Below are 57,318 nucleotides of genomic sequence, written 5' to 3' on the forward strand. Positions count from 1 at the left end.
GTTCGATCTCGCCCTTCATCACGATGCCATAGTCGATCGAATTGGTTCGGTGCATCGGACTCTCCTTGCCCGGGAGCATATCGACCACGCGGATCACCGATCCGCCTTCCAACGTGGTGCCGGTCGTGCGGTCGCGGCCTTCGGTTTCGTCGTTGTTGTCGGCCGGGACGGTAGCGGTCGTCCAGATCGTCAGGAACGAGGCGTCGCCGGAGGGGATCATGCGGGTCGGCTCACAGTCCTCGGAGCGAAAGACCGCGCGACCGTTCCCGTCGTGGCCGGTGACCACGCGCTGTACCGGCGGGAGACCGGAATCGGAGAGGAGTTCGCTCATGGTTTCACTACTTTCTGTTCAAGGGCGCCACAAGGCGCACATCCATCCTGCGAGTGCGTTTCCTCGTTTAGCGTATCGCCGTACTTCTTGAAAAGCGCGCGCGCAGGCCGATTGCGACCTGACGCATGCGCCGAACGGGCAAGTCGTCCGAAATCCGTCCGCCGCATGTCTTCCCGCAGATCAACGATCCCCTCCACCGCTACCTGGGAAGCCGATGGCATCCCCTCGAATTGGGATCTTCGCAATATGGCGACAGACTAGCGGCGCGCAAAGCGCATGTTGTAGGATCGAGGCCATCGATCGGGCCAAAACCTCCCCCGATCCGAAGATCGGGAGAGGTCAACTGGATCGCCCCGTCCTGATGGAACTCAGGCATATAGAGGAAGCGGGGATCAAACCGGTTCGGCGAGCTTTTGACGGATCGCGTCGGTCAGGGCGATGGGATCTCCGGCAATCTCGGGCTTCATTTCCCATTCGCCGAGCCTGATCGAACTGATGCCGACCAATCTGGCTCGTTCGAACCGGCGCTCCATGAAGGCATCGAGCGCATCTCCGACCTCCCGGCTGGCCAGTTCCTCGGAAAGGACCACCGCGTCTTCGATCGCCATGGCAGCCCCTTGCCCCAGATGAGGTGTGGCACTGTGCGCGGCATCGCCGATCAGCACGACCCGGCCCTTGTACCAGGGCGAAGGCATGATGCAGGCCTCCAGCGGACGATAGACGACCAGTTCGGGGTCGGTCACGTGCTTCGCGGCTTCGCCCAGAACGCCGCCATAGCCTTCGAGGCGCTTTCGCATCTCCTCGGCCAGCGTCTCTGGCGCGAAACGCGGATTGTCCGGCTCCTCGAAGACAGCAAAGATATACATGGTCTCCGGCGTGAGCGGACAATAGCCGGCCTTGCCTTTCGGTTTACCGATGTAAAGGTCGCTCCAGTCGACTTCAGCCGGACGCGGAACGTTGTAGCGCCATACGCCCTGCCCGGTGTACTGCGGCCGGGCATCAGGCCATAGCGTCTTGCGCACGGCCGAGTAATTGCCGTCCGCCCCGATGACGAGATCGTAGCTGCCCCTGGTTCCGTCGGTAAAGGCAACGTCCACCCCATCTCCGCGATCCTCAATCGCTTCGAAGGTGACGCCCAGCCGCACCGGAATGCCCAGTTCCAGGACCTTCTCGGTCAGGACCTTGTGCAACGCGGGACGCGTCAGCCCGAGGTCGGAGGGCAGCCCGTCGACCGCAGTGTCGCCGGGCAGCTCCTTCAGGACATTGCCTGCCACGTCGCAAAAGCGCGCCCCGCGATAGGCATATCCCGCCTTCACCGCGGCATTGCCGACCCCCAGCACATTGAGCGCGCGCACGAAATTGGCCTGGACGATGATGCCAACGTGGTAGACCTTCCAGTCCTTGTCGCGCTCGACCACTTCCACGTCGATGCCCTGCTGGTGCAGCCCGATGGCGACTGCCAACCCGCCGACGCCGCCGCCGATCACCAATACCTTGTTTGCCGTGGCCATGTCTCGTCTGTCCTCTCTCATTCAGCCGGTTGTGCGGCGGATCGGGGTGCCGGCTTCGGCTCAGCCGGCAGGAAGCGAAGCTGATCGTCGCGGGCGAAAGTCACGTCCCAGTTGGGATAGTCCATCATCCAGCGGGGCAGTTCGTGCATGAAGATCGCAGTACCGAACGGGCCGTCCCAGACGCGCGGTTTCCAGCCATCATCGACGCAATCGCAATCCGCGCCGTATTCCATTTCACCGCCGAGGAAGCCCACCGTATCGGTGTAGAGAAAGGCCGCCGAGGTCAGGCGGTGACGCCCCAGGCCCCAGCCATTGTTGCGCCATCCGTTGCGGTCGAGGAAGTTCTTGGCGACCATGACTTCGTCGATGTCTTCCAGCTCGAAATTGCAGTGATGAAAGCGCAACGTGCCATCGAAGTTGGGCATGCGTGCATTGGCATCGGCAAGGAAAATGTTGTGGTGCTCATAGGCGCCATCGGCGCGGATATAGACGCCGAAGCCCTTCTGCACGTCAGTGACGCGGAAACCGAGCCGGTCGCGATAATATTCGAGCGCTTCCTGCACATCGGGGAAGGTCCAGACGCAGTGGTGGATACGCTTGGGTCGGGCCCGGTCGATCCACTTGCGCGGCTGGTTGAGCCTGCCGACATAGCCGGTCGTGTTGCTGGGCGAAGGCGCCCCGTGAACCGGGCGGGGTTGCCAGACCGATAGGGCAATGGCCTGCCCGAACGGCGTAACGAAGTGGACGGTACCCTCCTCGTCCGTCACCAGTTCGTGATCGCGTCCGAGATCGGCGACAAGGCGCCGCAGTCCCGTTGCGCTGTCGACCGCCCAGACGCACTCGTGAACGCCGATCCCGGTCTGCTCGGTCTTCTTCGGCAGGTCGGGATGGCCGCGCACGAGCAAGCGGACTTCGGCGCCGTCCTGCGTTTCGAAAAGTGCCGATTTGGCGTCCTGCTCGATCGGCTTGAGGCCGTAATCCATGAAGAAGCGGTGGGCGGTCTCAAGGTCATCCACGAGGAAGACCAGACGCCTGATACCGATGATTGCCATATCCAGACTCCTGTATTCTGTCAGGAATCGGGATGGCTTGGCGGCGCGACGTTTTTCTTGATCTGCCTCAATCCGGTTCCATGGATTGATCAGATGCATTCCTATCCATGAAATCGAATGTTCGAACTTGGGACGCTTATGCGCAGGCCAGCATTGGCATTGCTAGCGGCCTCGCAGGAGCGCGAAAGCTTGCACAATTCATGCCCGCCGGGCACAACAGGACTGTCAGAACTCGAATGCAGACCGAGCACCGGATGCATCGTCCTGGGCGAACTACAAGTTCGGTGTGTTCATCCGGTATTCCAGCTCGATCTGCTCACGCTCGCCTTCCATGGGCGATGCATCTCCGAGCGGGACGACATTGGCCGCGCTCTCCGTCAGGCGCGCCGCTGCTTCCAATCGTTCGACGACCCAGCGCAGCGCTCGATCGTTGTTGTTGGAAACATGCCATTGCACCGCTTCGCGGATCGACGGAATGCTGAAAGGTGTCTCGCGCATGAGCAGTGGCAGGTTGCGCACAAAAGTCTCGGCCATGCGGCGATGAACGGTGGCGATGCGCTCGGTGCCGATCACCAGCCCGGCAAGCGAGAGAAACGTCGGCGCGACGACCTCGACACGCCGCTGCTGCTTCTGGCGCCGCACGAACCAGTCATCGAATGCAGCGACCCGCGCCTTGCCGAAACGCGCCGTGACATGGCCGAGCTGGAAATAGCACTCGCGCGTCATCGCGTTCTGCATCGCCGGATTGCCTTCCCAACCGACGACCACGTAGTCGTCCTCGAAGAGGATCTGGCTAGGGTGATTGGTGGAGATGGCATAGTCGATGGTCAGCAGAAGGTCGACATAGCCGCGCTCGAGCATCTCCACCGGGTTATCGTTCATCGGCTGGATCTCGAAGCGAATGCCCGGTGCAGCCCGGGCGATCTCTGCCAGGGCCGGTGCCAGAAGAACCTCGGTCGAGTAGTCCGAGGCCATGATGCGGATCTGCCGGTCGGCCGTTGCCGGATCGAAGGGCGGCACAACGGTGATCGTGCTGCGGATCTGCTCGAGAACCGTCCGAACCGGATCGATCAGTTCTTCGGCACGCGCGGTAAGGATCATGTTACGTCCCTTCGCGACGAGCAGTTCGTCGCCGAAATAGTCGCGTAGCCGACCCAACGCGCTGGAAGTCGCCGATTGCGAAAGGCACAGCCTGTCCGCAGCAAGAGAAACGCTGCGCTCCGTCAACAGAGCGTCGAGCGCAACCAGCAGGTTGAGATCCAGCCTTCCAAATCGCATCGCCTTCTCCGCCGCTCCCTGGATAATCAGGCCGGGAACGAATAACGGATGCTTAGCAAGGGTATCGGTCCGCGCACAACGCGCAATGCTACCCGGCTAGTGTGGCTGCCCGACTTGCGCCGGCCACACCTTTCGTCATATTATTTGCCGATCTTCATTCCCAACGAAAGACCGCACGTGAAGCTTCTGCATCTCGATTCAAGCATCCTGAACGAAAACTCGGCGACCCGGGCGATCTCGGCCGCCGTGGTCGAACACCTCAAGCAAAACGATCCCGCGATCGAAGTTACCTACCGCGACCTCGCCGCAGCACCGCTGCCCCACGTCACCCTGCCCGCACTGGCCGGGGACGAATCCGCGGCCCTGGTGGAAGAACTGCTCTCCGCCGATATCCTGGTGATCGGCGTGCCGATGTACAATTTCGGCATGCCGACGCAACTCAAGGCCTGGTTCGACCACGTCCTCGTCGCAGGGCGCACGTTCCGGTACACCGCAGAGGGACCGCAGGGCCTTGCCGGCGACAAGCACGTCTTCGTCTGCATGGGCCGTGGTGGCTTCTACTCGGAAGGGCCGATGGCGGCGATGGAGCACGCTGAAAGCCACGTGAAAGCGATGCTCGGCTTCATCGGCATCACCGACCCGGCAGTCATCGCTGCGGAGGGCATCGCGATCAGTCCCGAGCAGCGCGAAGCATCGCTCAAGGCCGCGCTCGACCAGATCGCCGAACTGCAGATCCGCGGCACGGCACCAGTAACCTGACGAAGCGATGAGGGACGCGCCCGTAGTCGCGGACGCGTCCCTTTCAATTAGCCTTACGAATGGCCAGGCTCTCCGTCTCCTGAAGAGATCAGGTCGCAGCCGCCTCATTTCGTTTGAGCCAGGCATTGCGCAAGTCGCGCTTGATGACCTTGCCCGCAGCACTGCGTGGCAGAGGCGCATCTCGGGTTTCCATGCTCTTGGGCGTCTTGTAGCGCGCGATGCGGCTGCGGCAGAACTCTGACAATTCGGCGAGGTCCAGAGTGGGACAGCCTTGCTTCAACACAATCACCGCGTGGACCCGCTCTCCCCAGGTCGCATCCGGCACGCCGATAACGGCGACTTCCTCAATCGAAGGGTGCCACGAAAGCGCATTCTCGACCTCGATCGAGTAAACGTTTTCCGCACCTGACACGATCATGTCCTTGAGGCGGTCGGTGATGTAGATATAGCCCTTCTCGTCGACATAGCCGACGTCACCGGTATGCAACCAGCCGTCACGCAAGGCATGGGCGGTTTCCTCCGGCCGGTTCCAGTATCCCTGCATGACGTTACCGCCTCGCCCGACGATTTCGCCAACCGTACCGGCAGGAACTTCGCGGCCTTCTTCATCCACGATACGGATTTCATAGCCGAGGCACACCTGGCCGCATGAACGCAAGAGCGACGGATCGGAATCGGGCCGATGATCGCGGGGGGAAAGGAAGGTCGCCGCCGGGAATTCCGTCTGGCCGAACCCCTGAATGAAGTCGACGCCCGGAAAGCGCTGCCGGGCATAGTCCAGCGCGGCAGCGGGCATGGACGATCCGCCATAGCCCAGCACCTGAAGCGATCCCAAATCAAGCGTGGTCGCAAGGTCAGACTTGGCCATGCGCTCGATAACCGCCGGAACCGTGAAGCAATGGGTGACCTGATGCCGGTCGATCGCGCGCAGCATCGCATCGGCATCGAAGCTGCGCATGAACACGTGCGTCCCGCCGACCATGGTGCAGAACAGGGTACCGATGTCAGCAAGATGGAACATGGGCGCCGCGTGAAAATTGACGCAGTTCTCGTCGACCGAGATCGACATGAGCAAGTTCGACGCCATCACGTGCAGATTGCCGTGGCTGAGCATGACGCCCTTTGGCAGACCGGTGGTGCCGCCGGTGTAGAAGATCGCGGCCAGATCATCATCGGCCTGGTTCGCTTCCTCGACCGGCCGCGCATTCCTCGCCATATCGTCGAGATGGAGCTCGCAGACCGGCGACGGCCCGTCCATGGCGATCAACTTTCCGATCGCACCGTCTTCGATCAGGCCCCGCGCGACATCTTCGTACTCCGCACCGAAAAGCAGCAGCCGAGCCTGCGCATCGCGTAGTTGAAACGCGAGTTCGGCCGGCGCCAGTCTTGTATTGAGCGGCACGAGGGTGCCGCCTGCCCAGGCACATGCAAAATAGGCTTCGAAGAAGAAATCGCAATTGTTGGCGAGGATCGCCAGCCTGTCTCCCGGACGCAGGCCCGCGGCGCGGAAACCTCCCGCGAGGCGGGCGACGCGCTCACGAACCTCCCGCCAGGTCTTGCGTCTATCGCCATCTATCGTCGCAACATGATCCGCACTGACGGTCACAGCACGGCCTAGCGCCTGAGTAATCCTCATCCCAGATACTCCAAACTTGTAATTCCAACCGTGCACCCAAAGTGAACTGCACGGACATCGCCGATCGGTCCGGACGGCCCCGAGCCTTCATCTACGGGCCCGATCGCCTGCCTCATTCGGTCCGACCGAGCCACCGCTGCAGAACGTCGGCGTTATCCTCCCCGATCTCGCGCGGGGCGAGCTTGCGCACCGAACCGGGCGTTGCCGAAAGCTTCGGGAAAACACCCTGCATCGGCACCGGGCCGTAATCGGGGTGGTCAAGCGTTACGACCGCTTCGCGCGCACGGAAATGCGGATCCTCGAGCATGTCCTGCGCATCGAAAATACGCCCGGCCGGAACACCGTGCTCGATCATTGCCGCCTCGACCTGGGCAACAGTCAATTGCGAGGTCCATTCACCGATCAGGGCGTCCAGCTCCACCTGATGTTCACCACGGGCAAGATGGGTGCTGTATCGTGCATCCTCGGCGAGCTCGGCCCGGCCCATGGCCTTGCATAGCCGAGCAAAGACAGCGTCCTGATTGGCACCGATCAGATATTCACCGTCACTGCACGGGTAGACGTTAGACGGGGCGATGCCCGGTAGCACCGATCCGGTACGAGTGCGCTTATGCTCGGCCACCGCGTATTCCGGAATCAGGCTCTCCATGACCTGCAACACGCTCTCATAAAGCGAGGCATCGACGATCTGGCCTTGCCCGCTCTCACTTCGGTGGTGCAGCGCGGCAAGCGCCCCCATGCAGCCGTAAGTGGCCGCCAGGCTGTCACCGATGGAGACTCCCATGCGCGAAGGCGCCCGGTCGGGTTCTCCGACGATCGCGCGCCAGCCGCCCATGGCCTCACCGATACCGCCGAAGCCGGCCCGGGAAGCGTAGGGACCGGTTTGCCCGTAACCGGACACACGCACCACAATCAGTCCGGGATTGATCTTGCGCAGTTCGACAGGATCGAGGTTCCACTTCTCCAACGTTCCGGGGCGAAAATTTTCGATCAGGATGTCAGCCTGGCCCGCGAGGTCGCGCAAGGTCTGCTGACCGTCCGGAGAACGCAGATCCAATGCAACGGACAGCTTGTTACGGGCGATGACCTGCCACCAGACCGGAGTTTTGCCCTGCCCCCAGTTGCGCATAGGATCGCCGGCACCCGGCGCCTCGATCTTGACAACTTCGGCGCCCATGTCGCCCAAGAGCTGGCCACAGAACGGGCCTGCGATGAGCTGTCCCAGTTCAATAACCTTGATGCCTTGCAGCGGCCCGGCCTTCACAGGGTCTGTCACCCCAATTCTCCTTTTATTTCTTCAGCATGCCGCCGTTCATGCAAAGTTATCGCGATGCGATCTCATCCATCGCGAACCACTGTGGAAGGGCGGCGGAATCAAAATATTCGTCAAGTCGGACGATCCGGTCGTCCTGCACCTTGCAGATCACGCAGGACGCCATCTCAAGCCGCATCCCGTCCCGTCGTGTGCCGGTAACGATGTGCTGTTGCACGAAACCGTCGGCGAAGACTTCGAGCGTCCGGTTCTCGTATCGACGGTCACTAGCCCGGGCGACGAAACCCTCCAGCACCGCGAGGTTTTCCTCGCGGTTGCTTTCGGTTCGGTCGGTCGCATGCCAGATCACGACATCGGGGTGGTAGACATCGCGCACTGTCTCAACGTCACCGCGTTCGATGGCGTCGAAGAAGCGCTCTGCCACTGCCCTGATGCGCTCATCCCGGTTCACGCAGCAGCCTCGAGCGGCTTTGGCGCAGGATAGAAGCTATCGCCCTGTTCGGCCATCCGGCGCAGCAGCGCAGGCGGCGCGAAGCGATCGCCCAGTTCCTCTGCCAATGCGTCGCATTCCTCAACGAAGCGGGCGACGCCCACCATGTCGATCAGGCTGGCGGGGCCTCCGGTCCAGGTTGCGAAGCCCCAGCCCAGAATGGCGCCGACATCGGCATCGCGAGCGCTGGTGAGTACGCCTTCATCCAGGCACCGCGCAGTTTCAACCGCCTGACGATAAAGGAAGCGGCGCTTGAGTTTCTCGAGAAGTTCGGGATCGGATTTCGCGACCTTGACCGGGAACATTTCGGCCAAGCCCGACCAGAGCCGCTTGGGCTCGCCTTTGGGATAATCGTAGAAGCCCTTGGCATTCTTTCGACCGAGGCGGTCAGCCGCCACGAGATCGATCAGCATCTTGTCACTACCGCCGCTGGGTTCGCCCAGACCCATATCCACACGGGCTTGCCGAGCCACCTTGTCGACCAGATCGATGGCAACGTCGTCGGTCAGTTCCAGTGGCCCGCGCGGCATGCCAGTCATCCGTCCGACATTGTCGATGATCGCCGGGGCAATGCCTTCCATCAGCATCTCGAATCCTTCGCGAAGATAGGAATCGAAGACGCGGCTGGTGTAGAACCCGCGGCTGTCGTTAACGACGATCGGAACTTTCTTGAGCTGCTTGCAGTAGTCGACCGCCTTGGCGAGCGTTTCGGTGCTGGTTTCCTTGCCAACGATGATCTCGACCAACTCCATGCGGTCGACCGGCGAGAAGAAATGGATACCGATGAAGTTGGCAGGTCGCTTCGACGCCTGGGCCAGACCGGTGATCGGCAAAGTCGACGTATTCGATGCGAAGACCGCTTCGGACGCGAGCACGGCCTCCGCCCGGACCGTGACGTCAGCCTTGAGCCCGCGATCCTCAAATACGGCCTCGACGACGAGGTCGGCTCCGGCGATCGCCTCGTAATCCGTAGTCGCAAGGATTCGAGCGATCAGCGCATCGGCCTCTTCGCGGGTCATCGTTCCTCGCGACACCGCCTTTTCAACGATGGCTTCGGAATAGGCGCGGCCCTTGTCGGCAGCCTCCTGGCTCGTGTCGATCAACACGGTCTCAATTCCGGCGCGCGCCTGCGCGAAGGCGATCCCGGCGCCCATCATGCCGGCGCCAAGAACGGCAGCCTTGGTCACCTTGCTGGGCGGAACGCCCTCGGGACGACCGGCGCCCTTGGCGTTGGCCTGCTTTGACACGAAGAGCGAACGGATCATTGCGCGGGCTTGCGGTGTCTGCTGCGTGGCCAGGAAGAGGCGTGCTTCGACCCGCAGGGCCGCGTCCATCGGCAGGCCGTAACCTTCGTAGACGCAACGCGCGATGTTCTCCTGCGCCGGATAATTGTGCATGCCCTTGGCCTGCACTTGCGCTGCAGCGAGCATGAACACGCCGCTGCCCGCCGGGGTATAGGGGCCGTGCTCCATCCTGTAGCCCTTGACGTCCCAGGGTTGCACGCCCTCCCCGCCATTGCGGATCCAAGCCTTGGCGACCTCGACCGCCTCGCCCGGCTCCACAACCTCATCGACAAGCCCGATCGACTGTGCCGTTTCTGCATCCATCGGCTTGCCGCCGAGCATGAAGTCGAGGGCCTTGCGCGGCCCCGCAAGCCGGGTAGTCCGCTGGGTGCCCCCGGCGCCAGGGAGAAGTCCGATAGTCACTTCAGGCAGACCGACTTTGACACCTCTGGCGGCAACGCGGCGATGCGCAGCCAGGGCGAATTCGAAACCGCCGCCCAAAGCTAGCCCTTCAAGAGCAGCGGCAACCGGCTTGCCGACAGTCTCCAGCGCACGCAGTGCCCGGCTCATGCGACTGGTCACCGGCAGGGCTGCGGCGAGGGTCGCACCTTTCGCCTGTCCGCCGGCCGTTTCACCCAGTTCCCCGAGATCGGCGCCCGCACAGAAGGCGTTGGCCTTGCCCGAAGCCAAGACGGCGCCCTTGATCGCGCCGTCTGCGCGGATTCGCTCAACGAGCAAATCCAGATCGGCGACGGCACTGTCGGTGAAAGTGTTCATGGTGCGCCCGGGAACATCAAAGCTGACGAGCGCGATGCCGTCGGCGTCAACGGTAATGGTAAAGTTCTTCATGGGACCTCCTTCGCGTGGGCCGGTCAGATGCGTTCGATGATGGTTGCCGTGCCCATGCCAGCGCCGACGCAGAGCGTAACGAGCCCAGTCTCACGGTCTGAGCGTTCCATCTCGTCAAGCAGGGTTCCCAGGATCATCGCCCCGGTCGCACCGAGCGGGTGCCCCATGGCGATGGCGCCGCCGTTCACGTTGATCTGCGAATGGTCGATGCCAAGTTCCTGCATGTAGAAGAGCACGACGCTCGCGAACGCCTCGTTGAGTTCGAAGAGGTCGATATCGGCCTTCGTCATGCCTGCCCGGGCCAGCGCCTTCTGCGTAACGGCAACCGGACCCGTCAGCATGATCGAAGGCTCGGAACCGATCGAAGCCATCGCCCGGATCCTGGCCCGCGGCTTGAGACCCATTGCCTCCCCGGCCTCGCGGGAGGCGATCAGCACACCGGCCGCCCCGTCGACGATGCCAGAGCTGTTACCGCCGTGATGCACGTGATCGACTGCAAGCAGTTCGGGATAGCGCTGGCGAATGACGGCATCAAAACCGTCCGCTCCCATCCGCTCGAACGCGGGCTTCAAGGCTCCGAGACCTGCCAACGTCGTGTCCGGCCGCATGTGCTCGTCACGGTCGAGAACGGTGATGCCAGCGTGCTGCACGGGCACGATCGACTTGGCGAAGCGCCCCTCGCTCCAGGCCGCGGCAGCACGCTTTTGGCTTTCGACTGCATATGCGTCGACATCCGTACGCGAATAACCGTTGAGAGTCGCAATGACGTCGGCACCGATGCCCTGTGGGGTAAAATAAGTGCGCGATGCGACGTCAGGATCGGCCGACCAGGCGCCACCGTCCGATCCCATGGCGACACGACTCATGCTCTCCACACCCCCGCCGATGGCGACGTCCGCCTCGCCCGAGACGATCTTTGCCGCCGCAATGTTGCACGCCTCGAGGCCCGAGGCGCAGAAGCGATGGACCTGCAGGCCAGCCGCAGTCTGCGCGTAGCCGGCGTTGAGGACCGAGACCCTGGCGATATTCGCACCCTGTTCGCCAAGCGGCGCGACGCAGCCCATGACGACATCGTCCACCTTGCCCGTATCCAACCCGTTGCGATCACGAAGCGCCTGAAGCACCTGCGTCGAAAGTGAGATCGCCGTCACTTCGTGCAGCGACCCCTTGGCGTTACCGCGGCCACGTGGGGTCCTCACGGCATCAAATATGTAAGCTTCTCTCACGTTGATCTCCTTGGGCGGCTCAACGCCCCGGCGCACGCGGGGCGGGGGCGGGTGTCAGTGAAAATCGGGGTGCCGGCGCGGGCTGACAGACGCCATCCAGCTCGATGAAGGCGCAGCGCTCGCGGTTTTGCGCATGGTTTGGCGCTTCATTGAAATCGAGGACGGGGGCAAAACACACATCTGTGCCTTCCATGATCTCGCACCACTCCTGCCGCGTCTTGCTTGCGAAGACTGCGGAGAGACGCTCGCGGCGGGCTTCAAGCGTTGCCGGATCGTTCTGCTCGGCAAAGATCGGATCCTCCGCGAGCCCGGTCTTCTCAAGCAGCTGCGCATAGAACTGCGGCTCGATGGAACCAATGGCGACATACTTGCCGTCGGCCGTCTCGTAGGTGTCGTAGTAGGGGGCGCCGGTATCGAGATAATTTGTCCCGCGCTCGTCGTTCCAGATTCCCTGATTGCGAAAACCCCAGATCATGCTCATCTGAAGCGACGCACCATCGGTCATCGCGCAATCGATTACCTGCCCCTGCCCGGTGCGCCGCGCGGACAGGATCCCCGCAAGCAAGCCGAAAGCCATCATCATGCCACCGCCGCCGAAATCGCCGACCATGTTGATGGGCGGGGTCGGCTTCTCCCCGGTGCGGCCGAAAGCATTGAGGGCGCCGGTGAGCGCGATGTAATTGATGTCGTGCCCGGCTGCCTTGGCGAGCCTGCCCTCTTGCCCCCAGCCGGTCACCCGACCATAGACAAGACGCGGATTGTCCTTGAGCAGGACTTCAGGGCCAAGTCCGAGACGCTCCATAACCCCGGGCCTGAACCCTTCTATCAGCGCATCGGCTGAGCGAACCAGTTCGCGCAAGGCTTCGATTGCAGCCGGATCTTTCAGGTCCAGCGCAATCCGCGTGCGAGAACGGGCCAGCACATCCGTGCTGTCGACAACGAAGCCGGGCCGCTCCACGCGGATCACTTCGGCTCCGTGATCGGCCAGCATCATCCCCGCGAACGGGCCGGGACCGATCCCGGCCAGTTCGACGATCTTCAGTCCTTCGAGGGCTCCTGCCATGGCCAGTCCTAGAAGCTCAGTCCCAGTTGCACGCCGAATTCGCGGGGTGGCTGGTATGCACGTAGGGCGAGAAGCGACCCCAGCGAGAAGCTGTTGTTCATGAGGTTGAGGTCGCTCAGGTTCTTGCCGTAAAGCGAGACGCGCCAGTGCTCATCCAGGGACTGGAAACCGATGCTGGCATCGAAAGATACGTTCTTGGGTCGTATGAAGGCGTCGGTCTGCACGTTCAGCGGCGTGAAGCTCGTGTAGATCCGGCTCTGGTAACGGCCGCTGCCCTGGAAGGTGAAGGTGCCGAGGTCCGTTTCAAGTTCGTAAGTGCCGGTCAGGCTGGCGTTCCACTTGGGGGCGAAGCTGAGCGGAAGGTTCGAACGGTCGATCTCGCCAAGCCCATCGCCCAGGTTGGCCGTGAAGTCGTTGAAGTGCGCATCGAGATAACCGAAGGTTCCGGTCACGGTCAGGCCGCGCACCGGCCTTGCCGTAAGTTCACCCTCGACACCGCGAAGGGTCGCGCTGGCCGCATTCGTCGTCAACGTCTGGTTGATCGTTGTGCCCGGCAGAACCTGCTGAACCGACTGCTGCATGTCGGAGTAGTCGGCAGTGAAGATCGCCAAGTTGGCAATCAGCCTGTTGCCGAACCAGGAGCTCTTCAGGCCACCTTCGAAGCTGTCGACATGCTCAGCGTCGTAAGGACCGACGACATCGAAATTACCGGCTCGCCCGTTAAACCCGCCGGAACGATATCCGCGGGAATACTGCACGTAGGTCAACAGCGATTTCGTCCACTGGTAGCTGATTGCCGCTTTGGGCGAAAAGTCATTGAACGGCTTCGAGAAGGTCTGCGACGCGGGATAGAACAAGGGCTGAATCGTGAAGCGCTTTCTATCGTGGCTATACCGACCACCGACGGTCAGCGTAAGCCGATCCGTTACCTTGTAATCGATCTGTCCGAATACGGCGTAGGACTTCGAAGTCTGGGCCGTAATCAGCTTCGACCCGGCGTCCTCGCCCCCGAAAATGAGACCGGTCTGCGCGGTATCGTTGTTGTAGCGCTGCCAGAGATAGTACAGGCCAAAGACATAGGTCAGGGGGCTGCCGTCATTGTCGGAAGCGACGCGCAGTTCCTCGCTGAACTGACGATGCCTTTCGTGATTGGCAATGTTGAGAAAGCTGATCGGTGTACCATCGAAATCGCTATCCACCGCGCTGGCAGTGCGGCGATATCCGGTGATCGATGTGAGCTTCACTCCACCCGGCGCCCAGTTCAACTGGAGCGTCTCGCCGGTCGTCCTGATGTCCGCGCGCATATCGCCGTCCGGAAACCCGTTGACGTTGGTATGGTAAGGCGGTTGATCCGGATCGGCGGGGTAGCCGTAGGCCGGCAGCACCATGCCGGGCAGGCTGACATTGGTCAGCGGCGTTCCCGTGCCCTTTTCGTCACTGTGGTCGACGATCAGCGTCGCATCGAAGTTATAGGCGGGCGTCAGAACCAGAGTGCCGCGCACGCCGGATACATTGCGCTTGCCAAGACGACGGCCGTCACCGCCCTCGTAATCGTTGTGATAGAAGCCGGAATAGTGGGTTTCGAGCATCGAGACTCGCAGTTTGAGCAAGTCTTCGATAACCGGACCTTCGATCGAGCCGCGAAACTCCCGTCGACCATAGCTTCCCAATGTACCGAGCGCTTCAACCGCGAGCCTGTCACCCGGAAGCTTGGTCCTCAGGCTCACAACACCGCCGATCGTGTTACGGCCGTAGAGGGTCCCCTGCGGACCGCGCAGGATCGAGACCTGGTCGATATCGTAGAAGTCCTGAACGGTACCGACGTTACGAGCCTGGTACACTCCGTCCACCTCAACACCGACAGTGGGTTCGGTGGCGGACTGGACATCGGAATATCCAAGTCCACGAATGGCATAGGTGCCGGCAATGGGAATGGCTCCGACCGGCTCGAGAATGACGTTGGGAATCTTGCCGTCGAGGTTCGTAACCGATTGAACGACAGCATTCTTGAGCTGGCTGGAATCGAGGGCCGAGACTGCGAGAGGGACGTCCTGCAGATTTTGGGCCCGGCGCTGCGCGGTCACAACAATTGCCGGTACTTCTTCGGACATCGCCGGCTTGCCGTCATCTACGGCCGCTTCCTGGGCGTGCACACCGGAAGCAAGCGCCATCGCCATCATCGAACATCCGGCCAGGCTGAAATAGGTGCGAGTCATCAATCCTCTCCATCACAGACCCCTTCTTCATTCTGGAAGGGTCGAGCCGGACCATGCTCACGTTGCACCTTCATGTCAAATCTTTTGACGTTTAATATCTATTATTTTGACGAATAACAAAGGGGAGTGAGGCCACTGCCGGCCCGTCGGCAAGAATTCTTCAACGATTATAGGCGGTAGACGCACCGGGGCGAGGCCAGCGCAGCCGGTAGAGGCGACCGGAACTGGACGCGGTCGCCCAGGCATCACGCATGTCTTTGCCCCCGAAGCAGATATTCGTGATACCGATCTCAGGGAAGGCGATGTGTTCGTGCGCCCCGTCGGGGGCGATTACCGTCAGCCCACCCTCAATAAGGGTGCCGACGACGACTCGCCCATCGCGTTCGACTGCAAGGCTGTCGAAGTAGCAGTAGCCGGGCATCGTCAGGACAAGTCGTCCCGGCAGCCATGGAACGCTCGCCTGTGCGACTTGCCCCGGCCCTGAAATTTCGGCAGCCCAAAGACGCGCGGTGGGCGTTTCGGCCCAGTAAAGCGTCTTCTCGTCGGGAGACAGACCAATACCGTTGGGACCGTTCAGTCCGCCCAATGCCTGGCGGATACCGCTCCCATCGGCCTTTGCGTAATAAATATAGCCGATGTCGACACGGTCTTCACTTGTCTTGCCAAAATCGGTGAACCAGAAGCCGCCTTGCGTATCGAATACGATATCGTTGGGCCCGCGCAAGGCGCGGCCTTCGCAGGCGGTATAAAGCGTCTCGACGCGACCGCTCTCGGGATCGACCCGCTGGATCGAACCACCCCGATAATCGCTCGGCACACCATGAGGCATGAGTTGCCCGCCTTCGAGCTCAGACCATGCAAAGCCGCCGTTATTGCAGACGTAGATCATGCCGTCCGGTCCGATCGCTGCGCCATTCGGACCGCCGCCGGTTTCCGCCACCGGACTGACAGCGCCATTCATCGCCACTCGCAACAAACGACCGCCGTGGGTATCCACAACGATGACCGAACCATCAGCCATGGCAATAGGGCCTTCGGGGAAGCCAAGGCCCTCGGCAACAATCTCCAGTTCCATGTACGATCCTCTCTGTGCCAGGCTCGTTCCGCCCGGGTTTTCCTTATGTTTCGCTGCCGCCTCAAGAGGCCGCAGGAGCAGGCACGCGGCAAGTCCGCCAATGAATTGCTGGCGGGTCAACGTAACACCAGCGACAGCTTCAGAGCATCTGCGCATCGTCGATCGCGATCACGCTGCCTGTGACATAAGCCGCTGCATCCGAGGTAAGGTGGAGAACATTGGGCAGGATTGCGTCCGCGGGCATGAGGCGCGAGCGCGGAAGGCGCTCGATCATGCGTTTGCCCGAAGCGCTTTCGAACCACTCCTCGTTGATGTCGGTCAGCATGTAGCCGGGGCACAGGGCATTCACACTAATGCCAGCCTTGACCCATTCCTTGGCGAAGGCCCTTGCCAGCATGACCGCCGAGGCTTTCGAGGCGCAGTAGGCGACGAGGCCATGCAGGGCATTGAGCCCACCGACCGAGGCGAGGACCACTATACGCCCGCGCTGAGCCATGCCGTCCGATGCCAGGAGTCGCTTGCCGCCCTCGCGCACCGTCAGGAATACGCCACGGCAATTGACCGATTGGATGGCATCAAAGTCCTCGATCGGCAAATCGACCGCCATGCCCGATGAATTGACCCCGGCATTTGCAATAACAGTGTCGACAAGGCCGAAATGCGCTTCTGCCATGTCGAAGGCGGCGACCACGGAAGCCTCGTCGCGAACGTCGAGAGGAACCGCCAGCGCCTCTCCGCCGTTGCTCCGGATCTCCTCAACCAGGGATTCCAGGCGGTCGACACGCCGGGCAGCAACGACGACACGCGCACCTGCCGCTGCAAGCGCTCGAGCGAAGAGCGCCCCCAAACCGGAAGAGCCGCCGGTAATCATCACGGTGCGGCCCTCGTGCGTGCGGGCCATATCGTTCTTGTCGGTCAATGACATTATTCCGTTCCTCTGGATGCACGCATAAGCGCGCTTGTTCTGCTGCGTCCAAGCCGCCCGTTCAGCCAGTATGCGGCATCGACAAGGGCCTCGAGATCGAGCGGGAGCTGGTCGCCCAGCGCATAGACGACATCTTCGCTTGCCACGTTACCTGCGGCACCGGGCGCGAAAGGGCAGCCACCGGTCCCGCCGATGGCTGCATCGACGGTAACCGCCCCTGCCGCCACCGCCGCGACGGCATTTGCGACGCCCGTTCCGCGGGTGTCGTGAAAATGAACGCGGATCGGCAACGATCCCACTGCCGCTTTCACTTGTGAGACCAACTTCGTCACCTCGACAGGCCGGGCAACGCCGATCGTGTCGGCCAGTGCAATTTCACGAACGCCGAGAGCGGCCAGCGCACGCGCCATAGCTTCCACGCGCGCCGGATCTACCTGGCCGGTAATGGGGCACCCGAAAGCCACTGCAATTGTTGCCTGGGCAGGCCGCTGCGCTTCCTCGGCCATGGCTACGACGCGCATCGCCATAGCAAGGCTTTCCTCGCTCGACTGACCTTGGTTGGCGATGCCGAAACGATCGCTGGCCACACACACAATGCCCAGTTCATCAATGCCGCTGGCAATGGCACGTGCGGCACCGCGCTCGTTCAGGACGAGACCGATATGCGTCACACCATTGTCTCGGGGCAATCCGGCAACGACCGCCTCGGCATCCGCCATCTGCGGAACCCGCTTGGGGTTCACGAAACTCGCCACCTCGATACGGCGCGCGCCGGCAGCTGTGGCCCTGGCGATAAGGGCAAGCTTGTCCTCAGTTGAAAGGACGGTTTTCTCGTTCTGCAAGCCGTCCCGTGGGGAAACCTCGACCAGTTCGATCATGACTTCAATCCATGGATGTAATGCGGCTGATCGATAGCCAGGCAGTCGAGCGCCCAGCGCCGCAAGTGATCGCGAAGCCGCGGATCGTGGTAAGCGATGCGTCCTTCGCGGATCGCGGTGGCCAATGCCGTCTCCAGTTCGGCTGCAGCACCTTCCCGACCAAGCAGCATGCGCAGCCGTTCGCCCGCTCGCGCCTGCGCTTCGCCGCCCAGGGCATGTTCACGGCGCACGATCTCAAGTGCATTGCGGGCGATACGACGTTCATAGGAACCTGCCGAGTTGTCGAAATCGCCGAGCCATTCACTCACGGCCTGCAGTAACTCGCTCATGGTAGGATCGCACATCATGCCGCCTGCTCCTTCAGGTCCTCATCCATCAGGGCGAGCAGGTCGACTTCGCATTCACTGAGACGCCGACCGATAACTGCACGTTCGACCGACCGACTCTCACCGCTGGCAAAAGTCCGGTACATCATCATCGTCACTGTCGCCCACTTGAGCGTTCCCATCGCCTGCCACCAGCGGATGCGCTCGATCGACGGCGCCTTACCGCCTGCCTGTTCGTAGCCGCAGAAGAGTTCATCTAGCGGCGCGAAACCGCCCACCTGCAGGCTCGTCTCACCGAAGCGCCAGGAATTGACGCAAAGCCAACCCAGGTCCTCAGCCGGATCGCCCGAATGGGCCAGCTCCCAGTCCAGCACCGCGACAAGGCCGCACGCGGGGTCGACAATGAGGTTGCCATTGCGAAAGTCCCCATGGACCAGGACAGGCTCCACTGGCGCCGGAATGGTATCGCGAAGCCACGCGACCGCAGCCTCGATAACAGGCCGAACATGTTCGCCCTTGCGGTAGATTGCCTCATAGCGATCCAGCGAAGCGGCGGCATCCAGCCGTTCAAGAACAGGCGCCCGGTCTGTGGAAATGGCATGAATACGGGCAAGGGCAGCACCGCACTGCCGACCGAGCACAAGGCGCGCGGGAGCGAATTCCTCCGACGCCACGATTTTCCGCCCAAGCGTCACCCCCTCGACGCGCTCCATGACGTAGGCTTCGCCAAGCTCGCTCAGCATATCGCAACCATAGATTGGCTTTGCTACCGGAACCCCGGCTTCGGCGGCGAGCGCAAGCAAGGCCGCTTCCGTCGCAAGTGGCAGCGAAGTTTCGAAGACAGTGCCGTCTCCCGCCCGTCTTCGGCGCAGGATGAGCGGCCGCACGTCGCGACCCGACACTTCATCATAAGCCCAGGTCTCGAGACTCGCCCCGCCCGTCAGGCGCTTGAGGTTGGCAATCGTGGCCGCGGCCCCTGCACACTGCGCAAGAGCGTGCTCAATATCTGCGGTCATGCATCTCTCTCCTTGTCTCAAGACATGATGGCTCAAATCCCCTTTGTCAAATATATTGACGAGAACTGTGAACAATCCGATGATGATCCGCATGGAACAGGATGCCCGGAGAGCCCAATTGGCCGAATCACCCTATGACGACGACGATGTCGAAGCCTTCCGCGATGGACTGGCGAAGTTCCTCGATGCCGAGGCGCCCCCGGAACGCATCGCAAAATGGGAAAAGGACAAGATCGTCGAGCGCGAACTTTGGCACAAGGCCGGCGAATTCGGCTTATTGGGCGTATCGGTCCCTTCCGAATACGGCGGCCTGGGCGGAGATTTTCGCCATGAGCGCGTCATTATCGAAGAATTCGGCAAGCGCGGCCTCGAAGGATGGGGCGTTCCGCTGCACAATATGATCGTCGCTCCATACATCATCGCCTTCGGGACCGAAGAGCAGAAAGCCACGTGGCTGCCCGGCATCGTCAGCGGCAAAACCGTTCTGGCCATCGCCATGACCGAGCCCGGCACCGGATCCGACCTCCAGGGCATTCGCACCCGCGCCAATCGCGATGGCGATGATTGGATCATCAACGGCAGCAAGACATTCATTTCCAACGGCCAAACCGCAGATCTGGTCCTGGTCGTATGCAAGACCGATCATGAAGCCGGGGCCAAAGGGATCTCGCTCATCGCCGTCGAAGGCAATCGATCCGACTTCAAACGCGGGCGCAATCTCGACAAGATCGGCCGTGACGCTCAGGATACTTCCGAACTGTTCTTCGACGGGGTTCGCGTGCCCGCCTCGAACCTGCTAGGCCGCATCGAGGGTCAGGGCTTCGCCCAGCTCATGTCCATGTTGCCGCAGGAGAGACTCGGAATTGCTGCCATGGGCCTCGCCATCCTTGAGCGCGCCCTCTCCCTGACCATCGACTACACGCGTGAGCGGCGCGCTTTCGGCAAGGCACTGTTCGACTTCCAGAACACGCAGTTCACCCTTGCCGACATCAAGGCACAGGCAATGGCCGCACGCGCCTTCGTCGATTCCTGTACCGACAAACTCCTCGCAGGAGCACTCGATGCAGCGACCGCATCGATGGCAAAACTGTTCGTTACCGAAACCGAAGTCGCGGGCGTGAATCGCTGCCTGCAGCTTTTCGGAGGATACGGCTACATGAACGAATACCCGATCGCCCGGCTCTACAGGGACGCGCGCATCGACACGATCCACGGCGGCACTTCGGAGATCATGAAAGTCCTCATCGCGCGAAGCCTTTGAAGCGTCCGTCGGGGATTTACGCGAGACGGCATTGCGCCGCGCGGCACCTTCTGCAAAACGTGCAGAGGAGAGCCGCTAGCATGGACAAGACCTTGTATCTTATCGTTCCACTCTTGCAGGGATTCGAATGGTTTGACGAATCCCTGCAGTTAAGCCTTCGCGAAAAAGGCTGGCCAAATCTGACGCGTCCGGAATCGATGGTGATGATGCATGTTCAGCAGAACATCGTCAGGCCGGCAGAGATCGCACGGAGCTTGCGCCTGACACGCCAGGCGGTTCATGTCACGATAGGCGGACTGGTGAAACGCGGCATTTTCGAACTGGTCGACGATCCGGAGGATGGTCGCATCAAGATCGTGCAACTCACAGAGATGGGCAATGCCATGCGCCACGATGCGCAGTTGATCGTCCAGGAACTGACCGGGCAGTTGGCCAAGCGCATCGGAAAACCGCAAGTGCGCGCGCTGCGTGACGCCTTCTCGCGCGACTGGGGCGATCCGATCGTGTGCACGGTCGAGAACGACCAAGCACGTGCTAGGCCGGAACAGCCGTCATTCCCGCGACCCATGGGACGCCCACCCGGCCGCAAGTCTCGTCCTCAGGACTGACAGCGACGGAAACCGATCGTCGAGCCGATAGGATATCCGGCTCGACGATCTTGGGGGATTGTCACAGAGCAAGCATCGCTGCGCGGTGCGGAACGGTTGCGATCCACGCATTGAGCGCTTCGCAGGCTTCGGCAGCCATTTCGGGCTGGCCGAAATAGTAGTGGTTTGCGCCCTTCACCACATGATGCGTCTGGGGCGCATTGACGGCCGCTTCCCTTAGCCGCCCGGCATGGCTGGGCGTGCACGCATCGTCGGCGCTGTTCTCGATGACGAGTAGCGGCACCGTGATGCGGGCTGCGCAGCGCAGTCCGTGAGCGTTTGAATCATCATAGGACCACTGCGAAAGCCAACTGCGCAAGGTAGAGAAGCGCGCCAGCCCAACCGGTCCGTCATTGACCACCTCCGGATCGCCCAGGAAGCACCAGTGCGGCGGCCGGTCGCTCGGCTCGAGAGTCTCGTCGAGAAAACGCGGATCGGCCATCGTCCCATGGACGACGAAACCTTCTTCGTGCTTCTCCTTGCCGGCAACGCGCAACGCCGCGAGACGCTCCTTGACCCAAGCTGTGATCCTGCGGTTACGGGCAATCTGAGCGTTACGATACCGTTCTACGTAGGCCGGATCGTAGGGGGCCTGATTGGGATTGGCCGGGTCGTAGATATTGAGTTCGGGATCGCGCTCGAATGGCCGCGATTCGTCGGTGATCGAAGGGTCGATCCATTCGGTGAGAGTCAGGTTACGGGAGAGATGTGCCGCCAGGAGCGCCACACCGTCGACAGGGATGAGACCGGCCGCTGTGAGATCGAGCGGATCTCCGGCGGGGGTATGCGTGACAGTCGGATTTTCGGCCTCCGCCTGGTAGAACAGCGAAAGGGCGCCGCCACCGCTCCAGCCTCCGAGAATGACTTTCTTGTAGCCCAGCCGCTCCTTCGCATCGCGCACCGCCGCGCCCAGATCGAGAGCGCACTTTTCCATGATCAGGGCATTGTCGATGCCGCGATAGCGGCTGTTGCAGTAGATGACGTGCGTTCCTGTCTTGGCAAGCGCTGATGGCAGGGGCAACCACGCGCCGCCACCGATCGGATGCATGAAGAGCACAACCGTATCGGACGGCGTTTCGGGCTTGAGCAGATGCGCTTCAAGCACGACCTTGCCGACCTGCCCGCTGTAGGTATCCTTGAACGCGGCGGTTTCGTCGAAGATTACGAGATAGGGTGTCCGCTCATATTTCATGGGTCATGCCTTCCTTGGCGCCGCGGCGCGCATGTCGAGTGCCTCTGCACCGAATTTCGCGATTTTCGCGGCGCGTGTCCGCTCCGTCCACGCACGAAGTGTCTCAGGCAAGTGGCGCTTTTCAGCGGCCAGGATGGCGTCATGCTCTGGCACTCTGATGGTGATTTCGACCTGTATGCCATTGGGATCGTACATGTAGAGCGAATTGACAAAGCCATGCCCGAGCGGGCCAGCGCACTTGATCCCGAATGACCGGATACGCTCCTGCATCGCCAAGAGCTGCTCCTCGGTGTCGACCTGCATGGCGAAATGCATGTCGAAGCTGTCCTTGCGGTCGAACCAGTGCGGATCGGCGTCCCCCGGCGCATCGAAAAAGGCAAGGTAATTGCCGTCGGCAAGCTCGAAGAAGATGTGCATGTAGGGATTCTGCGCACCGGTGCCCGGCACGGTATCCAATACCAGTGCAGCGGCAGTAGGAAGGCCCAGAACATCCTCGTAAAACCAACGAGTCTGCTCGGCATCGCGGCAACGATAAGCCGCGTGATGAAGGGCACCGAGATGAACTGGCGCCGGGGTCTTTTGGGTCATTAGCCTCTCCGGGAACACATACGTTTCGTATTCGCAAGCAGATCACCTCCACAAAATTTTGTCAAATCTATTTACGTTCTCTTCGAACAGGGATAGGATTGCCGCAAAGGAGAGGACCTGCATGAACTTCGACCTTCCACTCGAACTGGAAGCCTATCTTGGCGAGCTCGATGCCTTTATCGAGGCCGAAATCCGCCCTCTGGAGCAGGCCGACGACAACGTGCGGTTCTTCGATCACCGGCGCGAATGGGCACGCACGGACTATGATCGCGGCGGCCTTCCCCGGCACGAATGGGAGGACCTGCTCGGCGAAGCGAAGCGACGCGCCGATGCAGCCGGTCACTTACGTTTCCCGCTTCCTTCGGAGTTTGGCGGACGCAATGGTTCGAACCTCTGGATGGCGGTGATCCGCGAACATCTCGCCGCGAAAGGTCTGGGCCTGCACAACGACCTGCAGAACGAACACTCGATCGTCGCCAATTTCCCGCAGGTGCTCATGTTCCGCGATTTCGGAACGCAGGCGCAGAAGGACGAATTCATCGCCGGCATGCTCGACGGCAGCCGCAGTATCTGTTTTGGCCTGACCGAACCAGAGCACGGGTCCGATGCAACTTTCATGGAAACCCGCGCCATCAAAGCAGAACGTGACGGCATTGCAGGCTGGCGCATCGACGGCGAGAAGATGTGGACGACCGGCATGCATGTCGCAAGCCACGTCATGGTTTTCGCGCGCACATCCGGCAAGGACGGCGATGCCGATGGCATCACCTGCCTTATCGTTCCGGCACAGGCTCCCGGCGTGAAGGTTGAGGAATACCTGTGGACCTTCAATATGCCCACGGACCACCCCCGGGTAAGCTTCACCGACGTGTGGGTGCCGGAAACCGCACTTTTCGGCGCCATCGGCAAGGGCCTCGAGCTTGCGCAGCATTTCGTTCACGAGAACCGGATTCGCCAGGCAGCTTCGTCGCTAGGCGCGGCCGACTACTGCATTCGTGAAAGCGTCGCCTATGCGCGGGAACGCAAGCCGTTCGGCAAGGCGCTTGCAGTCAATCAGGGCATCCAGTTCCCCCTCGTGGAACTGGCGACCCAGGTGGAAATGCTTCGCCTGCTCATCCGCAAGACGGCTTGGGAAATGGATCGCATGACCAAACCGGAGGTCGCACGTCAGCTCTCCGACAAGGTCAGCATGTGCAATTACTGGGCCAACCGCCTGGTGTGCGAAGCAGCGGATACGGCGATGCAGGTCCACGGCGGCATGGGCTATTCCCGGCACAAGCCTTTCGAACACATCTATCGACACCACCGCCGCTACCGCATCACCGAAGGGGCAGAGGAGATTCAGAAGCGCAAGGTCGGCGCATGGATGTTTGGTTTTGCCGGCCCCCGCAAGGCGAAAGCATGAGCACGTCCCTTCCGCTGCGCGTCGACTATCGCGACCTGCACAAGCTCGTCGGCAATGAGATCGGTCTGTCGCGCTGGATCGAGATCGATCAGTCGCGGATCGACCGCTTCGCTGACGTCACCGAAGACCATCAATGGATCCATGTCGACCGCGCGCGCGCCAAGAGCGAGAACGGCGGCACGATAGCGCACGGTTTTCTGATGCTTTCGCTGGTGCCTGCCCTCACTCTACCGATGCTGGAAGTCGATGGCCTCAAGCAGATCTTCAACTACGGAGCGGACCGCTTGCGCTTCCTCAGCCCGGTCCGATGCGGCGAACGGATACGGGCAAGGCAGGAAGTCATCGCGGTCGATCGGCGCGCCAGCGGCACCTTGCTGCGCAGCCGGATCTCGATGGAAAAGCCCGATGGCACGAGGCCGGTCTTCACTTTCGAATCGCTTAGTCTGATGGTTCCCCTTGCCGCGAGCGACGAAACCGACCTGATCGTCGAGCCTGCTGTCGCCAGCGGAGCAAAGGCTGAAGGACTGCAGGCAATTCGCTAGGGTAACCGCGTATGATCGCATCAGAACGCAATGTCTGGAAGCCCGTTCCGATGACCCGCCCCGACCTGCCAGTCGAGCAGCAGGTTCGACTTCACGCGCAGAGCCGTCCCCACGATCTGGCGATCGTGGCAGCCGGCAACCGCTGGACCTGGCAGGAACTCGATATCCATTCGGACCGCCTTGCTGCCGGATTGCAGGAGCGGGGCCTGCGTGCCGGTGAACGCATCGCCTGGTCCGGCCGCAACGAGGCCTGGCAACCGGCTCTCATGATTGCCTGTCTGCGGACCGGGATCGTACCCGTCGGCATCAACTGGCGTCTGACATCCGCGGAGTTGACCCCGATCCTGAAACTGGTGGGCCCGCGTCTGCTTGTCGCGCGGGTTTCCTTCGCCAGCGAGACGGGACTAAACCGCATTGAGCCCGAGAGGCTTGCCCGTGAGGCGCGCTACGACCACTTGTCCACTGTCGCTTCCCCCAAGGAGGACGATCGCCCCGCGGCTATCTTCCTGACTTCCGGTAGCACCGGAGCGCCCAAGGCACGAATGCTCCGACGTAATGCACTCCACGCACGCCTCTGCGCGCCGAATGCTTTGGACCTCGACGGCGATGCGCGACTGCTGATCGCTGCTCCATTCTTCCATGTCGCGGGATGGGCCTGGACGCTTTTCGCCCTGGCTGGTGGCCTGCGCCAGATTGTCGCCAGTCATACCGAACCTGCAGGATTGCTGGACCTCATTGCCAGCGAAGGCGTGACCCACGCGCAGTGGCTGCCTTCGATGCTGGAGGCCTTACTACGCGAACAAAGCGAGAAGCCCCGCGACACCAGTTCGCTACGAATGGTCGCTTATGGTGCCGGTGCAGTCGAGCGCGAAACACTGAACGCAGCGCAGGCGACGTTCGATACCGGCTTCTGCCAAGTCTACGGGCTCACCGAAACGGCTGCCGCGATCGGGCATCTCGATGCAGAGGTCCATCGCCGCAGGCGCAATCACACCCAGTTGCCAACGATATTTCCGGATCCCGATATCGCCATAACCATCACCGATGGAGAAGGACTATTACTGCCGCAAGGTCAGATCGGCGAAGTGCGCATTGCGGACCGCCAACCTCCTGTCGAAGGCTTGACACCGGACGGCCCGATTTGCCTTCTCGACCAACAGGGCCGTATTCCAACCGGCGACCTGGGATGGATCGACGAGGAGGGATTTCTGCACCTTGTCGGCCGCGCTGACGAAATAATTATCACAGGCGGTGAGAACGTTCATCCCGGCGAAGTGGAAGAAGTTCTCAACAAGTCCGCAATGGTTGCCGAAGCCTGTGTCTTCTCACTGCACGACAAAGAATGGGGCGAGAAGATATGTGCCGCCATCGTGCCGCATGGCGACGTCGTCGACACGCGGGCGCTGACCGACTTCTGCCGGGAGCACCTTGCCGGGTTCAAGGTGCCGCGCACTTACGTCATCGTGCGCGAACTGCCGCGAACAGCTACCGGCAAAGTCCGGCGCAAGGAATTGGCGAGCCTTGTTACGGGAACGCAGACGGTTGAAACGTCCTAAGCTGCCGGTTCAGTCCCGGTTGACGCTGGAAAGATCGGGAATCGCGCCCCAATCCTCGCGCAGGATTTCCCTCATCCGCGCGATGCGCTGCTTGCCGAAACGACGCCCGATATGTCCTTCCAATTCCCTGAGGATAGCCTGCGCGTCATCGCGCAGCGTCTCCGATTCAGGACTGAAGGCAACAATCTGCGCACGCCGATCCATTGGATCGGGCTTCAACACGATCAGCCCCCGCTCCTCCATCTCGACCAGGGTCTTGCTCATCGCCTGACGCGAGATCCCGAGATTGCGCGCCAATTGCGAGGCGCGCCTGACGCCCAACATGATGTTGACGAGAACAAGCGATTGTCCACGCGAGACGTCCGGCCAGCCATGCGACTTGAGGCCCGACTGCAAGGCTTCGTCGAACCAGTAAAAGGATCGCAGAAGATCCATCATCAGAAAGCCGTCTGCCATATACCCCCTGTGCCGTCGTCAGGCCATCCATCGCAGTTGGTATGGCCCGCCAAAGTCGACACATCAAGAATTTTCGACAACTTAATTGACATTAATCCCGTGCCAATCCACAACCCGGCGCAAAGAAAGCACGGGAGAATGACCTTGAAGCTTGCCCCCCTTGCCCTGTGGCTAACCGCATCCATTTCCGCAGCTGCCGGGGCGACAGATCCCACCGCGCATAGCGCAATCCCCGCGAGTGAGTCGCGCCTCGTTATCCTGGGAACTGGTGGCGGACCGATCCCTCAGGCGGATCGTTCACAGCCGGCCAACCTGCTCATCGTGCGCGGCAAGGCGTACCTCATCGACTGCGGAGACGGTACGTCAAGGCAGATTACGAAGGCGGGGTACCGCGTCAACCAGATCGGGAACATTTTTCTCACCCACCTGCACTTCGACCACACCGGCGGACTATCCGCTTTCATGGGCTTCGACTGGATGGCGAAGCGTACCCAGCCCGTTGCGATCTACGGCCCGCCGGGAAGCGAGAAACTGGTCCAGACGTCGGCGGCCAATCTTGGAGTAGCCGAGGCGATCTTCGCGCCGCAAGTCCCCGACCTGCTTCCGCTCGCCAGCGTCTTCGCCGCCCAGGACTTCGACCTCACCACGCCGCGTGAAATATATCGCGACGAAAACGTGCGTGTCACGGCTGTCGAAAACAGCCATTATTCAACCATGCAATTGCCACCGCGCGAATACGGCCGGGACCGCTCCTACTCCCTGCGCTTCGATACACCTGACCGATCGATCGTCTTCACTGGCGACACCGGTCCTAGTGCTGCTGTCGAGGCGCTGGCGCGGGATGCTGACATACTGGTAAGCGAAGCTATCGATCTGGACGCGGTAACGGCCAGTATCCGGCGCCGCGGTGCGAAGGACGGCAATGACCTGGAACCGCTCATCGATCATATGCGACACGAACACCTGACCCCCGAGGAAGTCGGAAAGCTCGCTACCAGGGCAAGCGTGAAGATGGTGGTACTGACGCATCTTGCTGGTGCTGCGGGGCCCGATACGTCCAGCTTCGCTGTGGGCGTAAGGCGTGAATATTCAGGTCCGGTTGTCGTCGCCCAGGACCTTGATGCGTTCTGATAAAGGAAACTAAATTGACTGTTTTTGTCATTTAAGTTGACATTATTTTCGGACTCCACGAATGTCGCTGCAAACAACGACAATGGAGAGAATGATGACGAATCGGCTCGCCGCCCTTGCGCAGGGAGGCGCATCGGTGGCTGCAATCGCCTGGACCGGCATCCTGGCAGCCCCAGTTCCCGCAATCGCTCAATCCGAACCGGCGAATGCATCGAGCGAAAAACCGGCAGAGACCGATTCAGGCGCGCCGGGCGAGATCGTCGTGACGGCCCAGCGCCGCTCCGAAAGCCTCCAGGACGTGCCCATTTCCATTGCTGTCGTCGGCGGTGAGACCCTGAGCAATCGTAGCGTTGGCAATTTCGAACAACTCGCCCCACTTGTCCCCAACCTGACCGTCGCCAAGTCCCCAGCGGCAAACGTCATCGTCCTGCGCGGCATCGGGTCCAGCCCCGGGAGTCCTTCGCTCGATCAGTCGGTCGTCATGTTCATCGACGGGGTCTATGCCGGCAATGCCCGCCAGTTCGCCGCGCCATTCCTCGACATCGAACGCCTGGAGATCCTGCGTGGGCCACAGGGCGCACTTGTCGGTCGCAATACCAGCGCCGGTGCGATCAACATCATTTCGCGCAAGCCCGGCGCCTATTTCGGCGGCTATCTGAATGCCACCTACGACTTCAAGCTTGACGGCCCTACAATAGAAGGTGGCATGGATGTGCCTGTCGCCAACGGCTTCGCGATCCGTGCCGTCGGCCGTTACTCAGACGTCGAAGGCTATATCCACAACACCCAGACCGACCGCGATGAGCCAGCCCGTCGTGATATCGTCGGACGCATTACCGGAGTTCTGGACAACGGCGGCCCGGTCACGCTCACCGCGAAGTTCGAGCATGCGGACGTCCGCCAACACGGGACACCGCTTCAGGCTATCGCTCCGGATAAAGGCGAATACTTCGATTACACCAAGGATACCGTTCTTACGAGCGGCCCGGAATTCGACAATATCAGGTCGGATAATGCCGTACTGCAGGCCGGGATTGACCTTGGAGGGCCGCAACTGGTGTGGATCAGCGCCTATTCGGGTTTCAAGCAGCAGCAACGTATCGACGGCGATTTCTACTTCCGCAATCTCGCCACGGCAGACTTCGATCAGAAGTTCGACCAGCTCTCACAGGAACTGCGTCTCGTCTCTCCGGGAGGGCAGACCCTCGATTACGTCTTCGGCCTGTACTATTCCAAGGCCAAGCTCGTCGAAGAACGCACTACCGGCGTGCTGTTTGCACCAGCTGCCAGTACCTACCGCATCTTCCGGCAGGATAGCTCTGCATTCTCAGCCTATGCCGCGCTCACCTATCATCTTAGCGATGCACTGCGCGTCAACGGCAGCCTGCGCTATACCGACGAGAGCAAGGACGCAAATTTCGCGCTCTACGCCGGCCCCAATGCAGCCACTCAGCGCACCGGCACCCTGCGCTCCCAATTCGACGGCTCCCTGAGCAAGGGGACGCTCGATCCCGCCGCATCCGTCCAGTTCGATCTGTCGTCCAACGCGATGCTCTACGCAAGTTTCGGCAAGGGTTCGAAAAGTGGCGGCTTCCAGGGGGCCATTTCCAATGCCACCGAAGATACATTCGCCTTTCGCCCGGAGCGCAGCACATCGTTCGAAGGCGGCATCAAGCTGACCTTGCCGGGTCTTGGCTACTTCAACCTCTCGGCCTTTCACACGGTCTACAAGGACCTTCAGGTTTCGACGGCCCTTCCCTCACCTGATGGAACGAGCGCGCCATTCTTTACCGGTAACGCTCCCAAGGCGCGTACTGCCGGAGCGGAGGCCGAATTCTTCCTCCAACCGGCAAACTTCCTTGAACTGCAGGGAAGCCTGGCGTGGCTGCCGACGGCCAAGTACGTCAAGTTCACCAGCGGCCCATGCTTCATCGGCCGCGCAGCGGACGGCTCCGCCATCGGGTCATGCGATCTGAGCGGATCGCGGCTCGGTTTCGCACCGCGCTATTCCGGCTCTCTCACGGCTACGGTAAAACAGCCGCTTTCCAACGCACTCGAAGTGCGGGCAAGCCTCTCGCCGACGTTCCAGGGGCGTTCGTTCCGTGATTTCGCGAACGACCCGGTGACTGCGCAGGATGCCTTCGTAAAGCTCGACGCGCGCTTCTCGCTCGCGCGCAGCGACGGAAAATGGGAACTCGCGCTCATCGGCAAGAACATCACAGACAAGCGCACGATCTCATTCGGAAGTTCGGGGGGCCTTGCCAATACCTTCCTCTCACCGACAGCCCGCATCGGCGTGATCGATCCGCCCCGCACGATCGCCGTCCAAGCCAAGGTAAAGTTCTGAGCATGAACACGATGACAAGAATCGACGCGCCCTCCCTCGCCGACCGTCGGATTCCCGCGGGCAATGACTTCCTCACTGCAGAACAGGTCGCGCAGATCACCCCGGACGAACTGATCCGGCGTACGAGCGCCCTGCAACCGCTCATTGCCGAGCATGCCGCAGAGGCGGAGCGGCTGCGCCGCCCCGTCGACGCCGTCTGGCAGGCCCTGCGCGACAGCGGGTACTTCTACATGTTCGTGCCGCGAGTTCATGGCGGACTTGAATTCGATCCGGACACCTTCATCAGCGCCACGCTGCCGATCGCCGAAGCTGATCCGTCCACCGGCTGGGTCGCCAGTTTCTGTGCAGAGCACAACTGGCTGATTGCGCAAATGCCGGAGAAGGCACAAGCGGAAGTCTGGAACGGCAACAAGTATGCCATCGCGCCCAGCGTCGCCTCTCCTCCCGGACAGGCCCGCATCGTCGATGGAGGTTTCACGATCAGCGGCCACTGGAAATGGGGCACAGGCATCATGCATGCCGACTGGGCGATGCTCAACGCGCTCGTGCCGACGCAAGCCGGCCCGCCAGCCATGCACATGTTCCTCATCCCGGCCTCGGAAGTGACCGTGCTCGACACCTGGCACATGGAAGGCATGGCGGCGACGGGGAGCAATGACCTCGTGCTCGAAGATGCCTTCGTTCCGGCCCATCGCTGCTTCGAGGTCGGACCGGTCCGCTCCGGTCGTGGCCATGCCGGCAGGATCTACGACAACCCGCTCTACAAGGCGCCGATGTTGCCCCAGCTCTGCGTGGCTGCTGCCATTCCCGCAATCGGAGCAGCCCGGGCGGCCGTGCGCCTGTGTAACGAGCGGCTAAGGAAGCATGTGAAGATGGGCACGGAGACGACAAGTGTCGAAAAGCCGGCCGCGCAAATGCGTCTCGCCCGTGCCGACATCCTGGTCGACTCCGCAGAGCTGATGCTCCGCACGGCCTCACGCCGGTCGCTCGAGATCGGCGTGCTGGACGAGCCCAGACAGATCACCGAGCGGATCCGTCTGCGCGCGCAGATCGCCTACGCGGTTTCCCAATGCGTCGATGCCGTGCGCACGACGTGCGAGGCGGTAGGCTCCAGCGTGCATGCGCTGTCGAATCCCATGCAGCGCCTGCTGCGCGACATCCAGGTCATGCAAAGCCATATCGTCTACGATCTGGACGTAGCGACCGAACTGCACGGCCGGACTCTCGTCGGTCTGCCGCCGAACTCTGTCCTGCTCTGAGCGGAAGATGAAAGCCCTCCTGTCCCGTCAGCCCGGTGGCCCGGAAGCGCTGGAGCTGTGCGATTGTCCGGCTCCACGGCCCGGGCGGGGCGAAGTGCTCTTGCGAACACAGGCCTGTGGGATCAATTTTCCTGACGCGCTCATTGTCGGGGACAAATACCAGGTCCGACCCCCACGCCCTTTCGCACCCGGGAGCGAAATCACCGGAATCGTGGCTGCTGTCGGGGAAGGCGTTGAAGGTTGGCAGGTCGGCGATGTAGCAATTGCCCTGCCCGGTCATGGCGGCCTTGCTGAAGAGGTTGCGGTCTCCGCCGCCCAGTGTTTCGTGGTGCCGAAGGAGGCCGATCCGGTCGAAGGAGCAGCCTTGCTGGTGACATTCGGCACGGCTCTCTATGCCCTGCGGGAACGCGGTGCCTTGTGCGAGAATGAAACCTTGCTGGTCCTCGGTGCGGCCGGAGGCGTGGGACTTGCAGCAATTGGCATCGGCAAGCTGATGGGCGCCCGCGTTGTCGCCAGCGTGTCTGGCGATGACAAGGCCGAAATCGCCCGAGCTGCCGGTGCCGATGCCATTGTGATCCACAGTGATGACATCAGCGGCAAGGAAGAAACCGCACACTTTACCAGATTGCTCAAGGATGCCGTCGGGCCCGAAGGCGCACAGGTCGTCCTGGACCCTGTCGGCGGTTCCTATTGCGAGCCGGCTCTTCGCACGATGGGCTGGCTCGGGCGATACCTCGTCCTGGGCTTCGCAGCGAGCATCCCGGCACCGCCTCTCAATCTCGTCCTCCTCAAGTCATGCGACATACGCGGGGTCTTTTGCGGTGCCTTTGCCGAACGCGAGCCGGAGAAATACCGCAAAATCGCGATGCAGGTCATCGAATGGTGGCAGGCAGGACATATCCGCCCGCGTATTGACCGGACCTACCCTCTGGAACGCGGCGGCGAAGCCTTGAGGCGCCTTGCCAACCGAGAGGCCATGGGCAAAGTCGTCGTCACCATGGCCTGACCCACTGCAATCTGCCGCGCGCTACTGGCAAGTCGATCAGACCGGTAGATCTTCCCGGCAATCTTTGAGTATGGTCAAGGACCCGGCCGCGACACGATGCTGAAGTCCGCTTGACCATGGAGATCCTTTCCGCCTGGCTTGCCTTCGCGATCTGCGTGCTGCTCATCGGCATGGCAGGCCCTGCATTGACACGCAGCGGCGGCGACATTGCAGCGCGCACGGGCATGTCCGCATCCTGGGTCGGACTGATCATGCTGGCGGCGGCCACATCGCTGCCCGAACTGTTCACGGGGATCAGCGCCGTGACGATCGCCGATGCCCCCAACATTGCCATGGGCGATGCTCTGGGCAGCTGCATCTTCAATCTCGTCATGCTGGTCCTGCTGGACGCCTTGTGCCGGGACGAGCCGTTCTGGCGGCGCAGCGATCAGGGACACATCCTTTCCGCCGGCTTCGGCGTGGTACTGATCAGTTTCGTCGGGGCGCTGATGCTGACGAGCCGCAATGGTCTCGATTTCCGGATCGGCCATGTCAGCGTCTATTCGCCGCTCCTGATCATGCTTTATTTCATCGCGATGCGTGCTGCCTTTTTCTACGAACGCAGGCCGGAACGTCCAGCGCAGCCTTTGGGCCCGGCACGCGGCGACAGGACCTTGAAGCGCGCGGTCGTGAACTATCTTGTCGCCGCCGGCGTAGTCGGTGCAGCCGGAGCCTGGCTTCCGTTCGTCGGCCAGGAAGTGGCTGCCGTGATGGGCTGGCGGGCGAGCTTCGTGGGCACGCTGTTCATCGCGGCGGCGACCTCGATACCGGAGCTGATCGTCACCGTAAGCGCACTGCGGATGGGATCGGCCGACATGGCAATCGGCAACCTTCTGGGCAGCAACCTGTTCATCATCCTCGTCATTGCGCTTGACGACATCGTCTATACCGACGGCTCATTCTACGCGCAGGTTTCGCCCGCGCACGCCGTCACCGCCTTTGCGGCAGCGATGATGTCGGGGCTCTGCATAATCGGACTGCTCTATCGCCCCGGGAACCGGTTCTTCGGCCTGTTCGGCTGGATCAGCCTGTCCCTTCTCGCGATCTACCTGCTCAGTTCCTACGCCATCTACCTGCACGGGCACTGAGCCCCGGGCCGTCAGCTGGTCAGGACCCGGCCGAACCGCAGCTTTGCGATCACCAGCGCTCCGGCAAGAAGCAGCGCGGTTATCCCCACCGCCTGCATGCCAAGGGGATGAAGCACCGAGAACCCGAGGAGCGAAGCCACGGTGGGCGACAGGAAGACTGCCGAGAAGATCCCGACCACCAGCCCCAGGATGATCGCCAGTGGAAGGTTGTGGGCGACCTTGCCACCCGGCGCCAGCGAGCGAAACGAGCGATTGGCGAGTACGAGCGCGAGAACCGCAACGATGAGCCCTGCAAAGCTCGTGGTTCGCACCGAATCCGCCGGGATGCCCCCCTGATTGGCCCAGGCGGACAGCAACAGCAGCGCAACGAGCGCGAGGGCGCCCTGCAGAAGCGACCAGCCCAGCAGACTCCTTGAAATCAACGGGCTCTCCGGCGACCGGGGCGGCCGACGCATGACGTCGGGTTCCTCGGGCTCGGCTTCGAAGGCCAGCGAACAGACGGGATCGATGACCATTTCGAGCAGGGCTATATGCACCGGCCCCAGGATCAGGGGCCAGCCTGCAAGCAGGGGGAAGATGGCAAGGCCACCGATGGGGATATGGACCGCAAAAATGAAGCCAGCGGCCTTGCGCAAGTTGTCGTAGATGCGCCTCCCCAGTCGAACCGCAGTGACGATCGAACCGAAATCGTCATCGAGCAGGACGACCGACGAAGCCTCCCGCGCGACATCCGTACCCCGCTGCCCCATGGCGATGCCGATATGCGCGGCCTTGAGCGAAGGTGCATCGTTCACGCCGTCCCCGGTCATGGCGACCACTTCGCCCCCGGCCTTGAGCGCCCGCACGATCCGCAATTTCTGATCGGGCATCACCCGCGCGAAGACGGCAACGCGCCCCACGCGGCGGGCCAGTTCCTCGTCGTCCAGACGCGCAATCTCTTCACCGCTCAAAACCTCGCCTTCGACGATGCCGGCCTGCCGGGCGATGGCGCGCGCAGTCGCGGGATAATCGCCGGTAATCATCACCACCCGGATACCGCCCTCCTGCAACTGGGCGACTGCCGGAGGAACCGATGCGCGGATCGGGTCGGCAAGACCGACGAGCCCGCGAAAGGCGAATGCGAACCCGCTCTGGTGCTCCGGCAGACGCTCACCCTGCCAACGGGCCTCGGCAACGCCCAGGACCCTCAGCCCCTCAGACGCCATCTGCGCGACTTCGGTCTCCAGGGCGGCGCGGACATCGTCTGTCATGCCGCATAACCGTGCGATGGCTTCGGGCGCGCCCTTTGCAGCGACGAGCCCATCTCTCGATTTTCCGTCGGTCCAGACGTTCGACATGGCCAGAAGCTGCGGAGAGAGCGGATATTGCCGATGCAGGTGCCAGCCGTTCTGCTTGCGCAGCTTGAGGTCCCGCTCGGGGAAGTCGCGGTCGAGCGCATGAAACGCCTGTTCCATCGGATCGAACGGCTCTTCCAGGCACGCGGAGATCCCAAGGGCGGCCAGTTCGGCGAAAGCGGCGCCGAGCGTATCGTCATCGCCATCGAGACGCTGCACCGAACCGTCGGGCAGTCTCAACTCTGCAATCGCCATTCGGTTCTGCGTAAGTGTTCCCGTCTTGTCGGTGCACAGGACCGTAGCGGCACCCAGCGTCTCGATCGCACTGCCCCGACGTGCCAGCACGCGGCTTTGTGCCATACGGAATGCGCCCATCGTCATGAACAGGGTGAGGACGACCGGAAGCTCCTCCGGCAGGAGCGACATGGCGATCGCGATGCCCGACAGGAAAGCTTCCAGCCAGCTTCCCCGCAGCAGGCCGTAGAGCAGGACGGCAAGAACACTCACGCCAAGGCCGAGCACGGCCAACCAGCGCACCAGCCGCTTCGTCTGCCGGGTGAGATGAGGGACTTCGGTTTCCAGCGAGACAAGCGACTGACCGATCCGTCCGATTTCGCTGTGCAATCCTGTCGCAGCCACTTCGATCGTCCCGGACCCGCGAACAGCAAGCGTGCCCGCGTAGAGGTAAGGAAGATCCTCGCCTCCCGGACGGGGTGGCTGCGAAGCCGGCTCCCCCTCGAGAGCCAGCTTCGCGACCGGTACAGATTCGCCGGTCAGCAAAGCCTCGTCTGCTTGCAGTCCGGAGCCTTCGATCACCCAGCCGTCGGCTGCGACCCGGTCCCCTTCCCCGACGACCATCAGGTCACCGCGCACCACCTCGCGCGAGGGTATCCGCTGCCGGTGGCCATCGCGAATGACCAGTGCCTGCGGCATGCTGAGGTCCCGCAGGGAATCGATCGCCTTTTCCGTTCGGGCTTCCTGGACGATCGCAATGACGACGGTGAGCCCGGCGAAGGCGAGCAGGATCAGCGCCTCGTGCAGATCACCCAGCAACAGGTAGATCCCACCAGCCGCAAGCAGCAGCAGCAGCATCGGCTCACGCAGCACGTCGCGCACAATGCGCAGAGGAGAGCGGGTGCGACCACCCGGCAAGGCATTGGGTCCCTCTTCGCGAAGGCGCGCGGCAGCTTCCTCACGGGACAGCCCCCGGTGCATCGAACCTGAAGCCTGACCGTCCATAGTCTCCTTCCGGAACGTCGATCGTCCGCAACCCAATGTACCGGTTTCAACGGGAAATGTGACCCGCAGTGTCATGCCAGACAGTACAGGCAGGCCCCTTGATCGAGATCATCGAACGAATTCCCATCCGCCGGGAAACCGCGAGCAAGGCAAAGCGCGTTCTGCTCCTTGCTCATCCTTTGCAGGCATCCCCTCCCGAGGTCGGATCGCCGGTGCGGCCGTCGCGCTTGTAGAGATCGGGATAGAAGCGCAGTTGGCCATCCGCACCGGTGCCTGCCGTGAAGTAAGCGATGTAGACCGGCAGCCCCTTTTCGAGAGGCAGGCGCGTCGTCTCTCGGGTCGCGACAATCGCATCGACCTCCACGCGATCACGCTCGCCGTCGAGCAACCGCGTCGCGAAACCCAGGGCATCGCCAATGCGGATGCAGCCGTGACTGAAGGCGCGCACCTCTTTTGCGAAAAGCTCCTTGCTCGGCGTATCGTGAATATAGACGGTAAAGGGGTTGGGCATATCGAGCTTCATTTGCCCGAGTGCATTGCCGGGCCCCGGCTTCTGGCGGATCTGCCCGCCGCTCCGGACATAACCGAGGCGGGCGGGAAACACGCCGTGCTTCTCGCGAACGATGCTGGCGGGCACCACCCACCAGGGATTGAGAATGACGCCGGTTATCGTGGCGGAGAACACCGGCGTGGGCGTCGAGCGCTTGCCGACGATCACCGGCCATGTGCCCACCCGGCGGCCATGGCGCCACAGCTCGGCTTCGAACGCGGCCGCATTCACGAGGACGTAATCGGAGCCGAGCGACTGGGGCATCCAGCGCCAGCGTTCCATGTTGCGCGCAAGGGTCAGGCGCCGGTCCGGATCGGCTTCGCCCGCATAGGCCAGGCGCAAAGCCGCGTATTGGTCGCTTTGCGGCTGAAGCCCGGAAAAGAAGGAATCCAGCGCATCGAGCGACACCGCGCGGGCCAGCCGTTCGCGCAAGTCGACAGCCCTGTCGGTATCGGCAATGTGCCAGCCGGCGCGCTGTGCTGCTCCTGCAGCGCCCAGCAGTTGCATGCGCGCCAGATTGAGGGCCAGAGCCGTTGCGGCCTGCGACACCGCTTCAGCGTCACCACGGGTCTGCGCCTGCCGCAAAGGGCCGGTATCGAGGACCGGCAGCGCATCTACAGGGGCCCGAGCGACCCAGTCCCGGAGCCTCTCCAGCGTGGCCGGTGTCCATTCGACCGGGTCCTGTGCGTAGACGACGCTTGGGGTCAAAAAGAATGCCGTGAATACAATCGGTATCGACCGCAGGAGACCGACGATCGCCATGAACGGTTTGAATTTGGCGTCAGGTAACCTTACGTGTTCAATAACGGTATCGAGGATTTCCACATCATGACTCTCAGTCGGCGCCATATCATTGGCGGCGTTCTTGTGGGTACTGCGGGACTGGTCGCACCGCGCGCTTTTGCTGCGGTCCGATCTACAGATGTACCAGACCTGCTGCCACAGGCAAAAGCCGCCCTTGATGCCCATGCATCCCGAATCCGCCACCGCGACGTGGTCGGTCTGGTCGATTTTTCGCAGCCTTCGCGCAACCCGCGCTTCCAGATCGTGGACTTGTCCAACGGTCGGATATTGCAGACGTACTTCGTCGCGCACGGGCGCGGATCGGACCCGGGCAACAGCGGATTCCTCGAACGGTTTTCCAACCGGCCGGGCTCCAATGCCTCCTCTCGCGGCAGCTTCCTGACGGCCTCCACCTATTACGGACAGCACGGACGCTCGGGCCGTCTCGTCGGACTCGATCCGGAGAACAGCAATGCGGCCAGCCGCGCCATCGTGATGCACGGGGCCGACTACGTGAACCCGCATATGGCGCGCCTCAGCGGCAGGATCGGACGGAGCCTCGGATGCTTCTCGGTGCCGGTTCACGACATCAGCGAAGTGCTCGGCTACCTTGGCGCAGGCCGCCTGCTCTTTGCCTGGAAGTAGGCGTCGTATCACCGCTGCATAACCCTTGGCCGATCCTGTCCTTCTCCTTGCCGGCTTGACGCCACGCGGCATTGATGGCGGTCAATAAGCGGCACGGACGCATGCAGAAGTTGCGCCCGCCGCTCCAGGTCACGATCGCCAGAGCGTTTCGTAAAGCGCGAACTGCGATGCAGGGTGATGAATGAAGCGCTTCTCATCCTCGATTGCTCCGACCGCCACATCCTCCCGGCTGAGGATCGCGAGCGCGTCATCCAGACCGTCGAAGTAGGATTCGGTGAGGCCGTCCATCGGCGCGAAGGACAACCCGATCCGCCCGGCAAGGTCCGCCGTCGATATCGCATCGACATGGTTCTGGCGGTAGCGCACGCCTTCCACCTTCTCGCCAAGCGCGGCATGGCGGCCGAACCACTGGTCCATGAAGTCCCCGTGGCTCAGTGAGGGAACCCGGCGTAGCGGCATAACAACGAAGACAGGCCCGTCACCGGCCGTGATCGCAATCTCTGTTCCGACGAAAACGGCAGCCGTTTTCCTGTCGATGCGCGTGCCCAGAGCACGCGCCATCGCGGCAATCGCAATCTGCAGCGGTTCTCCTGCTGCCTCATCACCACCACCACTGGCTTCGAAGACATAGTCGAACGGGGCCGGACTGTCCGCCATCAGCACTTCGTGCGGAAGCGGAGCATAGCCGGCAAGCCTTCGGCCGATGCGTAAGTCTGTCCCGGGCGGCAGATCGGCCAGCAGCGCTGACGCCGCCTGCTCCATCTCGGCCTGCAAGCCCTCTAAACCAGTGCCAGCGGCGCTGAAATAGAGGCCCGCCTTGGCCAGTCCGCGGGTGGAACTCATTCCGCCGCCATGGCCGGAATGGCGCAGGCCGTGTTGGTGGCATCGAGCACCGCGAACATGCGACCGATCCCGATGAACTGGGCCACGTCGAAGCACAGCTCGACGATTTCCTCTTCACTGAAATGCTGGTGCAACCTGATGAAATCGTCATCGCCGACGTCAAAGTGGTTGAAGGCCATCTTCTGCGCAAAAACGATGGCCGCACGCTCCCGCTCCGAAAACAGCGGCGAAGTCTCGGCCTGGGGGAGGGCCGCGATCAATTCCTCGGTCAGGCCTTCGTCGATCGAATCCTGATACCGCGACTGCAGGCAATTGGCGCACTGGTTGATCTGCGCAATCGCGAGCCGGACAAGCTCGACCAGCTTGCGGCTGAGCAGCCCCTGCATCTGCAACTGGGCATAGAAAGCACCGAAAGCCTTCACGATATCGGGGCGGTGGGCCACAGCGCGCATGGCCGTTCCATCGCCGACCATCTTCTGCATGTTGGTGGCGATTTCCGCCATTTCCGGTTCCATCTCCGAAAGCTCAAGCAGCCGGATTCTCGACATCTTCATTCTCCCGGTTCGTTGTGTCCTGCAGGCAATGCTGCACGTCTATTCTGCAGTCTCCAGTTCCTCGCAGGACTCACACCTATCGAAAGTCCTAGTACGAACGCGACCAAGCACCATTGCGCCACGGCGTCCGGTTACTTCGGGCGACCGTGTTGATTGGACCAAACGACTGTACGGAAGAGCAGAATTGCATTCTGCACACGGCAGGGCCAGAACCTGCACAAGCAATGCAAGGTCGTCGTGGATGCTCAAAATAAAACGCCTCGCCATCGACACTCACCCGGAGAACACCGCATTCCTGCTGCGTCACGGCAATGGCTACTCGGCGGAGCAGTTCCAGGCCCTGCGCAAGATCCGGATCAGCAGCGAGACTTCGGAGATTCTCGCCACGCTCGCAGTCGTCGATGAAAGCGAATGGATCGCGGCCGGAGAGATCGGCCTGGGAGAACAGGCCTTCCGTCGGCTCGGCCTGCCCGAAGGCGCCGAAGTGGTGATCGAACAGGCCCGCCCGCCGGTCAGCCTCGAATTCGTGCGCCGCAAGATCGACGGAGACACTCTGGAGGACAGCGAGATCGTCGCCATCGTGCGCGACATCGCCGCCCATCGCTATTCACCGATGGAAATCGGCGCCTACCTCGTCGCCTGCGCCGGATTCATGAGCACGCAGGAGACGCTGTCGATCACCCGCGCGATGGCCGACGTCGGCGAGAAGCTCGACTGGAAGTCGCCGCTTGTGGTCGACAAGCATTGCATCGGCGGCATTCCCGGCAATCGCACCTCGATGATCGTCGTCCCGATCGTGGCCGCGCACGGCCTGATCATGCCCAAGACATCTTCGCGCGCGATCACCTCACCATCGGGCACCGCCGATACGATGGAAGTGCTCGCCAATGTCAATCTGTGCGCCAGGGACATGCAGGCGATAGTGTCGAAGGAACATGCCGTCCTCGCCTGGGGCGGGCAGGTGAACCTTTCTCCTGCCGACGACATCCTGATCTCCGTCGAGCGCCCCCTGCGCATCGATACCTTCGAACAGATGGTCGCCTCGATCCTGTCCAAGAAGCTGGCAGCCGGATCGACCCATCTCGTGCTCGACATACCCGTGGGGCCGACCGCCAAGGTCCGCTCGCAAAGCGAAGCCGTGCGCCTGCGCAAGCTGTTCGAATATGTCGCAGGCAAGCTGGGCATCGAGATCGATGTCGTCATCACCGACGGTTCGCAGCCGATCGGGCGCGGAATCGGCCCGGTGCTGGAAGCGCGCGACGTGATGGCCGTGCTGCGCAACGATTCCGATGCCCCGGAGGACTTGCGCGACCGGGCCCTGCTGCTGGCCGGACACATTCTCGACTTCGACCCCGAGCTCAAGGGCGGGCGCGGATTTGCCCGCGCAATGGAGATGCTGGCTTCAGGCGCGGCGCTCAACGCCATGGAACGGCTGATAGAAGCACAGGGTCGCCAGACCGAGACTTTCAAGCCCGGCGCTCTCACGCATGAAGTGTGCTCGCCGCACGATGGCCGCATCAGCATGATCGACTGCCACATGATTGCCCGTATCGCCCGCCTCGCGGGCGCGCCGATGGACAAGGGCGCAGGGATCGACCTGCTGCACAAGGTCGGCGAACAGGTCCGCAAGGGCGAGGCGCTCTATCGCATCCATGCCCAGTCCCAGACCGGCCTGGGCTTCGCCCGCGATCTCGCCACCGAGGACAGCGGCTACGAGGTCCTGCGATGAATGCCCTTGTCCTGGGCTTTGCGGAATCCCGTTCCAGCGCCGCGGCGCTGGCGGAGCAGTTGGGGGTGCCCTGCGATCAGATCGATGTGCACCGTTTCCCGGATCGCGAGAGCCTCATACGCGTGCCGCGCAGCGCCGGTACGGTCATTCTCCATCGCTCGCTCGACGATCCCAATGCCAAGCTCATCGAACTGATCCTTGCCGCATCGGCAGCCCGCGACGGCGGCGCCCAGCGCGTGGTGCTCGTCGCGCCCTATCTTGCCTATATGCGCCAGGACATCGCCTTCAAGCCGGGCGAGGCGGTGAGCCAGCGCGTCATCGGGAAGCTTATTGCCGCGCATTTCGACGGCATCGTCACCGTCGACCCGCACCTTCATCGCGTGGCCACCTTTGCTGAAGCCGTACCGGGCATTCCCGCGATTGCCCTGTCGGCCGCTCCGGTTCTGGCCAGCGCGATAGAGACGGAACAAAACCCGGTCATCGTCGGCCCCGACAGCGAATCGCGTCAGTGGATCGAGAGCATCGCCCGGCCGCTCGGCCTCGACATGCTCTTGGGCAGCAAGGAGCGCTTCGGGGATCGCAGGGTCGCACTTTCCATCGCCGGGATCGAAAAGACGAAAGGGCGCACCGCGATACTGGTGGACGACGTCATTTCCAGTGGCGAGACTCTGATTGCCGCCGCCTGCGCGCTGCGTGAAGCCGGTGCAAGGCGCATCGAGGCACTGGCGACGCATTGCCTCGCCAGCGCCGAAGACATTGCTCGCATGAAAGCCAGCGGCATCGCGCGCATCGTCTCCACCGACAGCATTCCCGGCCCGACTTGCGGACCGACGCTGGCTCCGCTCCTTGCCGATGCCCTGAAGTCCAGCGGCCTGCTTCAGACCTGATCGTTATCGCCCGGCGCGTGGTGGCGCTTCTTGCGCTCGCGCGCCTCGTTGTAGCTGTCGAGGACGCGGCGCATGTCGCTGAGCGCCTGCTTGCGCGCCTTTTCGTCACGGATCTTGCCCAGGTGCGCCTTGAGATTCGAGACGAAGTCGGCGTATTCGTTCTGCCAGTCGGTGCCCGCCATCTGCTCCAGATCGAGCCGACCGGTCTGGGTACGCCGCGCTGGTTCGCCTGCACCGAGTTCATAGACCTCACCGATCTGCGGCTCGATCACACGCAGGTTCGGGTCGTCCTTTTCCACCTGAGCCTTCAGCGATGCGATCGCGTCGCTCTCGCCATGGCTCAGGAACAGGGTGCCGGCGATAGGCCGCCGAGCAGCGATCCAGGCGAGCAGTTCGTCGCGGTCGGCATGGGCCGAATAGGAATCGATACGACGGATCTGAGCGCGCACGTTAATGTCCTCGCCCGAAATACGCACCCGTTTCGCTCCTTCCAGGATCACCCGACCAAGCGTGCCCTTGGTCTGGAAGCCAACGAACAGAATCGTCGATTCCCGCCGGTGGAGATTGTGCTTCAGGTGATGGCGGATGCGGCCAGCCTCGCACATGCCCGAGGCGGCCATGATGATCGCCCCCGACAGCGTGTTGATCCGCATCGATTCTTTCACATCCTCAACGTAGTGGATCGAGGGATGATGGAAGATGTCATCGCCGCAGATGTCTTCCAATTCGTCGGCATGGGCGCCGAAAACCTTCGTCGCCCGACTTGCCAGCGGCGAGTCTACGAAGACCGGCACATTGGGGATGCGATTGGCATCGGCAAGCCGCGCAATATCGAGCAGCAGTTCCTGCGTGCGTTCCAGCGCAAAGGTAGGAATCACGAGGTTGCCACCGCGCGCAATGGCATCCTTGATCTCACGCTCCAGCTGGCTTCGCCGCTGCGCCATGGTCAGCTTCTGGCGCGCGCGGTCGCCATATGTGGATTCGCAAATGACGTGATCGAACTGCGCCGGCGCTTCGGGATCGGGATGGAACGCCTTGTGCTCAGGGCCGAGGTCTCCCGAACACAGCACGTGCACGCCGCCGGCCATCAGCTCTACCGAAGCCGAACCCAGAATGTGTCCCGCATTCCAGAGCCTGGCCCGGAAACCGGGCACCGGCTCGAACCACTCTTCACGTTCGACCGGCTCCGACATGCGCCAGGCCTTCAACGCATCTTCGGCGGTATAGATCGGCACGAAGCGCTCCTCGCCAGCACGGTCGCGCCTTCGGTTATGCCGCTCCGCTTCGCTTTCCTGGATGCGTCCGGCATCGCCCAGCATGTATTCCAGCAGGTCGGAGGTCGCCTGGGTGCACCAGATCTTCCCCTTCCAGCCCTGCGCGACGAGCTTGGGCAGCAGCCCGCAGTGATCGATATGGGCATGGGTAAGGACCACCCCGTCGATCTTGTCGATGTCGAAATCGAAGGAGCCGTGGTTCAGCGCCTCAAGGCTGCGCGAGCCCTGGAACATACCGCAATCGACCAGCAGGTGCTTGCCGCCAAGCTGGAATTCCATGCACGATCCGGTGACGGTCCCTGCCGCACCGTGGAAGCGGAGCGATAGCTGGTCGTTGTCTGCCATGGACTGGCTCTCCTCTCATACGGGCCTCTCGCATGCCTGCCATTTGCAAGCGGCTAGGTAATTGCGCTGGATCATGGATCGCCTGCCCGGTGCCGGACATAGCCTTCAAGGCAGATGTCGGAAAGGCTGCGATTTGGCAGCAGTTTGCGTCATCCTGTGCCCAGCCTGTCGCGGCATCGGCCTTCCGGTCCTTCGCCAAGCGGCGCCATGACCAGTCTCGGAGGTGACCTTCGATGGCAATACCGGATCGAACCGAGCGCAGCGAAGGCGTAGTCGTGGCGGTTCGCGGTGCCGTGGTCGATATCCGCTTCGAGCAAGGGGCGCTCCCCGCATCGAGGAAGACGCGATCAGCACGGTCCTGTTCGACGACCTGTCTGGCTTAGAAGCGGATACCCGTGTCTCGGGCGCCGGAGGTCTGGCACGGGTGCCGGCGGGGCCTGAACGGCTCGGCAGAATCGTCGACCCGCTGGGTCGCCCGCTCGACAACGGCGACGCCATCGCTCCTGGCGTTGTCAGCGAAGTCCCTGCCGTCGATCGTCCAGCTCCCGCCGGCAAGACTGCTTTCGCAACTCGCCGAGGAAGTCGGCGAAATGGCCTCTGGCACGCAGGCGCAGCGCTGAAACGGGCCGTCACTGAGGACTCAATCGCGCGCAGATTGCTCTGGATCAATGCATGGCGCAGGCGCATCATCCTATCCAGACCGTACGATTGCCGGGAGTCGCATCATGACGATCCAGAGCAGGATAACGGTAAACGAAGCCGACTTTCTCCAGGAGCTGCGCCATGCGGCGCACGTCCTGCCGAGCCCCGCTGCACCGCATTTTGCCGACGCCTTCGAGTGCTTCGCCGATGCGCGGGTCGTGCTGCTGGGAGAAGCCACCCACGGCAGTCACGAATTCTATGCCGCGCGTGCCGCGATCACCAGGCGGCTGATCGAGAAACACGGTTTCAACATCGTGGCCGTCGAAGGCGACTGGCCGGACGTAGCCCGGATCGATGCCTACGCCCGGCACCGCGCCCCTCGCCCGCGCAAGGGAGCGCCCTTCGTTCGCTTCCCTACCTGGATGTGGCGCAACGAGGAAGTGCTGGCTTTTGCCGATTGGCTGCGGAGCCATAACGAATCGCTCCCCGAGGAGGACCGCGCCGGTATCCACGGCCTCGATGTCTATTCGCTGGGCGAGTCGATCCATGCGGTAATTGCCTATCTCGACGCTCACGACACGGCAGCGGCGACAGAGGCGCGCCGCCGATATGCCTGCCTCATGCCCTGGGAGGACGAGCCGCAGCATTATGGCCGCGCGGTGGAGCATGGCACCCTGCGCGGCTGCGAGGATGCCGTGGTGATGCAGCTCGAAGGGCTGCTATCCGAGCGGATGGCCTATATCCGCCAGGACGGCGAAGCGTTCTTCGATGCCGAGCAGAACGCGCGCATCGTGCGCGCCGCAGAGCAATACTATCGCGCCATGTACCGCGGTTCCGCGGCAAGCTGGAACCAACGCGACCGCCACATGTTCGATACGCTCCTCAGGCTGATGGCCCATCGCGAAGATGCGCGTGCCGTCATCTGGGCGCATAACTCGCATGTCGGCAACGCCTCGGCGACGGCCATGGGCTGGCACGGAGAATTCAACATCGGCGAACTGTGCCGGGCCGCCTTCGGCGACGAAGCGGTGCTGATCGGCTTTGGCACCGATCGCGGCACTGTCGCAGCGGCCTCCGACTGGGGCGCTGACATGCGGGTAATGCAGGTTCGTCCGGCCCGCGACGACAGTTGGGAAGCCGCCTTTCGTCGGACCGGGCACGCCCGCAGCTTGACGCAGTGGCGTGGTCACAAGGATCCGCAACTGATCGAGATGCTCTCCCAGACCCTGCTCGAAAGGGCGATCGGAGTGGTCTACCGGCCCGAGACCGAGCGCGCGAGCCACTACTTCGAGTCCGTCCTGGCCGACCAGTTCGATGCCTTCGTCTGGTTCGAACAGACCAGGGCCGTCACGCCATTGGGGCATGAACGCCCGCACGGCGTGCCGGAAACCTGGCCCTTTGGGCTATGACTGCGCCGCTCCCTTCCACCGGGCTCAGGGAAGTGCGGATCGGCCACCATGCGCTGGCCGCGATTCTGGGCGTACCGGCGGAAGCCAGGGGTCTCGTCATCTTCGCCCACGGCAGCGGCAGCGGCCGGCTGAGCCCGCGCAACAACTACGTCGCGGCGCGGCTGCGCGATGACGGACTGGCAACGCTCCTGCTCGACTTGCTGACACCGGAGGAGGAGCACGATCGCCGTAACGTGTTCGACATTGCCCTGCTGGCCAACCGCCTGCGCCTTGCTGCCGACTGGGCCCGCGATCATCCCGAGACGAGCGACCTGCGGCCCTGCTATTTCGGCGCCAGCACCGGTGCTGGTGCGGCGCTGCGTGCCGCTGCCGAAGATCCGCGTATTGCCGCCATCGTCTCGCGCGGCGGGCGTCCGGACCTTGCCGGGGTGGACGTGCTGCCACTTGTATTGGCCCCCACGCTGCTGGTCGTCGGCGAACTGGACGGCATCGTCATCGATCTCAATGCCGCGGCCTACGATGTCCTGACCTGCGAGAAGGAAATGGCGATCGTTCCGGGCGCCGGACATCTGTTCGAGGAACCGGGCACGCTCGATCAGGTCGTCACGCTCGCGAGCCTGTGGTTCCGACACCACTTGGGAGAAGCGCGATGACCGCTCGTTTCGGGTTTGCCGACCGAAAAGATGCCGGAGCAGCGTTGGCGCAGGCCGTCGCAACGCTCGACCTGAAGGATCCGGTCATCCTCGCCTTGCCGCGTGGCGGCGTTCCGGTGGGCTTCGAAGTGGCGAAGGCGCTTGGCGCACCGCTCGACATCCTGATGGTGCGCAAGATCGGCGCGCCGGGTCACGAGGAATACGGCATTGGAGCCCTTGTCGACGGGGCATCACCGCAAATCGTCATAGACGAGGCCATGGCCCGCATGGTCGGCGCAGACCGCGACTATATCGACATGCAGATCGCCAGACAGCTTGCTGAAATCGAGAGGCGCCGCGCCCTCTACCGCACCGGTCCTCCGGTGGCGCTGGCAGGACGCACGGTTGTCCTCGTCGATGACGGGATCGCCACGGGCGGCACGGTCCGCGCCGCGCTCAAGGGCCTCGCCAAAGTCGGCGCCTCGCGGGTCATCCTGGCGGTTCCGCTGGCCCCGGCTGACGTCCTCCCCGAATTCCGCGAGCTGTGCGACGAGGTGATCTGCCTGGCCACGCCCTCACCCTTTCATGCCGTCGGCATGCATTATCGCAAGTTCGACCAGACAGAGGACGATGAGGTCATCCACCTGCTGGATGCGGCCAGGGCTTGGAGGGAAACGGGTCAGCGCAAAACCAGTCACACCTGAGACACCGCTGCCAGGACGATCACATGTGGAGCCATCTGCTCAGTGCCGAGCACACATTTTCTGATGTTTGGCAAACAAACGACTTGGCCATCGCCGAGAAGGCTCCGATTCGCGCGCGCAGCAAGGGCATCCATTTCGACACTAACATTAGCGACATGATGCGCACTTCTGCGGCCAAAAAAGCTGCTCGTACCGGTTGCACTGGATGTCCGACTAAAATGCGTCGCCCGACTTATTACACCCCTCATGACGGATGATTAGGGTTTCAGCCAAAATGTTTATGAGAGCCTATCCAGATATTCCGTGAAGGTTATCAATGCTCACCAGCCATTATGCTGCGGGAAGGCGGGCCCTGCGATCTATGATCTTTTCGATGCGGCCATCGAGCATCTCTATCTGCACATCGGAGATTTCGGCGATGCCCGGGTCGTGGGTGACGCAGGCGACGGCCCGGCCTCCTTCGTGCGCGAGTGCTCGCAAGTCTTCGATGACGCGAGCGCTGTTGCGGCTGTCCAGGTCGCCGGTCGGTTCGTCTCCGAGGATCAGCACCGGATCGTTGGCGAGCGCCCGGGCGATCGCCACGCGCTGACGTTCGCCGCCGGACAGGCGATCGGGCGTATTCGCACTCTTTTCGCCGAGGCCCACCGCAGTCAGCAGCTCGAGTGCCCGGCTGCGTGCGCCATCGCGGTCCAGCCGTCCGAGGCGCTGCATCGGAAGCATGACGTTTTCCAGCGCAGAGAACTCGGGAAGCAGGAAGTGGAACTGGAACACGAACCCGAAGCGCGCAAGGCGGATGCTCGCACGCTCATCGCCAGACAGCGCGCTGACTTCACGACCATCGAACAGAAGCTCGCCTGAATCGGGCCGGTCGATGAGGCCGAGCAGGTAAAGCAGCGAAGACTTGCCGCAGCCCGATGGGCCGACGATGGTGGTGAAAGCGCCCCGCTCGATCGTCAGGCTGACATCGCGCACGAGATGAACCGGCTTTGGCCCGGCCAAGGTGCGCGTGAGCGACCTCGCTTCGAGGATCGCGCTCACACCGCCCCCCTCAGGATGTCGACCGGATCGACGCGCGCTGCCTTTCGTGCCGGCAGCCACGCCGCCAGCGAGCCAGCGAGAAACGACACCAGAGCCGCAATCGCATATTGCCGCGCGGATCGATCCAGCGGAATGCGCTCGACATCGCCGCCGATCGGGAAACGCAGCGACCCCAGGATCGTCATCAGACCATATCCCAGCAGCCATCCGAAGAGGACGCCGATGATGGCCAGAACCAGCCCTTCGACCACGAAGATGAACTGCAGGTCGCCTTCTGAGAAACCGATGGATCGCATGATCGCGATGTCGCGCCGCTTGTCGGAAACATTGTTCGATACGACGGTATAGATGCCGAAACTCGCGACCAGCAGGATCGCGGAAACGACGGAGTACATGATGACATTGCGCGTCACGAGCAGCGAGAGGAAGTCGGCCGAACGCTCCTGCCAGCTTTCCGCCTTGTAGCCGAAGCGCGATTCCAGGCGCGCGGCGACAGCCTCGGCCGCATAGGGATCCGCCAGCTTCACGCCAATGCGGTTGATGATGAACGGCCTGCCAAGCAGCGATTGCGCCTCGCGCAGAAGGACATAGCCGGTTCCCGAGGAAAGCTGGGTCTGGCCTTTCTTGAACAGGCCCACGACCCGCATCGAACGCCCGCTTGAGGAAGACGAGGTCGCCGCGACGATATCGCCCACCTGCACGCCCAGCCGTTTGGCGAGATCCTCGGCGATGATGATGCCACCTTGCGTTGTTTCCAGATCGTGCAGGTGACCGACGCGCAACTTGTCTTCGATGGTACTGATCTTCTTCTCGATCTCAGGCTCGACGCCGACTATGCCGATTGCCTCGTCGTGGCCGCCCAGTCGCAAGGTAACTCCGCCGGTCAGGCTGGGCGATGCAACCGCGCCAGACACGGAATTCGCGGCGGAAACGATCGCCTGCCAGTCCTTGATCCCGCGCACTTCGTTGCGAACCTTGTAGCCGTGCAAGGCAACCGCGCCCTTGCCAAAGACACGCACACCGGGCTGGGGCGACGGGCTGCGCAGCTCGTCGGAAATGATAATGTGCGGGGCGGCATCGATGAGCTGTTCGATGAAGTCATTCTGGCTGCCCACCATCAGCGCCGAGACCGCCAGGAAAAATCCGACACCAACCGCAACCCCACTGACCGCCACTGCCGTCTGGCGGCGGCGTCGCGCAAGGTGCCTCAGCGCAATCGTGACAAGGAAGCCGGCGCGCCCGATCATGACCGCACCCGGTCCCCGTCCTCGAGCGCAGCGGGCGGATCGACGACGACGCGGTCCGCTTCGCCGAGCCCCGAGACGATTTCCACCCTTTCGGTCCCGACGATCCCCGTACGTACTGCGCGACGCTCCACCCGGCCATCCCGGACGCGCCAGACATGGCCATCGGCCAGTGCACCAGCGGGCACGAGCAGAGCCCCTTCATGGCGGTTGGTGACGATGTTGACTTCCAGCGTCAGGCCGAAGGGAAGGACTTTCCTGTCATCGAGGCCGATGCGCACGCGAAAGGCCCGCTCTGCGGGATCGCCGCCGGGTGTGATCTCGGTGACATGACCGCGGATCACTTTGCCCGGAAGGGCGTCGGAGGACAGGAGGGCGTTCTGTCCGACCCGCACCCGCGGGATATCCCGTTCATCGACAGTTGCAGTCACCCGCGCCCGGGCCGGATCTCCGAGCTGGAACAGCGTCTTGCCCGGGGTCGCCAGATCGCCGGGTTCGACATCGCGCTTGAGCACGACACCTTCGATCCCGGCGCGCACCGCCAGCTGGTCCAGTCGCGCTTCCAATGCCCTGGCAGCGGCGCGCGATGCCTGACCCGCTGCAATCGCCTCATCCCGTGCGGCACGGGTTACCCAACCCTGGGCATAGAGCCCGGTGACGCGGTTCTCGGCCAGCGACTTGCCTCGCGCGTCAGCCCGGGCCTGCGCCAGAAGAGCACGCTGTTCGCTATCGTCGAGACGCACGAGCGGTTGCCCGCGCGTCACGCGCGCGCCCTCCTCGACCATCACGGCGACAACCGGCGCTGTCAGGCGCGAGGAAACCGTCACCGGATGCTCGGCATCGACGAAACCGGTGGCGTAGACCAGTTCGACAGCCGGACCACGCTCGACCGGTGCCGTGACGACCACGAGGGGGCGTCCCTTCAGCAACCACCAGCCACCTGCAGCAGCGAGCAGGATCGCAATTGCAAGCAGGACGATGGGCTTGCGCATGGCCAGGTCAGCCTCCCTGTCTCGGACGGGCATCCTATGCCCCTGACCGGAGCGATGATCATTGATCGCCGACAAGGATCTGGCAAGACGCGATTTCCGGGATTTGGGGGTGCAGCGAACCGGCCATCGGCCGGCAGGTCGACTCCTGCAAAGCTGACGATGCGGCATCGACTTGCACACGCGTGATAAAAAACAGTCTTGACTGATTATATATTGATGCAGAACATGGCTTCGATTGTCGCACTAGAACGATAAATTGCAGACAGGTGAAGACGTCCTGCAATTCTCGAATTCGGGGGAAACAGCTTGGCCGTCAATTCAGCCCGCAAGGCCATCGCACCTGCCTCCAGTCGCAAACCTGCCGATGACGCCAAACCGACGCGACAGTCGCTCAAGAGCGCGCAGACCCGCAGCCGCTTGATCGAGGCGACGATCGAGTGCCTCGTCAAGGTAGGCTATTCGGGGACGACTACGCCGCTGGTTGCATCGGAGGCGGGACTGTCGCGCGGTGCCATGCTGCACCATTTCGAAAACAGCGCGACATTGATCCGGGCTACCATCGTGGAACTGCACGAGCGGCGTCTGCGGGCCTTTCGCCGCTCGTCAGAGAACAGTCAGCACGATCCCTCGACCATGGTCAGCGCCTATTGGCGCCAGGTGCAGAAGCCGGCCTTCATCGCCTTCCAGGAACTGGCCATGGCGGCCCGGACCAATGCCGAACTGGCCCAGATCATGCGGCCGTTGCAGGTCGAATACCGTGAGCGTTTCAACGCCGAAGCCATTGCCCTCTACCCTGAATGGCATTCCGCTCCCGAAAGCTTCGCGCAGGCCATGGCGCTTTCCCAAACGCTCATGGAAGGCATGGCGATGAGCCTGCTGACAGGCGCCCTCGATGACGCCATGGTGCCCTCGCTGCTGCACATGCTGGAGGACAAGATCCGCGCCATGCGGCCCGGCGCGGGAACAGACCCCGCCGCCTGAGACTGCGGCCTGGCGGTGCGGCTCGGCAATTGCCTGGCGGGCCCAAGCGGCCACGGAGCCACAGAAATACAGTCAATCATGTTTGTCTTTTTTTATTGTGCAGCTTGAGCTACGAAAGCTGCGAAACGAGTTCGAAAACGGAACTTGCGACCGGGACGGACAAGCCCGGCAAGGGAGAGCGGTTTTGAAAGGAGCGTGCAAGTGAGCGGTCGCGGCAAGGGCCCACTGGCAGGAGTGAAGATCCTCGACCTGACGAGCGTGCTGATGGGGCCATACGCAACACAGATCTTTGCGGACCTCGGCGCGGACGTCATCAAGGTGGAGAGCCCCGATGGCGATACCACCCGATTCATTCCACCCGGTCCGGACGCCTCGCGCGGCGGCATGTTCCTCAACGTCAATCGCGGGAAGCGCAGCATCGTCATCGATCTCAAGCAGCGGGAAGGACGCGATGCGCTGCTGCGGCTTGCCAGGGATGCGGACGTTTTCATCCATTCGATGCGCTCGCGCGCGATCGGGCGGCTGGGGCTCGACTACGAAGCCCTGCGCGCGGCGAACGAGCGGATCATCTACGCCAATCTCTACGGCTACGCGCGCGGCGGGCCCTATCGCGACTACCCCGCCTATGATGACATCGTGCAGGCCGCATCGGGTATCGTCGACCTTCAGGCCCGTCTCTCGGGCGGCAAGCCGACCTATGCCGCCACGGTCATCGCCGACAAGGTCGCGGGCCTGACAGGTGCCTACTCGGTGATCGCCGCGCTCTTCGCCCGTGAACGCACCGGCCTGGGTCAGGAAATCGAAGTGCCCATGTTCGAGACCCTGGTCTCATTCACCATGGTCGAGCACTTGTGCGGATCGCTCTTCGATCCGCCGCAGGGACCGCCGGAGTATCCCCGGGCCACCTCGGAAGCGCGCCGCCCCTACCAGACCGCGGACGGATACATCGGGGTGATGATCTACAACGACCGGCACTGGCGATCCTTCTTCGATGTTCTCGGCAACCCGGAATGGTCGCGCGATCCGATGTTCGCATCGATGCGCACGCGCACCGTGAACATCGGTGCGGTCCTGGCCAAGGTAGCCGAGGTCATCGTCACGCGCACGACCGATGAATGGGTTGCGCTGTTCCGCAAGGCGCAGATCCCGGCCACGCCCATCGCCAGCCTGACCGAACTGCTCCACGATCCCCACCTCGTCGAGACCGGCTTCTGGGAAGAACGCGAGACCGACAGCGGCACCTTGCGCTTCCCGGGCATCCCGACCACGTTTTCACAGACTCCCGGCGAGATCGGCGATCCCGGACCGGCTCTGGCCGGGCAAAGCGAGGAAGTGCTGCGCGAGGCGGGCTTTTCCGAAGCGGAGATCGCCGCACTTCTCGACCGCGGCGCGGTCAGGAAGTCCGCGTGAGCGGCCCCGAAACGTATTGGCGCACCGCGCTTGGCGATGGCCGGTTCCTGCTCCAGCGCGCACCGGACGGCACCGCGGTATTTCCGCCCCGAGTCGCCGTGCCGGGCTCCGGGGTCGGTACCCTCGAATGGTTCGAAGCCTGCGGACGGGGAACGGTCTATTCGCTCTCGTGGATCAACCGGCGCGCGCCGGCCGAGCCCTATAACGTCGCGCTCATCGATCTCGACGAAGGCGCCCGCCTGATGAGCCGGGTCGAAGGCGTCGACGCCGAGTCCCTGAAGATCGGGATGCGGGTCGAGGCTTTCATCGAAGGCAAGGGCGAAGAGGCGATCCTCCTGTTCCGCCCGGCCGAAGGTGCCGCATGAGCGACACGTTCCCGCGCGGCAGGACGGCCATCGCCGGGCTCGCCACTTTCGGCGTAGGCGAGATGCCCGGCTTCAGCTCGATGGAACTGACCGCCCAGGCTGCGACATTGGCTGTGACAGACGCAGGGCTGACTTTCGCAGACGTCGACGCGCTCTACATCTGCCAGCCGGACGACTTCTTCGCCGGCCTTTCTTTCGCGGAATATCTGGGCCTCCGGCCCGCCTATACGGACAACAACCGCACCGGCGGTTCTGCGTTCATGAGCCACATGGCCAGCGCCGCGCTGGCGCTGGAGGCCGGTTACATCGACTGCGCCCTCATCGCCTACGGTTCGAACCAGCGCAGCAACGGCGGCAAACTGGCGACCAGGATCACCAGCAATACCTGGGATGCGCCCTATGCGCCGCTATTCCCGCTCACGTCCTATGCCATTGCCGCCGCCCGGCACATGCATGAGTACGGTACCGCGCGCGAAGACCTTGCCGCGGTCGCGCTGGCGGCACGGGCCTGGGCAAACACCAATCCCGAGGCTTTCGCCAGGGGACCGCTGACGCTCGAGGACTGCCTCTCCTCACGCATGATCAGCACGCCGATTTCGGTGCGCGACTGCTGTCTCGTCACCGACGGCGCAGCCGCCGTGGTCATGACCCGCACCGATCGCGCCCGCGACCTGCCGCGCCCACCGGTGCCGCTGCTGGGAGCGGCCGCCGCGACATGGTGGAACTCTATCGCACAGGCCCCTGACGTGACGGTAACCGCCGCCCGGGAATCGGGCGCGCGCGCCATGGCAATGGCCGGCGTGACGCCCCGGGACGTCCAGACCGCGCAGCTCTACGACGCCTTCACCATCAACACGATCCTGTTCCTCGAGGACCTGGGCTTCTGCCCCAAGGGCGAAGGCGGACGCTTCGTATCCGATGGAACGATCGCGCCGGGTGGCAGCCTCCCGGTCAACACCAACGGTGGCGGCCTGTCCTGCTGCCATCCGGGCATGTACGGGCTTTTCGCAATCATCGAGGCCGCGCGGCAGATCCGCGGCGAGGCCGCCAACCAGTTGCCCGGGATCGACCTTGCGCTCGCCCACGGCAATGGCGGCACCCTTTCGAGCCAGGCCACCGTCATCCTCGGCAGCATGGCCACCCTGTGATGCCGCAAAGCTGATGCCCGCTATGCCAAGCCATCTAGGCGCCGATCCACTCTTCGATCATCGGCCGGATCGGCTCTCCGACGAGTTCGAGGACCGGTCCTTCGCCCTGCACCATGTAGGCCATCTGGCCGTAGCGGTGCTTGGGCGAGGCACCGGCGACGATCAGGCGCCAGCCTTGGGCCATGAGCGTCTCAACTTCCTGACCGACGTCGTCGACCCAAGCGCCCACATGCGCTTCGGAGACCGCAAGCAATGCGTCATAGGCACCGCCCGGAAGCACCTCGATCAGTTCGAAATGGATCGGCCCCTGCCGCGAATAGGTGACGGTGAGGTGGGCCTCGGACCAGCCGCCTTCGGGCGTCCAGACGCGCAAGGGTTCGAACTTGCGCACCGGCGCCCAATCGAGGCCGAACTGCACGGTCATGCCCTCCATGGCGCGGGCGATATCGGGCACGATCAGGCCGTGGTGATGAAGTCTGGCGAAGGCTTTCACGTCATACTCTCCAACGATGAACGGGTTCGCCGCCAGCATGCGGCGGACGGCCCGCAAGGCTGAGTGCGGCGGGCGCGGCGGGCGCCAAAGGGAAGGAATGTGCGATGACCGGTCTCAAAGTCGAACGCCGCGGGGCCATCTGCCTGCTCACCATCGACCGCGAAGCGGCGCGCAATGCACTCGATGCCGCGACCTCGCATGCCCTCGACGCGGCGATAACGGCGGCCGAGGCCGATCCCGAGATCGGCGCCATGGTACTCACCGGCGCCGGTGACCGCGCCTTCTGTGCCGGCATGGACCTCAAGGAAGCAGCCGAGATCGGCGCCGGTCACGGCCTCGTGCCCGGACGCGGCTTCGGCGGGGTAACCGAACGCAAGCGCAGCAAACCGCTTGTCGCCGCGATCAACGGCACTGCCGTTGCCGGCGGCTTCGAGATCATGATGGCCTGCGACATGGTTTTCGCCGCCGACCACGCGCTGATGGGCTTGAGCGAAGTCAAGCGAGGGCTCTTCGCCTTTGCCGGTGGCATCCAGCGGCTCGCCCATCAGGTGCCGCGTGCGACCGCGCTGGCGATGATCATGACGGGCGAACTGCTCCCCGCGCGCCGTCTCTACGAATTGGGCATCGTCACCGAAGTGGTCCCCGGACCCGCATTGCTGGAGCACACGCTGGCAGTGACAAACGCCATGCTCGGGAACAGCTGGCAGGCTATCCGCAACGGGCTCGAGCTTTACGAACTGGCGTGCGGCATGGACATCGACCGGGCGCTTGCCGTGGGCAACGCCTGGGGCAAGGCGACGCTGTCGAGCGCCGACAGCCGCGAAGGCGTGACCGCCTACGCCCTGAAACGCGAGGCGCGGTTCACCCGCGATTGAGCCGCAAGCGGGCCAAGTGGGCAAGGGCAGTCCTCTCATCGCCGCCGCAGCCCATCGAGCCCCAGCATCACGGCATGGTCGCAGATGCGTCGGATCGAATGAACGCCGTTGGGGCGCACCCACAGGTGCAGCGAATTGAGAAAGCCGAGCAGGCACAATGCGGTCAGCTTGGGATCGAGGTCGGTGCGCAATGCGCCTTCGTCCTGCCCGCGCACGATCAGCGCCTCGACGCGCAGGCGATAATCGCGCTCGTCGGCAGCGAATTCCACCGCGCGTGCTTCAGGCAAGTGCCTGCGCGCCTCGAAGAAGCCGGCGGTAAAGACCCTTTCGGTGCAAACGTAGCGGGCATGGGCAACGACGATCGCTTCCAGCCGCTCGATCGCCGGCCCCTCCTCGCGGGCAAGTGCGGCGATCGAGCGCAGGCCCCGGCGGTGCGCTTCGCGCATGACGTGGACCAGCAGGTCGCTCTTGCCCGAAATGTAGTGATAGAGGCTGCCCTTGAGCATGCCCAGCCTATCGGCAATGTCCCGCAGCGAGGTGCCGTCGTATCCCTTTTCAGCAAAGAGTTCGGCCGCTGCTTCCAGCAGTTCGGGCCAGCGGTCGGTCCGGCCCTTGCCTGCGCTCCCGCAAGGCAGGTCGATGGTCTGCGCTGACTGATCGATATGCGGATCCCGCATCTTCTGCCCTTCTTGTACTCTCGGCTATTTGCCAAACGATCGTTTGGCTTGAGCTGTAGCTGAAATGCGCCTCAAATTCCAATCACTGTTGACTGTTTATCCGTGCACGCGGTAATGAGGCAAGCATCACTTCGACAAAATCAAACATTCTTGTATGTTTTTGATTCGGTCGGTGCCTGCACCCGGAGCCATGAACACCGGGGCTGGAGGGAGAAAGAAGAGATGCTCGATTCGGTGACAGATCAAAGGCCCGAGAACGACCATGCCCGCATGGAGTACGAACGGGACCGCAAGGCACCGCCCGAAGGTTTCCCCAAGCTGCCCGACATTCCCGGCAGCCGCTATACCGACGCCGAGTTCCTGCAGCTCGAAAAGGACATGATGTGGGACAGGGCCTGGCTCTATGCCGGCCATACCGACCAGTTGCCCAATCCCGGATCCTGGTTCCTGACCCGCAATTCCGGCGCACCGATCATCGTCGCCCGCAACCTCGCAGGCGAGGTCAAGGCCTTTTACAACACGTGCCAGCATCGCGGCGCACCACTGGTCACCGAGGAGTCGGGCGAAGGCCGCGGCTTCGTTTGCGGCTACCACGGCTGGAGCTACACCCTCGACGGCAAGCTGACCGCCGTTCGCGACAAGCGCGACTTCGTCGACCTCGACTTCTCCTGCCGCTCGCTCGTGGCGGTGCGCTGCGAACTTCTGGGTTCGCTGATCTTCATCAACAAGGACCCCGACGCCCAGCCGCTGATCGAACATATCGGGCCGATGGCAGCACAGCTCGAACAATACCAGCTCGACAAACTGCGCCTTGTCGACAG

The 57,318-nt window shown here is 62.7% G+C and carries 54 protein-coding genes (2 of these 54 running past the window's edge); 24 read left to right on the forward strand and 30 right to left on the reverse strand.

Features of this window, described 5'->3' with window-relative positions; genetic code table 11:
• The 4 genes from B5483_RS11610 to B5483_RS11625 all read right to left on the reverse strand — a co-directional run.
• Nucleotides 1-331, reverse strand: partial view of a cupin domain-containing protein gene (locus B5483_RS11610; RefSeq protein WP_054947540.1) — the 5' portion only. It extends 218 nt beyond the left edge of the window; 331 of the gene's 549 nt are visible here — the first part of the coding sequence; the start codon lies at nt 329-331; the stop codon falls past the left edge of the window.
• Nucleotides 332-723: 392 nt separating this feature from the next.
• Entirely contained in the window at nt 724-1,842 is a 1,119-nt protein-coding gene (locus B5483_RS11615; protein WP_079730471.1) for an FAD-dependent monooxygenase, read from the reverse strand.
• 17 nt (nt 1,843-1,859) lie between these two features.
• The gene (locus B5483_RS11620; RefSeq protein ID WP_079730690.1) at nt 1,860-2,894 is read right to left on the reverse strand and encodes a VOC family protein; all 1,035 of its coding nucleotides are present in this window, start codon (nt 2,892-2,894) and stop codon (nt 1,860-1,862) included.
• A gap of 273 nt (nt 2,895-3,167) precedes the next feature.
• Complete coding sequence (locus tag B5483_RS11625; RefSeq protein WP_079730472.1) at nt 3,168-4,172, reverse strand: LysR family transcriptional regulator; 1,005 nt, start codon at nt 4,170-4,172, stop codon at nt 3,168-3,170.
• 177 nt (nt 4,173-4,349) lie between these two features.
• Here B5483_RS11625 and B5483_RS11630 point away from each other — a divergent pair, with 177 nt between their 5' ends.
• Nucleotides 4,350-4,931 carry an FMN-dependent NADH-azoreductase gene (locus B5483_RS11630; protein WP_139383975.1) on the forward strand — a complete coding sequence of 194 codons (582 nt, stop codon included), beginning with the start codon at nt 4,350-4,352 and terminating at the stop codon, nt 4,929-4,931.
• An 88-nt stretch (nt 4,932-5,019) separates the two neighbouring features.
• Here the strand turns inward: B5483_RS11630 and B5483_RS11635 are convergent, their stop codons facing one another.
• The 12 genes from B5483_RS11635 to B5483_RS11690 form a co-directional block, all read right to left on the reverse strand.
• Entirely contained in the window at nt 5,020-6,567 is a 1,548-nt protein-coding gene (locus B5483_RS11635; protein WP_079730474.1) for an acyl-CoA synthetase, read from the reverse strand.
• 112 nt (nt 6,568-6,679) lie between these two features.
• On the reverse strand, nt 6,680-7,843 hold the full coding sequence (locus B5483_RS11640; RefSeq protein ID WP_231634746.1) for a CaiB/BaiF CoA transferase family protein: 1,164 nt from the start codon (nt 7,841-7,843) through the stop codon (nt 6,680-6,682).
• Between the two features lie 46 nt (nt 7,844-7,889).
• Nucleotides 7,890-8,291 carry a nuclear transport factor 2 family protein gene (locus B5483_RS11645; protein ID WP_079730475.1) on the reverse strand — a complete coding sequence of 134 codons (402 nt, stop codon included), beginning with the start codon at nt 8,289-8,291 and terminating at the stop codon, nt 7,890-7,892.
• Complete coding sequence (locus tag B5483_RS11650; protein WP_079730476.1) at nt 8,288-10,462, reverse strand: 3-hydroxyacyl-CoA dehydrogenase NAD-binding domain-containing protein; 2,175 nt, start codon at nt 10,460-10,462, stop codon at nt 8,288-8,290. The genes B5483_RS11645 and B5483_RS11650 overlap by 4 nt, the downstream gene beginning before the upstream one ends.
• 23 nt (nt 10,463-10,485) lie before the next feature.
• Nucleotides 10,486-11,688, reverse strand: a complete 1,203-nt coding sequence (locus tag B5483_RS11655) for an acetyl-CoA C-acetyltransferase (protein WP_054947550.1) — start codon at nt 11,686-11,688, stop codon at nt 10,486-10,488.
• Between the two features lie 19 nt (nt 11,689-11,707).
• A complete protein-coding gene (locus B5483_RS11660; protein ID WP_079730477.1) occupies nt 11,708-12,751 on the reverse strand; it encodes a CaiB/BaiF CoA transferase family protein in 1,044 nt (347 codons plus the stop codon).
• Between the two features lie 8 nt (nt 12,752-12,759).
• Nucleotides 12,760-14,967 (reverse strand): TonB-dependent receptor, encoded by a 2,208-nt coding sequence (locus B5483_RS11665; protein ID WP_079730478.1) that lies wholly within the window; start codon nt 14,965-14,967, stop codon nt 12,760-12,762.
• Nucleotides 14,968-15,127: 160 nt separating this feature from the next.
• Entirely contained in the window at nt 15,128-16,042 is a 915-nt protein-coding gene (locus B5483_RS11670; RefSeq protein ID WP_079730479.1) for an SMP-30/gluconolactonase/LRE family protein, read from the reverse strand.
• Nucleotides 16,043-16,181: 139 nt separating this feature from the next.
• Nucleotides 16,182-16,967: an SDR family NAD(P)-dependent oxidoreductase gene (locus B5483_RS11675; RefSeq protein ID WP_054947529.1), complete on the reverse strand. Its 786-nt coding sequence runs from the start codon at nt 16,965-16,967 to the stop codon at nt 16,182-16,184.
• A complete protein-coding gene (locus tag B5483_RS11680) occupies nt 16,967-17,845 on the reverse strand; it encodes a hydroxymethylglutaryl-CoA lyase (protein WP_079730480.1) in 879 nt (292 codons plus the stop codon). The genes B5483_RS11675 and B5483_RS11680 overlap by 1 nt, the downstream gene beginning before the upstream one ends.
• On the reverse strand, nt 17,842-18,192 hold the full coding sequence (locus B5483_RS11685) for a DUF6285 domain-containing protein (RefSeq protein ID WP_054947527.1): 351 nt from the start codon (nt 18,190-18,192) through the stop codon (nt 17,842-17,844). Before B5483_RS11685 ends, B5483_RS11680 begins: the two co-directional genes overlap by 4 nt.
• Nucleotides 18,189-19,187 (reverse strand): phosphotransferase family protein, encoded by a 999-nt coding sequence (locus B5483_RS11690; protein ID WP_079730481.1) that lies wholly within the window; start codon nt 19,185-19,187, stop codon nt 18,189-18,191. The genes B5483_RS11685 and B5483_RS11690 overlap by 4 nt, the downstream gene beginning before the upstream one ends.
• Nucleotides 19,188-19,305: 118 nt before the next feature.
• On the opposite strand from B5483_RS11690, the gene B5483_RS11695 reads away from it, so the two are divergent.
• Nucleotides 19,306-20,448 carry an acyl-CoA dehydrogenase family protein gene (locus tag B5483_RS11695; protein ID WP_231634744.1) on the forward strand — a complete coding sequence of 381 codons (1,143 nt, stop codon included), beginning with the start codon at nt 19,306-19,308 and terminating at the stop codon, nt 20,446-20,448.
• 80 nt (nt 20,449-20,528) lie between these two features.
• Nucleotides 20,529-21,056: a MarR family winged helix-turn-helix transcriptional regulator gene (locus B5483_RS11700; RefSeq protein ID WP_054947525.1), complete on the forward strand. Its 528-nt coding sequence runs from the start codon at nt 20,529-20,531 to the stop codon at nt 21,054-21,056.
• A gap of 61 nt (nt 21,057-21,117) precedes the next feature.
• Here B5483_RS11700 and B5483_RS11705 read toward each other — a convergent pair whose 3' ends face one another.
• Both B5483_RS11705 and B5483_RS22860 read right to left on the reverse strand, forming a co-directional pair.
• Nucleotides 21,118-22,287, reverse strand: coding sequence for an alpha/beta hydrolase (locus B5483_RS11705; protein ID WP_139383976.1), 1,170 nt, complete (start codon nt 22,285-22,287; stop codon nt 21,118-21,120).
• Between the two features lie 3 nt (nt 22,288-22,290).
• Nucleotides 22,291-22,875 (reverse strand): VOC family protein, encoded by a 585-nt coding sequence (locus tag B5483_RS22860; protein WP_054947523.1) that lies wholly within the window; start codon nt 22,873-22,875, stop codon nt 22,291-22,293.
• A 121-nt stretch (nt 22,876-22,996) separates the two neighbouring features.
• On the opposite strand from B5483_RS22860, the gene B5483_RS11710 reads away from it, so the two are divergent.
• Genes B5483_RS11710 through B5483_RS11720 form a run of 3 tightly spaced genes read left to right on the forward strand, consistent with a single transcriptional unit; the run spans nt 22,997 to nt 26,378 of the window.
• Nucleotides 22,997-24,280, forward strand: a complete 1,284-nt coding sequence (locus B5483_RS11710) for an acyl-CoA dehydrogenase family protein (protein ID WP_079730482.1) — start codon at nt 22,997-22,999, stop codon at nt 24,278-24,280.
• Nucleotides 24,277-24,822, forward strand: a complete 546-nt coding sequence (locus B5483_RS11715; protein WP_054947521.1) for a MaoC family dehydratase — start codon at nt 24,277-24,279, stop codon at nt 24,820-24,822. The genes B5483_RS11710 and B5483_RS11715 overlap by 4 nt, the downstream gene beginning before the upstream one ends.
• A gap of 11 nt (nt 24,823-24,833) precedes the next feature.
• Nucleotides 24,834-26,378: a class I adenylate-forming enzyme family protein gene (locus B5483_RS11720; RefSeq protein ID WP_079730484.1), complete on the forward strand. Its 1,545-nt coding sequence runs from the start codon at nt 24,834-24,836 to the stop codon at nt 26,376-26,378.
• A gap of 9 nt (nt 26,379-26,387) precedes the next feature.
• Here B5483_RS11720 and B5483_RS11725 read toward each other — a convergent pair whose 3' ends face one another.
• Entirely contained in the window at nt 26,388-26,834 is a 447-nt protein-coding gene (locus B5483_RS11725; protein ID WP_054945072.1) for a MarR family winged helix-turn-helix transcriptional regulator, read from the reverse strand.
• 144 nt (nt 26,835-26,978) lie between these two features.
• Between B5483_RS11725 and B5483_RS11730 the strand changes: the two genes are divergently transcribed.
• From B5483_RS11730 to B5483_RS11750, 5 genes are all read left to right on the forward strand, one after another.
• On the forward strand, nt 26,979-27,965 hold the full coding sequence (locus tag B5483_RS11730) for an MBL fold metallo-hydrolase (protein WP_176168020.1): 987 nt from the start codon (nt 26,979-26,981) through the stop codon (nt 27,963-27,965).
• Between the two features lie 94 nt (nt 27,966-28,059).
• On the forward strand, nt 28,060-30,312 hold the full coding sequence (locus B5483_RS11735) for a TonB-dependent receptor (RefSeq protein WP_176168021.1): 2,253 nt from the start codon (nt 28,060-28,062) through the stop codon (nt 30,310-30,312).
• Nucleotides 30,313-30,314: 2 nt separating this feature from the next.
• Nucleotides 30,315-31,571: an acyl-CoA dehydrogenase family protein gene (locus tag B5483_RS11740; protein WP_079730486.1), complete on the forward strand. Its 1,257-nt coding sequence runs from the start codon at nt 30,315-30,317 to the stop codon at nt 31,569-31,571.
• Between the two features lie 7 nt (nt 31,572-31,578).
• A complete protein-coding gene (locus tag B5483_RS11745) occupies nt 31,579-32,577 on the forward strand; it encodes an NADPH:quinone oxidoreductase family protein (protein ID WP_079730487.1) in 999 nt (332 codons plus the stop codon).
• Between the two features lie 116 nt (nt 32,578-32,693).
• Nucleotides 32,694-33,704, forward strand: a complete 1,011-nt coding sequence (locus B5483_RS11750) for a sodium:calcium antiporter (RefSeq protein WP_079730488.1) — start codon at nt 32,694-32,696, stop codon at nt 33,702-33,704.
• Nucleotides 33,705-33,715: 11 nt separating this feature from the next.
• On the opposite strand, the gene B5483_RS11755 is transcribed toward B5483_RS11750, so the two are convergent.
• Nucleotides 33,716-36,277, reverse strand: a complete 2,562-nt coding sequence (locus B5483_RS11755; protein ID WP_245829056.1) for a cation-translocating P-type ATPase — start codon at nt 36,275-36,277, stop codon at nt 33,716-33,718.
• Between the two features lie 172 nt (nt 36,278-36,449).
• Nucleotides 36,450-37,535, reverse strand: coding sequence for a L,D-transpeptidase family protein (locus B5483_RS11760; RefSeq protein WP_245829058.1), 1,086 nt, complete (start codon nt 37,533-37,535; stop codon nt 36,450-36,452).
• Nucleotides 37,536-37,655: 120 nt separating this feature from the next.
• Here B5483_RS11760 and B5483_RS11765 point away from each other — a divergent pair, with 120 nt between their 5' ends.
• The gene (locus B5483_RS11765) at nt 37,656-38,255 is read left to right on the forward strand and encodes a murein L,D-transpeptidase catalytic domain family protein (RefSeq protein ID WP_176168022.1); all 600 of its coding nucleotides are present in this window, start codon (nt 37,656-37,658) and stop codon (nt 38,253-38,255) included.
• A gap of 129 nt (nt 38,256-38,384) precedes the next feature.
• On the opposite strand, the gene B5483_RS23515 is transcribed toward B5483_RS11765, so the two are convergent.
• Both B5483_RS23515 and B5483_RS11775 read right to left on the reverse strand, forming a co-directional pair.
• The gene (locus tag B5483_RS23515) at nt 38,385-39,098 is read right to left on the reverse strand and encodes an EthD domain-containing protein (RefSeq protein WP_054945079.1); all 714 of its coding nucleotides are present in this window, start codon (nt 39,096-39,098) and stop codon (nt 38,385-38,387) included.
• Nucleotides 39,095-39,646, reverse strand: a complete 552-nt coding sequence (locus B5483_RS11775) for a carboxymuconolactone decarboxylase family protein (protein ID WP_231634539.1) — start codon at nt 39,644-39,646, stop codon at nt 39,095-39,097. The genes B5483_RS23515 and B5483_RS11775 overlap by 4 nt, the downstream gene beginning before the upstream one ends.
• A gap of 247 nt (nt 39,647-39,893) precedes the next feature.
• On the opposite strand from B5483_RS11775, the gene B5483_RS11780 reads away from it, so the two are divergent.
• On the forward strand, nt 39,894-41,381 hold the full coding sequence (locus B5483_RS11780; protein WP_054945081.1) for a thymidine phosphorylase family protein: 1,488 nt from the start codon (nt 39,894-39,896) through the stop codon (nt 41,379-41,381).
• A complete protein-coding gene (locus tag B5483_RS11785) occupies nt 41,378-42,268 on the forward strand; it encodes a ribose-phosphate diphosphokinase (protein ID WP_079730490.1) in 891 nt (296 codons plus the stop codon). Before B5483_RS11780 ends, B5483_RS11785 begins: the two co-directional genes overlap by 4 nt.
• Here the strand turns inward: B5483_RS11785 and B5483_RS11790 are convergent.
• A complete protein-coding gene (locus B5483_RS11790; protein WP_079730491.1) occupies nt 42,259-43,887 on the reverse strand; it encodes an MBL fold metallo-hydrolase in 1,629 nt (542 codons plus the stop codon). The two genes, B5483_RS11785 and B5483_RS11790, sit on opposite strands and share 10 nt — an antisense overlap.
• A 149-nt stretch (nt 43,888-44,036) precedes the next feature.
• Nucleotides 44,037-44,204, reverse strand: a complete 168-nt coding sequence (locus B5483_RS23190; protein WP_176168023.1) for a hypothetical protein — start codon at nt 44,202-44,204, stop codon at nt 44,037-44,039.
• Nucleotides 44,205-44,612: 408 nt separating this feature from the next.
• On the opposite strand from B5483_RS23190, the gene B5483_RS11800 reads away from it, so the two are divergent.
• From B5483_RS11800 to B5483_RS22865, 4 genes are read left to right on the forward strand one after another with little or no spacing between them, the layout of a single operon-like run.
• Nucleotides 44,613-45,938, forward strand: a complete 1,326-nt coding sequence (locus B5483_RS11800; protein WP_079730492.1) for an erythromycin esterase family protein — start codon at nt 44,613-44,615, stop codon at nt 45,936-45,938.
• Complete coding sequence (locus tag B5483_RS11805; RefSeq protein WP_079730493.1) at nt 45,935-46,591, forward strand: dienelactone hydrolase family protein; 657 nt, start codon at nt 45,935-45,937, stop codon at nt 46,589-46,591. Before B5483_RS11800 ends, B5483_RS11805 begins: the two co-directional genes overlap by 4 nt.
• A complete protein-coding gene (locus tag B5483_RS11810; protein ID WP_079730494.1) occupies nt 46,588-47,274 on the forward strand; it encodes a phosphoribosyltransferase in 687 nt (228 codons plus the stop codon). The genes B5483_RS11805 and B5483_RS11810 overlap by 4 nt, the downstream gene beginning before the upstream one ends.
• A gap of 23 nt (nt 47,275-47,297) precedes the next feature.
• Nucleotides 47,298-47,531 carry a hypothetical protein gene (locus B5483_RS22865; RefSeq protein WP_139383977.1) on the forward strand — a complete coding sequence of 78 codons (234 nt, stop codon included), beginning with the start codon at nt 47,298-47,300 and terminating at the stop codon, nt 47,529-47,531.
• A gap of 73 nt (nt 47,532-47,604) precedes the next feature.
• On the opposite strand, the gene B5483_RS11815 is transcribed toward B5483_RS22865, so the two are convergent.
• From B5483_RS11815 to B5483_RS11825, 3 genes are read right to left on the reverse strand one after another with little or no spacing between them, the layout of a single operon-like run.
• Nucleotides 47,605-48,312, reverse strand: coding sequence for an ABC transporter ATP-binding protein (locus B5483_RS11815; protein ID WP_054945108.1), 708 nt, complete (start codon nt 48,310-48,312; stop codon nt 47,605-47,607).
• Nucleotides 48,309-49,559, reverse strand: a complete 1,251-nt coding sequence (locus B5483_RS11820) for an ABC transporter permease (RefSeq protein WP_079730495.1) — start codon at nt 49,557-49,559, stop codon at nt 48,309-48,311. Before B5483_RS11820 ends, B5483_RS11815 begins: the two co-directional genes overlap by 4 nt.
• Nucleotides 49,556-50,548: an efflux RND transporter periplasmic adaptor subunit gene (locus B5483_RS11825; RefSeq protein WP_079730496.1), complete on the reverse strand. Its 993-nt coding sequence runs from the start codon at nt 50,546-50,548 to the stop codon at nt 49,556-49,558. The genes B5483_RS11820 and B5483_RS11825 overlap by 4 nt, the downstream gene beginning before the upstream one ends.
• Before the next feature lie 306 nt (nt 50,549-50,854).
• Between B5483_RS11825 and B5483_RS11830 the strand changes: the two genes are divergently transcribed.
• The 4 genes from B5483_RS11830 to B5483_RS11845 all read left to right on the forward strand — a co-directional run bounded on the left by B5483_RS11830 (nt 50,855) and on the right by B5483_RS11845 (nt 54,452).
• Nucleotides 50,855-51,529, forward strand: a complete 675-nt coding sequence (locus B5483_RS11830; RefSeq protein WP_079730497.1) for a TetR/AcrR family transcriptional regulator — start codon at nt 50,855-50,857, stop codon at nt 51,527-51,529.
• Nucleotides 51,530-51,730: 201 nt separating this feature from the next.
• Nucleotides 51,731-52,939, forward strand: a complete 1,209-nt coding sequence (locus B5483_RS11835) for a CaiB/BaiF CoA transferase family protein (protein WP_079730498.1) — start codon at nt 51,731-51,733, stop codon at nt 52,937-52,939.
• Nucleotides 52,936-53,304, forward strand: a complete 369-nt coding sequence (locus B5483_RS11840; RefSeq protein ID WP_054945112.1) for a Zn-ribbon domain-containing OB-fold protein — start codon at nt 52,936-52,938, stop codon at nt 53,302-53,304. The genes B5483_RS11835 and B5483_RS11840 overlap by 4 nt, the downstream gene beginning before the upstream one ends.
• Nucleotides 53,301-54,452 carry an acetyl-CoA acetyltransferase gene (locus B5483_RS11845; RefSeq protein ID WP_079730499.1) on the forward strand — a complete coding sequence of 384 codons (1,152 nt, stop codon included), beginning with the start codon at nt 53,301-53,303 and terminating at the stop codon, nt 54,450-54,452. The genes B5483_RS11840 and B5483_RS11845 overlap by 4 nt, the downstream gene beginning before the upstream one ends.
• A gap of 34 nt (nt 54,453-54,486) precedes the next feature.
• On the opposite strand, the gene B5483_RS11850 is transcribed toward B5483_RS11845, so the two are convergent.
• Complete coding sequence (locus tag B5483_RS11850; RefSeq protein ID WP_245829061.1) at nt 54,487-55,002, reverse strand: VOC family protein; 516 nt, start codon at nt 55,000-55,002, stop codon at nt 54,487-54,489.
• Between the two features lie 47 nt (nt 55,003-55,049).
• Between B5483_RS11850 and B5483_RS11855 the strand changes: the two genes are divergently transcribed.
• On the forward strand, nt 55,050-55,820 hold the full coding sequence (locus tag B5483_RS11855; RefSeq protein ID WP_079730500.1) for an enoyl-CoA hydratase/isomerase family protein: 771 nt from the start codon (nt 55,050-55,052) through the stop codon (nt 55,818-55,820).
• 35 nt (nt 55,821-55,855) lie between these two features.
• Here the strand turns inward: B5483_RS11855 and B5483_RS11860 are convergent, their stop codons facing one another.
• Nucleotides 55,856-56,497, reverse strand: a complete 642-nt coding sequence (locus B5483_RS11860; RefSeq protein WP_245829064.1) for a TetR/AcrR family transcriptional regulator — start codon at nt 56,495-56,497, stop codon at nt 55,856-55,858.
• 222 nt (nt 56,498-56,719) lie between these two features.
• Between B5483_RS11860 and B5483_RS11865 the strand changes: the two genes are divergently transcribed.
• A protein-coding gene (locus tag B5483_RS11865) for an aromatic ring-hydroxylating oxygenase subunit alpha (protein ID WP_079730501.1) crosses the window boundary here: on the forward strand, nt 56,720-57,318 show its beginning. It continues 628 nt past the right edge of the window; only the first 599 of its 1,227 coding nucleotides appear in the window; its start codon is at nt 56,720-56,722; its stop codon lies off the right edge, out of view.

The organism is Novosphingobium mathurense (assembly GCF_900168325.1).
In the GTDB taxonomy this organism is placed as follows: Bacteria; Pseudomonadota; Alphaproteobacteria; order Sphingomonadales; family Sphingomonadaceae; genus Novosphingobium; species Novosphingobium mathurense.

Excerpts from the sequence above, each read along its gene's own strand:
- B5483_RS11615 (WP_079730471.1), bottom strand. The coding sequence starts at position 1,842 with ATGGCCACGGCAAACAAGGTATTGGTGATCGGCGGCGGCGTCGGCGGG.
- B5483_RS11620 (WP_079730690.1), bottom strand. The coding sequence starts at position 2,894 with ATGGCAATCATCGGTATCAGGCGTCTGGTCTTCCTCGTGGATGACCTT.
- B5483_RS11625 (WP_079730472.1), bottom strand. The coding sequence starts at position 4,172 with ATGCGATTTGGAAGGCTGGATCTCAACCTGCTGGTTGCGCTCGACGCT.
- B5483_RS11635 (WP_079730474.1), bottom strand. The coding sequence starts at position 6,567 with ATGAGGATTACTCAGGCGCTAGGCCGTGCTGTGACCGTCAGTGCGGAT.
- B5483_RS11650 (WP_079730476.1), bottom strand. The coding sequence starts at position 10,462 with ATGAAGAACTTTACCATTACCGTTGACGCCGACGGCATCGCGCTCGTC.
- B5483_RS11660 (WP_079730477.1), bottom strand. The coding sequence starts at position 12,751 with ATGGCAGGAGCCCTCGAAGGACTGAAGATCGTCGAACTGGCCGGGATC.
- B5483_RS11665 (WP_079730478.1), bottom strand. The coding sequence starts at position 14,967 with ATGACTCGCACCTATTTCAGCCTGGCCGGATGTTCGATGATGGCGATG.
- B5483_RS11670 (WP_079730479.1), bottom strand. The coding sequence starts at position 16,042 with ATGGAACTGGAGATTGTTGCCGAGGGCCTTGGCTTCCCCGAAGGCCCT.
- B5483_RS11675 (WP_054947529.1), bottom strand. The coding sequence starts at position 16,967 with ATGTCATTGACCGACAAGAACGATATGGCCCGCACGCACGAGGGCCGC.
- B5483_RS11680 (WP_079730480.1), bottom strand. The coding sequence starts at position 17,845 with ATGATCGAACTGGTCGAGGTTTCCCCACGGGACGGCTTGCAGAACGAG.
- B5483_RS11685 (WP_054947527.1), bottom strand. The coding sequence starts at position 18,192 with ATGATGTGCGATCCTACCATGAGCGAGTTACTGCAGGCCGTGAGTGAA.
- B5483_RS11690 (WP_079730481.1), bottom strand. The coding sequence starts at position 19,187 with ATGACCGCAGATATTGAGCACGCTCTTGCGCAGTGTGCAGGGGCCGCG.
- B5483_RS11700 (WP_054947525.1), top strand. The coding sequence starts at position 20,529 with ATGGACAAGACCTTGTATCTTATCGTTCCACTCTTGCAGGGATTCGAA.
- B5483_RS11705 (WP_139383976.1), bottom strand. The coding sequence starts at position 22,287 with ATGAAATATGAGCGGACACCCTATCTCGTAATCTTCGACGAAACCGCC.
- B5483_RS22860 (WP_054947523.1), bottom strand. The coding sequence starts at position 22,875 with ATGACCCAAAAGACCCCGGCGCCAGTTCATCTCGGTGCCCTTCATCAC.
- B5483_RS11710 (WP_079730482.1), top strand. The coding sequence starts at position 22,997 with ATGAACTTCGACCTTCCACTCGAACTGGAAGCCTATCTTGGCGAGCTC.
- B5483_RS11715 (WP_054947521.1), top strand. The coding sequence starts at position 24,277 with ATGAGCACGTCCCTTCCGCTGCGCGTCGACTATCGCGACCTGCACAAG.
- B5483_RS11720 (WP_079730484.1), top strand. The coding sequence starts at position 24,834 with ATGATCGCATCAGAACGCAATGTCTGGAAGCCCGTTCCGATGACCCGC.
- B5483_RS11725 (WP_054945072.1), bottom strand. The coding sequence starts at position 26,834 with ATGGCAGACGGCTTTCTGATGATGGATCTTCTGCGATCCTTTTACTGG.
- B5483_RS11735 (WP_176168021.1), top strand. The coding sequence starts at position 28,060 with ATGACGAATCGGCTCGCCGCCCTTGCGCAGGGAGGCGCATCGGTGGCT.
- B5483_RS11740 (WP_079730486.1), top strand. The coding sequence starts at position 30,315 with ATGAACACGATGACAAGAATCGACGCGCCCTCCCTCGCCGACCGTCGG.
- B5483_RS11745 (WP_079730487.1), top strand. The coding sequence starts at position 31,579 with ATGAAAGCCCTCCTGTCCCGTCAGCCCGGTGGCCCGGAAGCGCTGGAG.
- B5483_RS11750 (WP_079730488.1), top strand. The coding sequence starts at position 32,694 with ATGGAGATCCTTTCCGCCTGGCTTGCCTTCGCGATCTGCGTGCTGCTC.
- B5483_RS11755 (WP_245829056.1), bottom strand. The coding sequence starts at position 36,277 with ATGGACGGTCAGGCTTCAGGTTCGATGCACCGGGGGCTGTCCCGTGAG.
- B5483_RS11765 (WP_176168022.1), top strand. The coding sequence starts at position 37,656 with ATGACTCTCAGTCGGCGCCATATCATTGGCGGCGTTCTTGTGGGTACT.
- B5483_RS23515 (WP_054945079.1), bottom strand. The coding sequence starts at position 39,098 with ATGAGTTCCACCCGCGGACTGGCCAAGGCGGGCCTCTATTTCAGCGCC.
- B5483_RS11775 (WP_231634539.1), bottom strand. The coding sequence starts at position 39,646 with ATGTCGAGAATCCGGCTGCTTGAGCTTTCGGAGATGGAACCGGAAATG.
- B5483_RS11780 (WP_054945081.1), top strand. The coding sequence starts at position 39,894 with ATGCTCAAAATAAAACGCCTCGCCATCGACACTCACCCGGAGAACACC.
- B5483_RS11785 (WP_079730490.1), top strand. The coding sequence starts at position 41,378 with ATGAATGCCCTTGTCCTGGGCTTTGCGGAATCCCGTTCCAGCGCCGCG.
- B5483_RS11790 (WP_079730491.1), bottom strand. The coding sequence starts at position 43,887 with ATGGCAGACAACGACCAGCTATCGCTCCGCTTCCACGGTGCGGCAGGG.
- B5483_RS11800 (WP_079730492.1), top strand. The coding sequence starts at position 44,613 with ATGACGATCCAGAGCAGGATAACGGTAAACGAAGCCGACTTTCTCCAG.
- B5483_RS11805 (WP_079730493.1), top strand. The coding sequence starts at position 45,935 with ATGACTGCGCCGCTCCCTTCCACCGGGCTCAGGGAAGTGCGGATCGGC.
- B5483_RS11810 (WP_079730494.1), top strand. The coding sequence starts at position 46,588 with ATGACCGCTCGTTTCGGGTTTGCCGACCGAAAAGATGCCGGAGCAGCG.
- B5483_RS22865 (WP_139383977.1), top strand. The coding sequence starts at position 47,298 with ATGTGGAGCCATCTGCTCAGTGCCGAGCACACATTTTCTGATGTTTGG.
- B5483_RS11820 (WP_079730495.1), bottom strand. The coding sequence starts at position 49,559 with ATGATCGGGCGCGCCGGCTTCCTTGTCACGATTGCGCTGAGGCACCTT.
- B5483_RS11825 (WP_079730496.1), bottom strand. The coding sequence starts at position 50,548 with ATGCGCAAGCCCATCGTCCTGCTTGCAATTGCGATCCTGCTCGCTGCT.
- B5483_RS11845 (WP_079730499.1), top strand. The coding sequence starts at position 53,301 with ATGAGCGACACGTTCCCGCGCGGCAGGACGGCCATCGCCGGGCTCGCC.
- B5483_RS11855 (WP_079730500.1), top strand. The coding sequence starts at position 55,050 with ATGACCGGTCTCAAAGTCGAACGCCGCGGGGCCATCTGCCTGCTCACC.
- B5483_RS11860 (WP_245829064.1), bottom strand. The coding sequence starts at position 56,497 with ATGCGGGATCCGCATATCGATCAGTCAGCGCAGACCATCGACCTGCCT.